Origin of the sequence: Ralstonia sp. 24A2, assembly GCF_051783885.1 — a bacterium.
GTDB lineage: Bacteria > Pseudomonadota > Gammaproteobacteria > Burkholderiales > Burkholderiaceae > Ralstonia.
In genome coordinates this window covers 56587-114257 of sequence record NZ_JBPVZD010000003.1, presented here as the reverse complement: position 1 = coordinate 114257, position 57671 = coordinate 56587, and the positions used below count along the sequence as shown (strand labels likewise).

The 57671-nt window shown below is 63.9% G+C and carries 43 protein-coding genes (1 of these 43 running past the window's edge); 25 read left to right on the top strand and 18 right to left on the bottom strand.

The features are described 5' to 3' along the window. Positions 1-99: 99 nt before the first annotated feature. The 5 genes from ACS13N_RS17920 to ACS13N_RS17900 form a co-directional block, all read right to left on the bottom strand. A complete protein-coding gene (locus ACS13N_RS17920; protein WP_438932973.1) occupies positions 100-408 on the bottom strand; it encodes an H-NS histone family protein in 309 nt (102 codons plus the stop codon). A 403-nt stretch (positions 409-811) separates the two neighbouring features. Further along, positions 812-2905 carry a putative bifunctional diguanylate cyclase/phosphodiesterase gene (locus ACS13N_RS17915; RefSeq protein ID WP_438932972.1) on the bottom strand — a complete coding sequence of 698 codons (2094 nt, stop codon included), beginning with the start codon at positions 2903-2905 and terminating at the stop codon, positions 812-814. Positions 2906-3173: 268 nt separating this feature from the next. Beyond that, the gene (locus ACS13N_RS17910) at positions 3174-4433 is read right to left on the bottom strand and encodes a helix-turn-helix transcriptional regulator (RefSeq protein ID WP_438932971.1); all 1260 of its coding nucleotides are present in this window, start codon (positions 4431-4433) and stop codon (positions 3174-3176) included. A 133-nt stretch (positions 4434-4566) separates the two neighbouring features. Then, the gene (locus ACS13N_RS17905; RefSeq protein WP_438932970.1) at positions 4567-6240 is read right to left on the bottom strand and encodes a ShlB/FhaC/HecB family hemolysin secretion/activation protein; all 1674 of its coding nucleotides are present in this window, start codon (positions 6238-6240) and stop codon (positions 4567-4569) included. Positions 6241-6535: 295 nt separating this feature from the next. Continuing rightward, positions 6536-7999, bottom strand: a complete 1464-nt coding sequence (locus ACS13N_RS17900; protein WP_438932969.1) for a collagen-like triple helix repeat-containing protein — start codon at positions 7997-7999, stop codon at positions 6536-6538. 507 nt (positions 8000-8506) lie between these two features. On the opposite strand from ACS13N_RS17900, the gene ACS13N_RS17895 reads away from it, so the two are divergent. The 17 genes from ACS13N_RS17895 (at position 8507) to ACS13N_RS17815 (ending at position 27683) form a co-directional block, all read left to right on the top strand. Further along, positions 8507-9685, top strand: coding sequence for a collagen-like triple helix repeat-containing protein (locus ACS13N_RS17895; protein ID WP_438932968.1), 1179 nt, complete (start codon positions 8507-8509; stop codon positions 9683-9685). 574 nt (positions 9686-10259) lie between these two features. Further along, positions 10260-10442: a Flp family type IVb pilin gene (locus ACS13N_RS17890; RefSeq protein ID WP_438932967.1), complete on the top strand. Its 183-nt coding sequence runs from the start codon at positions 10260-10262 to the stop codon at positions 10440-10442. A 97-nt stretch (positions 10443-10539) separates the two neighbouring features. Further along, positions 10540-11004: an A24 family peptidase gene (locus ACS13N_RS17885; protein WP_438934442.1), complete on the top strand. Its 465-nt coding sequence runs from the start codon at positions 10540-10542 to the stop codon at positions 11002-11004. A gap of 81 nt (positions 11005-11085) precedes the next feature. Then, positions 11086-11580, top strand: a complete 495-nt coding sequence (locus tag ACS13N_RS17880; protein WP_438932966.1) for a TadE/TadG family type IV pilus assembly protein — start codon at positions 11086-11088, stop codon at positions 11578-11580. Between the two features lie 53 nt (positions 11581-11633). Beyond that, entirely contained in the window at positions 11634-12566 is a 933-nt protein-coding gene (cpaB, locus tag ACS13N_RS17875; protein WP_438932965.1) for a Flp pilus assembly protein CpaB, read from the top strand. Then, on the top strand, positions 12559-13905 hold the full coding sequence (locus tag ACS13N_RS17870; protein WP_438932964.1) for a type II and III secretion system protein family protein: 1347 nt from the start codon (positions 12559-12561) through the stop codon (positions 13903-13905). Before cpaB ends, ACS13N_RS17870 begins: the two co-directional genes overlap by 8 nt. Before the next feature lie 15 nt (positions 13906-13920). Beyond that, a complete protein-coding gene (locus ACS13N_RS17865) occupies positions 13921-15252 on the top strand; it encodes an AAA family ATPase (RefSeq protein ID WP_438932963.1) in 1332 nt (443 codons plus the stop codon). Beyond that, entirely contained in the window at positions 15249-16613 is a 1365-nt protein-coding gene (locus tag ACS13N_RS17860; protein WP_438932962.1) for a CpaF family protein, read from the top strand. The genes ACS13N_RS17865 and ACS13N_RS17860 overlap by 4 nt, the downstream gene beginning before the upstream one ends. Continuing rightward, on the top strand, positions 16606-17532 hold the full coding sequence (locus ACS13N_RS17855) for a type II secretion system F family protein (RefSeq protein WP_438932961.1): 927 nt from the start codon (positions 16606-16608) through the stop codon (positions 17530-17532). The genes ACS13N_RS17860 and ACS13N_RS17855 overlap by 8 nt, the downstream gene beginning before the upstream one ends. A gap of 8 nt (positions 17533-17540) precedes the next feature. Next, the gene (locus ACS13N_RS17850; protein ID WP_438932960.1) at positions 17541-18521 is read left to right on the top strand and encodes a type II secretion system F family protein; all 981 of its coding nucleotides are present in this window, start codon (positions 17541-17543) and stop codon (positions 18519-18521) included. 22 nt (positions 18522-18543) lie between these two features. Next, on the top strand, positions 18544-19422 hold the full coding sequence (locus ACS13N_RS17845; protein ID WP_438932959.1) for a hypothetical protein: 879 nt from the start codon (positions 18544-18546) through the stop codon (positions 19420-19422). Further along, positions 19419-19751, top strand: coding sequence for a DUF3613 domain-containing protein (locus ACS13N_RS17840; RefSeq protein ID WP_438932958.1), 333 nt, complete (start codon positions 19419-19421; stop codon positions 19749-19751). Before ACS13N_RS17845 ends, ACS13N_RS17840 begins: the two co-directional genes overlap by 4 nt. Positions 19752-19811: 60 nt before the next feature. Continuing rightward, positions 19812-21503, top strand: a complete 1692-nt coding sequence (locus tag ACS13N_RS17835) for a TadG family pilus assembly protein (RefSeq protein ID WP_438932957.1) — start codon at positions 19812-19814, stop codon at positions 21501-21503. 15 nt (positions 21504-21518) lie between these two features. Next, a complete protein-coding gene (locus ACS13N_RS17830; protein ID WP_438932956.1) occupies positions 21519-22925 on the top strand; it encodes a sigma 54-interacting transcriptional regulator in 1407 nt (468 codons plus the stop codon). Between the two features lie 107 nt (positions 22926-23032). Further along, positions 23033-23833, top strand: a complete 801-nt coding sequence (locus ACS13N_RS17825) for a DUF2968 domain-containing protein (RefSeq protein ID WP_438932955.1) — start codon at positions 23033-23035, stop codon at positions 23831-23833. A gap of 148 nt (positions 23834-23981) precedes the next feature. Then, positions 23982-27221, top strand: a complete 3240-nt coding sequence (locus ACS13N_RS17820; RefSeq protein ID WP_438932954.1) for a bifunctional cytochrome P450/NADPH--P450 reductase — start codon at positions 23982-23984, stop codon at positions 27219-27221. A gap of 171 nt (positions 27222-27392) precedes the next feature. Then, positions 27393-27683: a hypothetical protein gene (locus tag ACS13N_RS17815; RefSeq protein WP_438932953.1), complete on the top strand. Its 291-nt coding sequence runs from the start codon at positions 27393-27395 to the stop codon at positions 27681-27683. 57 nt (positions 27684-27740) lie between these two features. On the opposite strand, the gene ACS13N_RS17810 is transcribed toward ACS13N_RS17815, so the two are convergent. The 3 genes from ACS13N_RS17810 to ACS13N_RS17800 all read right to left on the bottom strand — a co-directional run bounded on the left by ACS13N_RS17810 (position 27741) and on the right by ACS13N_RS17800 (position 30563). After that, positions 27741-28907, bottom strand: a complete 1167-nt coding sequence (locus tag ACS13N_RS17810) for a Gfo/Idh/MocA family protein (RefSeq protein WP_438932952.1) — start codon at positions 28905-28907, stop codon at positions 27741-27743. A gap of 138 nt (positions 28908-29045) precedes the next feature. Beyond that, positions 29046-29390, bottom strand: a complete 345-nt coding sequence (locus ACS13N_RS17805; RefSeq protein WP_438932951.1) for an antibiotic biosynthesis monooxygenase family protein — start codon at positions 29388-29390, stop codon at positions 29046-29048. A gap of 42 nt (positions 29391-29432) precedes the next feature. Next, on the bottom strand, positions 29433-30563 hold the full coding sequence (locus ACS13N_RS17800) for a cytochrome P450 (RefSeq protein ID WP_438932950.1): 1131 nt from the start codon (positions 30561-30563) through the stop codon (positions 29433-29435). A gap of 108 nt (positions 30564-30671) precedes the next feature. Between ACS13N_RS17800 and ACS13N_RS17795 the strand changes: the two genes are divergently transcribed. Further along, the gene (locus tag ACS13N_RS17795; protein ID WP_438932949.1) at positions 30672-31376 is read left to right on the top strand and encodes an ArsR/SmtB family transcription factor; all 705 of its coding nucleotides are present in this window, start codon (positions 30672-30674) and stop codon (positions 31374-31376) included. Positions 31377-32267: 891 nt separating this feature from the next. Next, positions 32268-38330 carry a putative Ig domain-containing protein gene (locus tag ACS13N_RS17790; RefSeq protein ID WP_438932948.1) on the top strand — a complete coding sequence of 2021 codons (6063 nt, stop codon included), beginning with the start codon at positions 32268-32270 and terminating at the stop codon, positions 38328-38330. A gap of 169 nt (positions 38331-38499) precedes the next feature. Here ACS13N_RS17790 and speG read toward each other — a convergent pair whose 3' ends face one another. Genes speG through ACS13N_RS17775 form a run of 3 tightly spaced genes read right to left on the bottom strand, consistent with a single transcriptional unit; the run spans position 38500 to position 42330 of the window. Beyond that, positions 38500-39045: a spermidine N1-acetyltransferase gene (speG, locus tag ACS13N_RS17785; protein WP_438932947.1), complete on the bottom strand. Its 546-nt coding sequence runs from the start codon at positions 39043-39045 to the stop codon at positions 38500-38502. Between the two features lie 55 nt (positions 39046-39100). Then, positions 39101-40243: a PepSY-associated TM helix domain-containing protein gene (locus ACS13N_RS17780; protein ID WP_438932946.1), complete on the bottom strand. Its 1143-nt coding sequence runs from the start codon at positions 40241-40243 to the stop codon at positions 39101-39103. 20 nt (positions 40244-40263) lie between these two features. Then, positions 40264-42330 (bottom strand): TonB-dependent receptor, encoded by a 2067-nt coding sequence (locus tag ACS13N_RS17775; RefSeq protein ID WP_438934441.1) that lies wholly within the window; start codon positions 42328-42330, stop codon positions 40264-40266. Positions 42331-42641: 311 nt separating this feature from the next. Between ACS13N_RS17775 and ACS13N_RS17770 the strand changes: the two genes are divergently transcribed. Next, positions 42642-43742 (top strand): oxidoreductase, encoded by a 1101-nt coding sequence (locus ACS13N_RS17770; RefSeq protein ID WP_438932945.1) that lies wholly within the window; start codon positions 42642-42644, stop codon positions 43740-43742. Beyond that, positions 43739-45874, top strand: coding sequence for a cation:proton antiporter (locus tag ACS13N_RS17765; RefSeq protein ID WP_438934440.1), 2136 nt, complete (start codon positions 43739-43741; stop codon positions 45872-45874). Before ACS13N_RS17770 ends, ACS13N_RS17765 begins: the two co-directional genes overlap by 4 nt. Positions 45875-45880: 6 nt before the next feature. On the opposite strand, the gene ACS13N_RS17760 is transcribed toward ACS13N_RS17765, so the two are convergent. The 4 genes from ACS13N_RS17760 to ACS13N_RS17745 all read right to left on the bottom strand — a co-directional run bounded on the left by ACS13N_RS17760 (position 45881) and on the right by ACS13N_RS17745 (position 50497). Further along, positions 45881-47131, bottom strand: coding sequence for a DUF3734 domain-containing protein (locus tag ACS13N_RS17760; protein ID WP_438932944.1), 1251 nt, complete (start codon positions 47129-47131; stop codon positions 45881-45883). A 26-nt stretch (positions 47132-47157) separates the two neighbouring features. Next, entirely contained in the window at positions 47158-47943 is a 786-nt protein-coding gene (locus tag ACS13N_RS17755; protein WP_438932943.1) for a 3-hydroxybutyrate dehydrogenase, read from the bottom strand. 34 nt (positions 47944-47977) lie between these two features. After that, positions 47978-48721: an acetoacetate decarboxylase gene (locus ACS13N_RS17750; protein WP_438932942.1), complete on the bottom strand. Its 744-nt coding sequence runs from the start codon at positions 48719-48721 to the stop codon at positions 47978-47980. Between the two features lie 363 nt (positions 48722-49084). Then, entirely contained in the window at positions 49085-50497 is a 1413-nt protein-coding gene (locus ACS13N_RS17745) for a PLP-dependent aminotransferase family protein (RefSeq protein WP_438932941.1), read from the bottom strand. Positions 50498-50653: 156 nt separating this feature from the next. On the opposite strand from ACS13N_RS17745, the gene ACS13N_RS17740 reads away from it, so the two are divergent. Both ACS13N_RS17740 and ACS13N_RS17735 read left to right on the top strand, forming a co-directional pair. Beyond that, positions 50654-51991 (top strand): aspartate aminotransferase family protein, encoded by a 1338-nt coding sequence (locus tag ACS13N_RS17740; protein WP_438932940.1) that lies wholly within the window; start codon positions 50654-50656, stop codon positions 51989-51991. Between the two features lies 1 nt (position 51992). After that, entirely contained in the window at positions 51993-53516 is a 1524-nt protein-coding gene (locus ACS13N_RS17735) for a CoA-acylating methylmalonate-semialdehyde dehydrogenase (protein WP_438932939.1), read from the top strand. A gap of 75 nt (positions 53517-53591) precedes the next feature. On the opposite strand, the gene ACS13N_RS17730 is transcribed toward ACS13N_RS17735, so the two are convergent. Together ACS13N_RS17730 and ACS13N_RS17725 are read right to left on the bottom strand one after the other, a co-directional pair. Further along, the gene (locus ACS13N_RS17730) at positions 53592-53798 is read right to left on the bottom strand and encodes a cold-shock protein (RefSeq protein WP_438932938.1); all 207 of its coding nucleotides are present in this window, start codon (positions 53796-53798) and stop codon (positions 53592-53594) included. A gap of 176 nt (positions 53799-53974) precedes the next feature. After that, entirely contained in the window at positions 53975-54178 is a 204-nt protein-coding gene (locus ACS13N_RS17725) for a cold-shock protein (protein WP_438932937.1), read from the bottom strand. 353 nt (positions 54179-54531) lie between these two features. Between ACS13N_RS17725 and ACS13N_RS17720 the strand changes: the two genes are divergently transcribed. Further along, on the top strand, positions 54532-56427 hold the full coding sequence (locus ACS13N_RS17720) for a potassium transporter Kup (RefSeq protein ID WP_438932936.1): 1896 nt from the start codon (positions 54532-54534) through the stop codon (positions 56425-56427). Positions 56428-56446: 19 nt separating this feature from the next. On the opposite strand, the gene ACS13N_RS17715 is transcribed toward ACS13N_RS17720, so the two are convergent. Next, the gene (locus ACS13N_RS17715) at positions 56447-56995 is read right to left on the bottom strand and encodes a TetR/AcrR family transcriptional regulator (protein WP_438932935.1); all 549 of its coding nucleotides are present in this window, start codon (positions 56993-56995) and stop codon (positions 56447-56449) included. Positions 56996-57311: 316 nt separating this feature from the next. Between ACS13N_RS17715 and ACS13N_RS17710 the strand changes: the two genes are divergently transcribed. Then, on the top strand, positions 57312-57671 hold the 5' portion of the coding sequence (locus ACS13N_RS17710) for a 4-oxalocrotonate tautomerase (RefSeq protein WP_438932934.1). Its footprint extends 57 nt past the window's final position; the window shows 360 of its 417 coding nt (coding positions 1-360); the start codon lies at positions 57312-57314; its stop codon lies off the right edge, out of view.

The window sequence follows — 57671 nt, the reverse complement described above, 5'->3', positions numbered from 1 at the left end:
AGCGCAAATGAACAAGGCCGGCAATATCGCCGGCCTTGTCTTTTGTGGTTTCCGGTTGCCTCTTTGTGCGGACTCGGATGTGCTGCTTTTACATCGGGGTCAGGCGACCAGAAAATCCTCCATCTTCCGGCCCGACGACAACTCCTTGACCAGCCAGCCCGGACGCTTGCCACGGCCTGTCCAGGTATTGCCGCTGTTGTCGCGGTAACGCACCGGCACCTTGCGGCCGGCTTTCTTCGAAGCCACTGCACCCTTGGCGCCAAAACCGAGGTCATCGGCGGTCAGGCCATATTCCACGATCTTCTGCTTGATTTCGGCGATCACCGTCGCCTGTTCGTTTGCCCGGAGTTCATCGGCCTGGCGCTGCAGTTCAGAGATCTTCTGAACGATTTCCTTGTAAGTCGGCATTATGGATTCCTCAACTTTGCAATTGAAACATGGGCACGCTCCCCGTAGCCCACCGCATTATAACGACTTTGACCGAGTGAAATGAATTTCGTTAAGACCTCATGTCAACGGCGTGGATTTTGCGCCGCAGCTGGCGTTGCACAAACCGGCATGGTGTGGCCATTTGTCGGGGAGCAGTGGAAATTGTGAACATATGAAGAAGTGAGAGGCCACGCTACGACGTGTGTTCAATGCCAACGAGAAGCATTGAGCGTGCACGGCCCACATTTTTTTTATGTGATTGCTTCATTGCTTCGGCAGCCGCACCGCGTGCCGATTTGATGAAAAGCTTTCGAACGCGCGTTGAAAGGTTCTCGAAAGGGAAATGAAAAATGCATCAAAATGGCGCATTTTTACAATTGCTTCACGCGAATAGCATTCCCTCGAGCAAGCCCTGAAAATCCTTGGCCGGTAACGGGCGCGCCAACAGATAGCCCTGTACCTGGTCGCAGTGCAGATTCACCAAGGCCTCCATTTGCGCCTCGGTTTCCACGCCTTCCGCCACCACCGTCATATCCAGCGAATGCGCCATCGCGCAGATGGCACGGATGATGGCGGCCGCTTCGGGCGGGTTGTCGTCGAGCGCGGAGACGAATGCCCGATCGATCTTGATCTGCTGCGCACGGAAGCGCTGCAGATAACTGAGGCTGGAGTAGCCAGTGCCGAAATCGTCGATGGCCACCTCAATGCCGAGTGCCTGGATCTGCCGAATTGCCGTAATGCTCTGGCTGGCATCGCGCATGGCGGCGGTCTCGGTAATCTCGAACATCAGCCGGTGTGCACCCACTTGATAGCGATGCAGGATTTGCGACAGGCGCTGCACGAGGTCCGGCTGCTGGAACTGGCGCGGCGAGAGGTTGACCGCGATACGCTGCGGGGCCATGCCGGCGGCATCCCAATGCATGATCTGCCGGCAGACTTCTTCGACCACCCAGTCACCCAGCTCGACGATGGTGCCGGTGCGTTCGGCTAGGGGAATGAATTCGGCGGGTGACACGGGGCCGAGTTCCGGGTGGTTCCAGCGCAGCAGCGCTTCCGCGCCCGTCATCTCTTGCGTGAACGCATCAAACTTGGGCTGGTAGTACACCGATAGCTGGCCGTTCAGGGCCGCATGCGAAAGCGCGCGCTGGATCTGCAACACGCGATGCGCCGTCGTGTTCAGGCGCGGCTCATAGAAGCGGTAAGCATTGCCGGTGGACTGCTTGCAATCGAACATGGCGGCGTCCGCATGCTCCAGGAGCGTATCTGCCGTTGCGCCATTGTGCGGATGGATCACCACGCCGATGCTGGCCGTCGCACGCAGGCGGCGCCCGTCGACTTCCACCAGTTCGCGCAGGCGGAAGAGGAGCTTGTCGCCAATGGTGGCGGCCGCCTCGGGCAGGGTGAGGCCTTCAACCAGAATGGCGAACTCATCGCCGCCCAGCCGGGCGACCATGTCTTCGCCGCGCATCGTCTGGCGCAGGCGCTCGGCGATGATCTGCAATACGCGGTCGCCCGTGGCGCGGCCGTATTGCTCGTTGATCTGGCCGAAGTTGTCGAGGTCCAGGCAGAAGAGGGCGAAGGGACGCCCTCGCCGTGTCGTCGAGAGGATTGCGCTATCGAGCGATTGCCGAAGCTGAAGCCGATTGGGCAAGCCGGTGAGCGCATCGTGATGCTGCGGCGTGGGTGCCTGATTCGCGACGCGCGCCAGCGACGCCGCCAGATGGGCCTGTGCGGAATCGACGCGCGTCTCCAGCATGATCAGCACGGCGTGCAGCCCGAGCGCCAGCAGTACGCCGCCGGCACTCAGCATGATGACGGGCACCACGTGCAGCATGGTCGCTTCGTCGGTGGGCCAGGTGCTGGCTGATGGCCACGCCGCCAGTGACAGCACGGTGGACGTTGCCAGCACCGCGGCCGCACGCGCACGCAGCCCGACTGCGGCACGGCGCTGTGCCGGCGGTAGATGGAAGGCCATGCACATCGCCAAGCAGGAGCCTGCGCCGAGCACGAGGATGCCACCGCCCCAGCCAATGAGTGTGCGTTGCAGCGAGAGGGCATCGTCGTGCACCCACGGGCGTGCCAGATACAACTCCGCGATCATCAACCCGATGCCAAGTGCGATGGCGCCGATGGCGATGCGATGGCGATGCGGCGGCTGTCCGGCGATGGCCGGTGATGTATCCGGCAACACCATCAGGAATGCAGCGAGTGAAGCTGCCAACGCGGTCATGAGCGTGGCAGAAATGGGTGCCGTGAGCGGCGCGGCCAATGACCGATGCAGGCCGACCTGGGCAAGCCACAGCCCCGACCATAGGCCAATGCCAAGAATGCTGGCGCAGGCAATGCGCCAGCTACGGCGTTTTGCGACCGTCGAGCCCCCCGGCAGACGTGTCGCAGCGTCTAATGCGGCAAACGTGGTTAAGCCCGTGCTTACCCACGCAAACAGCAGCAGCGCAATATGGAAATCGTTATGCATGCAAGCGCATTCGGTGCGGCCCCCCGACTTTCGACCGGCACCTGTCTGTGTTTTGCGGCGAGGATAGCGCAAAAGCCTGCTGTTTCAGGCGGCGAAAAAGCCAGCTTGTTGCGTGCTATTCACAGAATGCGTAGGAATAATCTGCGGCTACTGCACTGTATCGAACAGTTGCGGCGGCTCCGCGCCTGTCCTAATGCATCGGCAAAAAAACCGGGCACATGACCCGGGTATACGCGAATGGCTGTATGCCCGCGATTGCGGATGAGGATCAGGCGTTCAGGCGAGTGCGCCGGCGTGAGGCGGGGGTGGCGGCTCCGGCGCGTTCCAAGTCGACGCTCGGTAGCAGGTGCAGCAGGCGTACGAGTTCGGATTGGCGATGCGTGCCGGTCTTGCGCAGGATGTCGCGGATGTGCACGCGCACGGTGTGCAGAGACAGGAATTCGCGATCGGCGATTTCCTGCAGGGTCTCGCCGGCGGCCAGACGCGCGGCGACGATGCATTCCTTGTTCGTCAGCCCGAAGAGCGAGGCGAGCACGCCTGCATCCATGACCGAGCGCGCTTCGGAATTGCCTACCAGCACCAGGGCCAGCGGGGCGGCCCAGGCTGAGCGCATGGCATCGGACGGTGCAAGCGGGGTGGCGATGAATGGGACAGGGCGCCCATCACGTGCCAGATACATCCACGAGCCAGCCGCGCCTTGCACGCCCATCGAGCCGGCAGCCTGTTCGATCAGGTTGCGTAGTGCTGCGTTATGCGTGTGCTCAGCGGAGTGCAACATGCCGCCATCGAGCGACAGGCGGTCGTCTTCTGCGGTCATCGTGCGCGCCCATGCATTGGCGTATTTCACGCGCATGCTGCGTTCGATCACCATCACGCCAAAGTCGAGCGTATCCAGCCCGGCCATGCCGAGTGCGGCGAGTTCGTTCAGTTCCTGATTGCGCTGCTGCATGCGGGCGGCCCGCTGCAGGTGGGGGAGAACACGCTGCAGACGTTCTTCGCGCTCGGCGGCGCTCACCTCCGAGGTGTCGTCACGCGTGCGCAGGCGCATGGTGATGCTCAGGTCCGGCGTGTCCATCAACGTCACGCCGCGCGCAGGCGCGTCTTCGGCCTGCGGGGTGTGCAGCAGTTGAGGGTCTTGGCAGAAGGCGTTGCAGTGGCCCGGTTGGGGGCAGTTCTGGCACCAGCCCGACGAAACGCCTTGGCGCGGCGCGTCGGTGTGCTTGTCCCAGACGAAATAATGTGCGCTTTCGGCCCCTGCGTAGACGGAGAGCAAGGCCAGGGCAATCGGCATCTGCGCGGGGTCTAGCACCGCCTCGTAGATGGTATCGACGAGTCGATGAAATTCTGCGTCATCCGATAGACGTTGCAGCATGGTGGCCCCCGGTGCGTATTGCGACGGCTGAGGGGACTGACCCTCGCCATCGGCGTGTTGCGGCCTGACGTGCTGTTGGCCGCTGTCGCTGTGTTGATTGTTGTTCTTCTGCGCGACTTCCTTGGTAATCGGCAACTCTTTGGAAAAACTTAACATTCCGCTTCTGATGCTCCCAAATTCCGGCAGTGCTGTATCCCCCCCTTTGGGAGGGAGTATGGGTGACTTTCAGCGCTGAAAATATAAAAAATATACAAAATTTCTTAACCTATTCAACGCCTTGTACCTGTGACTAGTTGAACTGGTACGTATAGGCAGCGGTGAAGCGCAGGCTGCGAGAGCTCGTGTTGACTGGCTTGTCGCCCACTGGGCGCGCAACCGCCAGGTCCAGCGTGTAGTACTTGCGGTCTGAGAAGCGCACGCCCAGCGCAATGGAACCGAGTTGGTCATGCACCAGCGTGCCCCCGTTCGAGTACACCTTGGCCGTGTCATAGAGCACATAGGGCTGCACGGTTTTCAGGTACTCCATCGATACCGTGAACATGCGGTTGAGTTCAACCGACGCGCCCCAGCCGCGGTCGCCTGCCACTTCGCCGGCCGGATAGGCCAGGCCGAAGAAGCGTCCACCAAAGCTGATCTGCTCCGAAGACGGCAGTACTGCACCGCTGTATTGCGCCGCACCCGAGACCACGATGCCGAAGCCCAGCGGCAAGTCGTGTGCCTCGCTGGCAGTGATGCGCGTGCGCAGGAAGCTCAAGTCGACATTGTTGTTGGCCGACTTGCCCGCCCCAAGGCTGTTGATGCCTTGGTACAGGCCAAGCGATGCGCGACGCGTCTCGCCCGGGTTGACTTCGGTGTACAGCGCTTCGGCGCCGGCCACGCGCACCTTGGCATCCAGCTCGGTCTGCGGAAGGGCGGGATTCTGCGGCGAGTACTGCTGCTTGTCGTCGTTGCCGTAGAACGTGCCCGTAACCGTCAGGCTGCGCGTGTTCGACAGCAGCACCGGATAGCTCAGCGACAGGCCCAGCCGTTGCGTGTCGGTCAAGTAGCGCGACTGATAGCCGAGCTGCTCAAGCGGCAGGTTCTCGGGCATACCGCGATAGTGCGACCAGGTGAACTTGGCCAGCAGCCCGTCGGTGCCGATCGGTTGTGCCCAGGTGGCGGAGTAGAACGTTTCGTGATCCGGCCCGCGCGGCTGCAGCGTCGATACCGTGATCTGCTCGCCGAGCGGCGTCACGCTGTTGAGTGTGCCCGTGATGACTGCACGCACACCAGGTGAGCGGTATTCGACGCCGGTGCCGATGGTGTAGGGCTGCCGCTTGACGTTGAGCACCAGCTCGCTAGCACCATCGGTGGTGGTGGGCGGCTGCACGGTCGCGGTGATCTGCACGCCGGGCTGCAATGCCAGCACGCCGGTCACGCGCTCAAATGTCTCTTTGCGCAGTGGCTTCTCGTCCATCAACCGCTGCGAGATCTCGCGCAGGCGACCTTCCAGTGGCCCGGGCGTGCCCTCGATGCGCATGCGCGCGACATAGCCCTCCACCACGGTGATGCGTACCACGCCGCCCTCAAACGTCTGTGCAGGCACGAATGCGAAGGAGAGCGGATAGCCGCGGTCGGCATACAGCTTGGTGACCTCGTTGGCGGCCTGCAACAGCTGCGCGACGGTGACGTCGTGCCCGGCCATCGGCGCGAAGTGCGCGGCGATTTCGGGAAACGGCAGCGCCTTGACGCCTTCGATCTGGAACTTGGTGGGCGTGAGATGCGTGGCGAGCAGGTTGTCCAGCGCCGGGTTTGGCCGCTGGACTTGCACCTGAATCTTCTGCTCGGGTGGGCGGGAGGTATCGACCTTGGGCAGCGTGTCGATCGGATTGCCTTGGGTGGGGCTGCTCTGGGCCCAGCTCAACGCCGGGCTGGTCAATGCAACGCCTGTGGCCAGCGCTAACCGCATCGTGGTGCTCCGCACGCGTGTCTCCTCCGTGGTGTTTGTTCTGCAGTGAAGCGTTCAGCCGGTCCGGGCCGGTCGACGCTGCGCATGGTTGCGCACTGCATGGAACGATAACCGCGAGACATAGTGCTTTACAACAAAACACATAGAGGCAACGTTCACGCGGCGCAACGCCCTGGTTGATACCAATGGTGTGTTAACCGGTGCCCGTTTGCCCAGCAATGACGCCATTTGGCGCCACATCAGCGCGTTTGAAACGCTGCAGCGGACCGGCTGGTCAGACCGATCCGCCGTGCGTTGAACTGCGTGTCAATCAGTGACGCGTGCCGCCCAGTACGCCACCCACCGTGCCCAGCAAGCCACCGACTGTGCCCGTTACCGGGGCCAGCGGCGTTGTGGCACCGGCCGACGTCAGGCCGCTGCCCACTGTGGTGACGACCGTGCCCACCGGCGCAGTGATTGAGCTGATCGGGTTGCTGCCGCCAGCGGCACCACCCAAGCCACCGAGTGCGCCGGTGATCGGGGCGAGCGGGTTGGAGCCGCCCGTTGCGCCGCCCGTCAGGCCACCAAGCGCGCCGGTGATGGGCGCCAGCGGATTGCTACCACCGGTACCACCCAAGCCGCCGAGTGCGCCGGTGATCGGGGCGAGCGGGTTGGAGCCGCCCGTTGCGCCGCCCGTCAGGCCACCAAGCGCGCCGGTGATGGGTGCCAGCGGATTGCTACCACCGGTACCACCCAAGCCGCCGAGTGCGCTGGTAATCGGTGCCAACGGGTTGCTCGGCGATGCCGTCGGCGAGTACACCGCACCGCCCAGCGCCCCGACGGTATTGCCCACCGCCGTCACCACACCGCCCAGGTTGCCGACGACCGGTGCATGGGTTGCGGTGATGGCGCTACCACCGTTGGCAAGTGCGCCTCCCAACTGGCCCAGCAGCGTGTTACCCGGTGAACCCAGGCCCGAGGTCGCGCCCAGTGTCTGCGTGCCGCCGGTGAGTTGTGAGGTGATCGGCACGATGGCTGTGCTGAGTTGTTGCGTGAGCTGCTGTACGGGGCCTGTCGACAGTGCCGTGCCCAGCGTGCCGCCGCCGTTGGCCAAGGCTTGGCCGACTTGCGTGACCACACCAGCCAGTGGCGTCGTCACCGGAGCCAGCGGCGCCAACGGGCCGGTCCCCAGATTGTTCACCAGCGTGCCGGCGCTGGTGACCGTGTTGCCTGCACCCGTCACCACGTTGCCGAGGCTCGACACCGTGGTGCCAACCGGATTCGTATTGCGGCCGATGCTGCCAAGCCCATTCTGCACGCCGGTGCCCAGTGCAGAAACTGTCGAGCCGACGTTATCTACCACGCCACCCAGGCCGCTCTGCACACCGCTCAGTTGCGAGGGCAGCGGCGCATTCTTGATGTCCGAGCCGATACCGCTGACGGTCGAGCCGGCAGCCGTGACGACGTTGCCCGTGTTGTTGAGGATCACGCCCGTCGGCGTCAGGGGCGCAGGAGCGGGTGTCGGCGAGGGCGAGGGGGACGGCGAAGGGGACGGCGAAGGGGACGGCGAAGGGGACGGCGAAGGGGACGGCGAAGGGGACGGCGAGGGCGACGGCGAGGGCGACGGCGAGGGCGACGGTGTCGAGCCACCGGTGTTGTTATTGGAGCCACCGGTTCCGTTAGAGCCAGAGCCCCCCAACGAACCACCCATATCGCCTGAGCCGGAGCTGGCGCAACCGCCCAACACCAACAGGCTTGCCATCGTGGCTGCCAGGCACTTGATGTTCTTATTCATGATCGTTCTCCCGTTTTAAAAAGTCCGCTTTTTGTCAGCTGGAAAATGGTCCCAATGTCGATTTGGGTAGCGGAGCCCTGCAAACGGTGTGCCATGTTTGGATTATTACGCCATACGTAATTGATTATAAGAATTCGATATATTTGACCCCTAGAAAATGGAGGAATTGTGAAAACTAACTGAAACAAGGGATTTACCCTTCCCTCCTGGTGAGGGAGGAAAACGTTTGCTATTGGGGTTATGTCCGGACCGAATATGTTCCGTGTCACGTTACAACGTAACGTCGGGAACACTGGTTTTCTGCGCGTAACGCCCGTCTGCCGTATTCGGGTAATGCCGGATGTGTTGCCTGCAAAGCTTGTTGCGGCGCCACTCTTCCAAAGTCGAGGTTTTGCTCTAATGCCATTGGCATGGCAATTGCAGAATCTGGCCCGCAGTCCGCAGTCCGCAGTACCGAGCGCAGACATCAGGTAATACAACCAACCAAAGCAAAGAAGGGGACGGACCATGACTCACATTCGCCACTCCATCCGCGTTGCGCCGCTGGCGTGCGCTGTTGCTGCCCTCATGTTGGCGGCTTGTTCCTCGGGAGGTTCGGGTTCGGGAGGCTCGCCGAATGGCCCCAGCCCGAACGATCTGACGGGCGTGACGCCTGTCGGCAAGGTCGCCAATGGCACCGGCAACACTGTCGTCGCGACGGGGCAGGCCGTCAGCAGCCTAGGCACGACCTTGCAGAATGCAAATATTCCGGGCCTTTCCGACCAAGCCAAGGCCGGCCTGGGCGGTACGGTCAGCAACGCCGGCAAGGCCGTCAGCGATCTGGGTCTGGGCGTACAAACTGGTCTGGGCAAGATGGGCCAGAACCCGAATCCGATCGGTACGACCGTGGCCAGCACCGGCAACGTTGTGACGGACGTCGGTCAAACGGCGGTAAGCGCTGGGACGCTGGTGCAGGGCCTGGGCCAAGGCTCGGGCGCGCCGCTCGCACCGATCACCCAACCGGTCGGCGGTGGCGTGCAGCAGATTGGTCAGGCGCTGATTGGCGGCGGCACGCTGCTGGGCAGCGCGCTGTCTTCTGGCGCAGTGCAACAAGTTACGCAACAGGCCAGCTCGGCCATCGTGCCGGTCACCACGCAGCTGACCAACGCCACGCAATCGGGCGGCGACATGACTGGCCTGGGCGGCCCGTTCAGCTCGTTGCTGGGTACGGTAGGCGGCGGTGTGGCCGGTGCCGGCAACACCATTACCGGGACGGGCGTACCGGTAGTTTCGAGCTTGGGCCCGGTGGTCACCTCAGTCGGAACGACGGTGGCGGCCCTGGGTGGCGTAGGCACTGCCGGCGGCTCCTCGGGCAGCAATCCGCTGGGTGGTTTGCTCGGCGGGGTGGGCGGCGCCTCTGGCGGTAGCAATCCGTTGGCACCGCTGACCGGTCTGCTGGGCGGTGCGGCCGGTGGCTCGAACCCCTTGGCGCCTGTGACTGGCGTGTTGAGCGGCGCCGCTGGTGGTAGCAACCCGCTGGCCCCCGTTACTGGCTTGCTGGGCGGTGCTGCGGGTGGCTCCAACCCACTGGCGCCTATCACAGGCCTGTTGGGCGGCGTGACCAGCGCAGCCGGCGGGGCCTCGGGCAGCAATCCGCTAGCGCCTGTTACGAACTTGCTGGGCGGCGTAAGCAGCCTGGCGCACTGAGCAGTACCTGTCTGTGCTCTTGAAGGTGCGCGGGCGTGTTCCCGTCGCTCGCGCATCCTTTTTTTGCCGTGACAGAGCATGGGGAGCGTTCAGATCGATCCCGGATTAATGGAGAACCCGCCCATATAATGGGTCTAGGCTGCCGATCATTAAGGGATTTCCATTAGTTTTCAGAGGGTTGGCGCGTTTTTAATAAAATTAAATAGAGACTTCACTCTAATTGAGAGTAAGTACCTCAGTTGAGTTATTTTGTTTGCGGCGCCACGCGCCTATAAAACCGTTACGGAACGTTACGTGACAGACGTGACACTCCGAGAAAAAAGGTAACGGGTTGGGGCGTGTGGTGGTCATTAGACGTTTTTGCGGGACCAAGACCGTCTGATGGCATGTCACCTTCGTTTCGTTAGCGGAACGAAGTCGACGCAGCGAAAATATTATCTTTCGATTGCGTCATCGCTATAAATCACAAAGCGTTTTATCCGTTATTCGTCAATATGAACTGGTCGCGGCCGGAGCACCGCAGGCTGGTCAAGATCAACGACATCCGCGGGCGAGTGCAAACAGGAGAGCAATCATGAAAAACGCCGTTCTGAAGTTCCTTCGCGACGAACAAGGTGCCACGGCCATCGAGTACGGCCTCATTGCCGGGTTGATCGCCGCCGTCATCGTGACGATTGTCAGCAGCCTCGGCGTGCAGATCAGAACCGCCTTTCAGACGGTCTGCACGAAGTTGAACGGGGCTGCCTGCGCCCAGTGAGCTAGTTCTCTTGACTGGCGAAGCAGAAATCGCTGGCTGGACGAGCGTAGCGCTTCTCGCACTTATCACCATCACATACGACTTTCGCTCGCGGCGCGTGCCTAACTGGCTCGTCGCCGCAGGGCTGGTGCTGTCTGTCGTGCTCATGGCATTCGGGCCGATCTGGGCGCTGGCTCACGACTGGCGTGATGTCTTGCTGGGCGGTGCGATTGCGTTTGCGTGTTTCCTGCCGCTCTATGCCATCGGCTGGATGGGCGCGGGTGACGTCAAGTTCTTCGCAGTGGCGGGCATGCTGGCTGGCTGGCACGGTCTGGTGGCGGTCTGGCTGATCGGCAGCCTGCTTGCTGGGGGCCATGCGCTGGTAATCCTGTTACTGCGTCGGATGGATGCGTCTGCGCCGGCCGCCTGGATGGTCATGCGGATGGTTCCAGCGTTGGCGCGTTGGCAGACCGAGCAAGCGGGGCGGCGCGGCATTCCCTACGCGGCGTACATGGCGATTGGCTTGCTATGCCTGCAATGGGTGCCATCGGAGATGCGCATGCCTTGGCTGCCGGGCATGTAGTGCCGGTGCCCACGGTGCGGTAGTCGACGACAAGATCCGTTCAAGCGGACTGTTCGAGTCTTAACAGGGAAGGAGTCGGCCATGCCGGCATTGGAACGGGACAGTGTGCGCATCTTGGCGCGCAGAGGGGGATCGCTTGCCCCCTACCGAGGGCGCTTCCACCGAGGGGCGGCATCGATTGAATTCGCCGTGGCTTTGCCGGCGTTGCTGACGCTGATGCTCGGCATCACCTACTACGGCCTGATTTTCGCAGTCCAGCAAGTGCTGACGCTTTCTGCCGAAGAAGGCGCCCGCGCCGCGCTGCGCTACCAGCCTTCCAACGCCCAGCGTGTGGCCGCCGCCTATACAGCCGCCACGGCTTCGCTGCCACCGTTCATCAGTTCGCAGGTCACCACCAACCAGAGCGGTGCGCCACTGGTGGCATGTCCGACCATGACCAGCATGCAATGCCTGAGCGTGGTGCTCACGCTGCCGGTCACCACGGGTTCCAGCCCGCTACTGCCCGCCATTCCGCTATTGCCGGTGCCGGCCACGCTCACGGGCTCGGCCGTGGTGCAGCTCGTGCCTGGCTCGTGACGCGTCCTGGCTCCGCCGATTTTTCTCATTGACTGCATGGACAGATTGCCTCGATGACCAGCAAACACCTCCAGATGTTCGCCGCCGCGTTGCTGCTCCTTGCTGCCATTCTGGGTGCCGTGGCCTGGCGCAGCGCGCACAAGCCCGCCGCGCCTGTCACGGTGCATGAAAACGGCAAGACGCTGTATCCGGTGGTGGTAACTACCAAGCCGCTGGAAGCCGGCAAGCCGATCGGTGCCGATGCCGTGGCTGTCGAGATGCTGCCCATCAACCCGGATGATGGATTTTCCGACGCGGGCAAGGTGGTCGGCCGCGAGCCGATCGTGACGCTCGGCGTAGGCGTGCCGCTTATCGGCTCACAACTGTCGTCGGGTCTGGCGCTACAGGTCGCGCCTGGCCAGCGTGCCGTGGCTGTCATGGTGGACGAGGTGATCGGCGTGGGCAACCGCGTGCAACCTGGGGACTACGTCGATGTCTTCCTGGTCATGCGCAAAGATGGCCAGGAGGTCGACGGCAGCCGAGCCAATCTGCTCTTGCCGCATCTGCGCGTGCTGGCTTTCGGCACCGTGGCCGTGAATGAAGGCCCCCAGAAGGCGCCGGATGGCGCCGCCGCGTCGCGCAAGACAGAGCCGGCCAGGACGGCAGTGCTGTCGGTGCCGGTGGAAGCCGTCAGCCGATTGGCGATGGCGCATCAATCCGGCCGCCTGCTGCTGGCCCTGCGCAACCCTGCCGATGATGCAGAACCGACCGTCAAGCCGCAGGACGCCGCTCTGCTGGCCGCCGCCAACCGTAATCCGATGGACGTCGCGCAGGCAGGCGTGTCGCTCAATAGCCTGACCAGCTCGACTGACGGGCGACGTGCCCCAGTGCTGCAAACGCAATCGCTGCCTCCGGCCACGGTCGCGCGCAGCGCCGTACACAGCAGTAACGCCGGCAGCGGCGTCGAGATCATCCGCGCAGGTAAACGTGAGGACCAACATGACTGATGCCGCCGTGGTTCGCGGTTGGATGGGCGGGCTTGCACTGGCGACCATCGGATCGGCAGCCTTCGTATCGACGGCTTTCGCCGAAACGGCGTCGACAGGGCAGATGCTGCATCTGCTGACCGGTAGTCAGCGCGAGATTCGCTTGGGCAAACCGCTCGAGCGTATCGCCATCGGCAATCCGGATATCGCCGATGCGCTGCTGCTCAAGGGACGTGGCGCTGCCAACAGCTTGCTGATCATCGCCAAGAAGCCTGGGGCGGCCAGCGTGATGGTCTGGACGCAAGGTGGGACGGCCATCACCTACAACGTGCAAGTGGATGCCGGGGCGCCCATCCCGGGAGACCCGAATGTCGATGTACAGGGCGACACCGCTGTGGTGTCCGGTCAGGCCAAGGATGTCTATGCCCTGGCGCGCGCGCGCCGCGCGGGCGGGGCGGCCACCGGCGCTGAAAAGCCCAAGGGCGGCAACGTGGTCGATACCACTGCTCTCGGGGTACCGGGCACGGTGCAGGTTGACGTGCGGGTGGTGGAGTTCAGCAAGACGGTGCTCAAGCAGGTCGGTTTCTCGTTGAATTCGGGCTTTAAATTTGGGACTACCACCGGTGGCATCTCGTCTGGCGGCAGTGGCAGTCCGGTGAGTGCAGCTTTTAGCCTGCTGGCCAACTGGAGCCATAGCTGGGCGCACTGGAACCTGGGCGCCACGCTCGGCCTGATGGAGTCGAACGGCCTGGCACGCGTGCTGGCCGAGCCCAGCCTGGTCGCGCTATCGGGCCAGAGCGCTAACTTCCTGGCCGGTGGTGAGATCCCGATTCCCGTGCCGCAGTCGTTGGGCACCACCACGATTGAATACAAGCCGTTCGGCATTGGGTTGACGGTGTCGCCTACGATCCTGTCGGCAGACCGTATCGCCCTAAAGGTGGCGCCCGAGGCGAGCGACCTGGATTTCAGTCGCGGCATCACGCTCAATGGCGCAACCGTGCCAGCCATCGTCACGCGCCGTGCCGATACGACCGTCGAGCTGGGTGACGGCGAGAGCTTCATCATCGGTGGGCTGGTCAGCCGCTCAACGCAATCCAACCTCAACAAGGTGCCGTTCCTGGGCGATTTGCCTGTCATCGGGACGTTCTTCAAGCAGTTGAATTACAACCAGGACGAGCGCGAACTGGTGATCATCGTCACACCACACCTTGTCAAGCCGATGGCGCGCAATGCGCCGATCGACAAGATGCTGCCAGGACAAGCCAACGGACAAGACCTCGACCGGCCGGATGCGCCGTTCTGGCGACCGTTCGCGCTGGGCAGTGCCGATTCGGCTGCCATGCCGGGTTTCTCGCGGTAAGGGAAGGGGGCAGGCATGGACTACTTTCTTCTGCACGGTGGCGGCCATGGCGATGCACAGTCGGCGGCGGCACACCGCTGGCTGGCAGGCGCGATTCGCGAACTGGGCGTGCTGGTGGCGCAAACCAATGGCCACGACGCCTTCCTGGAGCAGATCGGCGCAGTCAACCCCGAGGTGGTGTTCGTGCGCTTCGCGTCGTCACCCACGCTGATCGACGTGCCTGACCAGGATCAGAAGCTGGGTGAGGGCACGGATGCCATCGGTGAGGCCACGCAACTGGTTGGCCAGCTGACGCGCCTGTTCCCCGGGTTGCCGCTGGTGGCGGTGGGCTCTGCTGCCGATGGCCGCGCGATGCTGGCCGCGTTGCGTGCCGGTGTGAAGGATTTCGTCGACGTGGACGGGGCTCCGGCCGAAGCTGTGCGCGTGGTGCGCCGTCTGCTGGCCGAACGTGCTTCAACCGAGCCGACGCGCCGTGGCCGCGTGCTGGCCATTCTGGGCGCACGTCCGGGGGTGGGCGCCACCACGTTCGCCACTAACCTGGCTACGCTGGTGCGCCGCACGTCTGCCAGCGACGTGATGTTGCTCGACCTCGGTCAGCCGTTGCGCGATGGCGCCCTGTACATGAACGTGCAGGCCAACTTTCATTTCGTGGAGGCTGTGCGCAATCTGCGCCGCTTCGACCAAGTGTTCGTGCAGACCGCGCTGTCGCGCCACCCGAACGGGCTGGCGGTGTTACCGCTACCGATCTCGCTGGCGGAGATGCGAGACATTTCGTTCTCTGAGGCACTGGGGCTGCTGAACCGCCTGCGCACCTTCTTCGATCTACAGGTCGTGGACTTGGGCGGCTTCGGCAACATCGACTTCATCGCCCAACTGGTCAAGGCTGCCGACGACGTGATGCTGGTGACTGAGCAGAGCGTGGGCGCCATCGTCTCGGCCGCCGAGTTGATGCAGGAACTGAAGAAGCGCGAGATTGACCGCGACCACCTGCACCTGGTCATCTCGAAGTTCGACACGCGCTTGTCGCTGGATGCGGCGCAGATTGCCGAGCGGCTGGAGATTTCCTCCGTGCAGACGGTGCCGAGCCGACGCCAGGCGCTGGTGATTGCGTCCAACCAGGGCGCGATGCTGGCGGAAACGCACCCCAACGACGCCTACGTACGCGCGCTGGCGCAGATTGCCCAGACGTTGCGCTATGCCCAGCAAGGTGAGCGTGCCTCGGGCGTATCGGACTGGCTGGCGGATGCGCGCGAGCGCCTGGGGGGGCGATTTGCCGGACGCCTCAAACGTAAATCGGCAGACGCCGCCGAGCTCGATCTCGGTACGACCGAACGGAACGCGACATGACCCAACCCATCGAGTTCTCCAACCAGGCGGACGCGGGCAGCAACGGCGCGTTTACAGTTTCGCAGGCCTTCCAGGACATCAAGGAAGCCGCGCACGAGCATCTGCTCACGCGCATCGAAGAGCTGGGTGCCGAGTTCGGGCGCTGGTCGCGCACTGCCATCCAGCGCTTTGTCGACCTGGAAGTCGAAGGCTTCACGCGCATGCGCCGCATTCCCGTCAATGAGACGGAGGTGCGGCAGATTGCCGAGGCGCTGACCAAGGAACTGGCCGGTTTTGGCCCGCTCGAGGATCTGCTGAGCGATCCGGCCGTGGAAGACATCCTGGTCAACGGCCACCTGGATGTGTATGTCTCCAGGCACGGCATGCTGGAACGCATTCCGGTGCGCTTCTCTGACGGCAATCACCTGTTGCGCATCGTGCGCCGCATCCTTGCGCCGATCGGCCGTCGGTTGGATGAATCGAACCCGATGGTCGATGCGCGCCTGCCCGATGGCGGTCGCATCAACGTTGTCATCCCACCACTGGCGCTGGAAGGGCCGGTGGTGTCGATCCGCAAGTTCCGCAAGGATCCACTCAAGCCGGAAGACCTGCTCGGCCTTGGAACGATGAACGAGGAGATCGGCGCACTGATCCAGGCCGCCGTGCAGGCGCGCTGCAACATCCTGGTCAGCGGCGGCACGAGTTCGGGCAAGACGTCGCTGCTCAACGCGATGGCTTATCACATTCCGACGACCGAGCGCGTGATCACCATCGAAGACACGGCTGAGCTGTCGCTCAATCACCCCCACGTGGTACGCCTGGAAAGCCGTCCGGGTGGTTTCGAGGGCTCGGGTGTGGTGAGCATCCGCGACCTCCTGCGCAACAGCCTGCGCATGCGTCCTGACCGCATCATCGTGGGCGAAGTGCGTGGCGGCGAAGTGCTGGAAATGCTGCAGGCCATGGGCACAGGGCACGATGGCTCGATGGGCACCATCCACGCCAGCAGCCCGCGCGAATGCCTGTACCGGCTGGAGATGCTGGCCGGCTTTGCCGGCTTTCAGGGCAGCGAGGTGAGTCTGCGTCGGCAGATCACTAACGCCATCGACTTCATCGTGCAGATTGGGCGGCTGTCCAGCGGCAAGCGGCGCATCCTGTCTGTCACGGAAATCACCGGCATGGGCGACAACATCATCTCCACGCAGGAACTGTATCGCTACGAGCCCTATATCGGCCCCGACGGCGAAGAGATGGACCGATGGACGGCACTCGGCCTGCAACCGCATTCGCCCAAGCTGGCGCGCATGCGCAACGCGGGTCTGGAAGGCGGCATGGGCGGTGGCATGGGTGGTGGACTTGGCGGCGGGGGCCGCTTCCATGTCTAGCGCAACGCTCTGGCTCGGCTGCCTGGCGCTGCTGCTGTTTGGCGGTGCGCTGATACTGTGGTCGGAAGCCGTGCGACGCCGTGAACGCGAGGCCTCGCGTTCGTTCGTGCGCGCGCAGACTGAGCAGATCAACGCACGCTACCAGCCGAATGTGGAAGTCGTGCCGGCCAGCGTGCCCGATAGCCTCAACCGTGCCTGGAACGATGCGCTGCGCCGCGCCGACATCGAGCCCACCCGCCGTTTCTACGCATTGCTGATCGGGCCGGTAGTGCTGATCGCGCTGCTGGCGTGGGCGGTGTCGGGGCTGCTCCCTGCTGTGACAGCTGTTGGGCTGTATGCGTTGATCGCCGTGTTCCTGTTCTGGAACCGGACCCGCCGCATCAACGAGCGCCTGTTGCGGCAGTTGCCGGGTTTCCTGGATGGCGTGGTGCGCCTGATGACCATTGGCAGCGCGGTGCCGGCAGCGTTCCAGGCAGCCAGCGCCAACACTGAGCCGCCGCTGCGCAATTGCCTGGTCGCCACTGCGCAGATACAGCGCGCGGGCAAGGACCTGGATGCGGCGGTGCTGGCCGTGGGGCAGCAGTACCGCGTCAACGAGTTGATCCTGGTGGCTTCCGTGCTGCGGCTGTCGTTGCGCTACGGTGGGCGAGCCGACATCGTGATGGAGCGTACGGCGGCCTTCATGCGTGACCGCGAGCAGGCCCAGCGTGAACTGCTGGCGCTGTCGGCAGAGACGCGCATGTCCGCATGGATTCTCGGGTTGCTGCCCGTGGTGGTGGGTGGCCTGATCATCATGTCCAACGCGAACTATGTGATGTCGATGTGGCACGACCCGTTTGGCAAGACGCTCATGTTGGCGGCGTTCGGATTGGAAGTGATCGGCGCGCTGGCGTTGGCCAAGCTGGCCAAGTCGATCTAGGGGGCGGCATGGACGACGTGTTCCTCACCCTCAGCCTGACCGCAGCTGCAGCCGGTGTATTGCTGTTTGGCGGCATTGCCGTGCGCTCAGTGCTGATGCGCCAGCGCAGCGTACGCAAGCTCGACACGGCGTTGTCTGACTTGCGCGCGACGGCGTCAGGCGCATCTGCGGTGCCGGTGGCGCCGGCTGCCAAGCCGCGCGTGCATGGCTTGCGCGAGGCGCAGCAACTTCAGCAGCAGATCGCCAAGGTTGGTCAGCGCTGGATCGATACGCCGCTGGGCCAGCGCATCGTTACCGAAGACGATCGCAAGCTGCTGGAAGAGTGTGGTTTCTACGGCGAGTATGTCCGCACGCTGTTTGGTGGCGTGCGCATGGTGCTGCCACCCGTGCTGGCGGTGGTGAGTTTTCTCCTGGCCCCCACCGTGGCCAAGGGGTTGTTGTGGGCGTTCGTCGGTTTTGCGCTTGGCTATCTGGCGCCCAAGTGGATTCTCAAGCAGCGCTCGCAAGACCGCCGCCGCCGTGTCGATGACGAACTGCCTGCAATGGTCGACATGCTGCGGCTGCTGCAGGGAGTGGGCCTGTCGATTGACCAGAGCCTGCAGGTCATTGCCAGCGAATTCCACAGTATGTTGCCGGTGCTGGCCAGCGAGTTCGGACGTGCCAACCAGCAGTTCGCGTCGGGGCGCCCGCGCGAGCAAACGCTATTGCGCATCTCTCTGTTGTTCGACAGCGAAGACTTGAAAGGTCTCATCACGCTGCTTACGCAAGTGGACCGTTTTGGTGGCGCCGTGCAGGAGCCGCTACGCCAGTTCGGCTTGCGCCTGCAGGAGAACCGCCGCGCGCGCATGAAGGAGCGCATCGGCAAGCTGACCGTGAAGATGACCATGGTGATGGTCATCACGCTGCTGCCAGCGCTGCTGATCATCACGGCGGGGCCCGGATTCATGGGCGTGATGCGCAGCCTGACACATATCGCAGGAGGGGGGTGAGGTGAGGACAATCCAGAACGTCATGCGTGGGGGCACTGCCTGCGCGCTGGCAGCGCTGTCGGTGCTGGCGGGGTGTGGTTCGATGGCCGGTTCCGACATGAGCCGACGCGCCGAGGCCGACATTGAGGTTGCCCGTCTGCGTCAGACGGAGGAAAAGGCCGAGATCAGCAGCCCGGCAACGTATGTGTCGCTGATTCGCAAGATGCAGGAGCAGGGGCTGTACTACGCATCACTGGCGCATATCGATGCCTACGAGCAGCGCTATGGCCGCGCGCCCGAAGTCTTGCTGATGCGTGCCGACGCCCTGCGTGAGACCGACCAGCCCGCGGCAGCCGAAGCGGGCTACCGCGCAGTGATTTCCGCCACGTCGAGCATGGGTGCTGGCACACAGGGCGCGCTGCTCAACGCGGGCGCCTGGCGCGGTCTGGGGATCACCGCAGGCAGGCAGGGCAACTTTGCAGAAGCCTCGCGCTGTCTGCAGGTGGCCGCACAGGCCAACCCGACCGACGCCAACACCGAAAGCGATCTTGGTTACGCCCTGATGCGCGCCGGCGAGGTTGAGCAGGCACGTGTGCCGCTCATGCAGGCACAGCAGATGGCGGGATCCAGCCCGAAGATCGCCGGCAACCTGGTCATCTGGCTGGCCGCGAACGATCGCAAGGATGATGCGGCATCGCTGGCGGCACATGCGCAGCTGAGCCCCACCGCGCGCAAAGCCATCGACGAGGACGTGGTGCGCGTGAAGAGCGCCTGGCGCGATCGGCGTCTGGCCCGTGAGAGCGTGCCGGTTGTGCCGCGCGCCATGCCCGCCATGGCTGCTGCCAATGCCCCACGTCCATCGACTGCAGCGTTTGCATTTCAGCGTGGGCGCTTGCTCGACTCCCTGGAGACTGCGCAATGATCCAACGAATTCTCCTGACCGTCTGCATGGCTGCATGGCTGGCGAGCGGCGCGGTGGCCGCACAGGGCTTTAGCGGTTCAGGTCCACAGAGTGCCGAAGCGCCCGAGCCCAAGGTTGATGGCAGAGTCAACGTAGCCACGCGCGCGCTGCTCAAGGCACAGCGCGAAGGGACTTACGCGGGCGAGTTGGCGCCCTTGCGCGGCGAAGAGGCATCGCTGGCGTATCAGCGTTATCTCGAAACGTTCAGCAGGCCGATGCCTGGTATGACGCAGGCGCAGTCTGGTGGGCGGTCTTCCACCGGCAACGCGGCGCAACCGTCGACCCGCTGAGTTGCCATCGTGAATCGGCGCGCTCTCCGTCTTCGTGATTCAGCCGCATTGCACCGCCGCGTGCGCGGTGCCATCAGCGTGCTCACGGCGGCCTTTGTGGCGACGATCGGGCTGGCGGTGTTGGTGTCGGTCGACCTCGGTAACCTGTTCTATTCGCAGCGGGCATTGCAGAGTGCTGCGGATCTTGCGGCGACTGCGGCTGTGCAGCGGTTGGATTTGTTCAACAACACGCCCCCTCCCGCGCAGCTTGCGGTACAGCAGAACGGGCTGACGGTCGATGGCACCAACGTCACGCTGGCGGTGGTGCCGGGGGTGTGGGATGCCAGTACCGGCACGGCGCCGACGTACTTCACTGCGCAAGCCGCCGTGGACGGCAACACCAACGCTGCGCAGGTGACGATCACGCAGAACGTGCCGTATTTCTTCCTGGTTGGGAAGCGCCAGTTGCAGGCAACGGCCATTGCGAAGAATACGTCCATCGTATCGTTCTCGCTCGGCTCGGGGCTGGCGTCCGTCAACAACGGATTGCTGAACCAACTGCTCGGGTATCTGCTGCACACCAACCTTAACCTTGATGCCGCCTCATATCAGGGGCTGGCCACGACCAACATCCGGCTTGCGGATCTGGCCGTGGCGCTCGGAGCGGGCTCCATGCAGGAGTTGCTGGCGCTGTCGCCGAGCTTGGGCAGCTTCTTCACCAGTGTGATCTCGGTGGCGTCGCAGTCAGGGCTGGCGGGGGTGTCGGTGGGTGGGGCGGGGGCCAGCAATACGCTGTCGTATGGCAGCGACCTGAATGTGCCGATCAACATCGGCGACGGTGGCACGTCATCGCCGGGGCTGCTGTCGGTGCTGGCACTCGCTGGCAATGAGCAAGCAGCGCTGAATGCCACTGTGAATGTGCTCGATTTGCTGACAACCGCCGCACAGATCGCCAATAGCCAGTCAGCGGTGAATGTGGCGCCAGTCACGTTGAACCTTGTCGGGCTGGGTTCGGTCACGCTGTCGTTGAAGATCATTGAGCCGCCAACCATCGCCGTTGGACCGCCGGGGCAATTTCTTTCGGGGCCGAATATGGGGCAGTGGAAGACGCAGGCGCGGACGGCGCAGGTGCGTTTGGGAGTGGGGGTCGTGGTTGGTGCCCCGGGCTTGCTTGCTGTGAGTTTGCCGATTGGCTTGCAAGTGGCTGGAGCACAAGCACACGCAAAGTCGACGAGTTGCACAGTCCCTCGCACGAGTTCGACAGCGACGATTTCTGCGCAACCGCAGCCTGTGTCGATGTGTATTGCAACTGGTGCGGATACTGCGGTCAGTGGTGCAATGAATTGTGCGGGAGCATCTCCTGCGCCCTTGGTGGATTTGGGGCTTCTCGGGGCCGTAAGCATCAAAGCCAACGTGTCACCGACCGCCAACTCCAATTGGGGCGACGAAACAATTGCCGCAACGCAGATCGGATTGAATCCCCAAACGGATACGAGCGGTAACTCTCCACCCCGTGTTGCGACGCAGGCCGTCTTTGGCTCCATCTTGAACAACAATCTGACGCAGGTTCAGCTAAACGCGACGCTTCCGCTTGTAGGAACCATTCCCCTGGGTCAAGCCGGCATGCTCCTTGTTGCGCCCGTGTTGGCTCTGGTCGGGACGACGCTCGATACCATTCTGACCCCTCTCCTCGAACTCCTCGGCATCCAAGTGGGCTATGCCGATATCAAACTCCTCTCGCTCGACTGCGATGCGGTTGAGCTGGTTTTCTGACATGGAAGCGACGACATGAAAACCGATCGCTGGGCGTACGAAACGCTTGAGATATTCGTCTGGGAAGGTCGTCACGATATTGCCGACCGCGTAACGCGGTTCATGGCGCCGTTTGGGGCGGAGGTGATCCGCGCGGGCGGCATCGATTTCCAGCCGGCCGAGCCGCGCCTGAAGCCGGCGGTGGCCGTCATCAGTGCGTCGGTGGTGGAAAGCGGCGGCTTTACGGTGCTCGATTGGCAGGCAGCGCAGGGCATGCCTGTGATCTGGGTGGCGGCCGACACGCAGCATGATTCGAGCCGCTTCCCGCCCGAATATACGTACGTGCTTGGCCCGGACTTTGGCGCCACCGAGCTGCGCGCGCAGATCAGCAAGGTCTTGCCATCGATGTCGTCGGCGCAAGACCAGGCGCCAGACCAGAGCGACCTCGTGGCTGCATCGCCCGCCATGCACGGGCTGCTGGAGCAGGTCGACACCTTTGCCGACTGCGACAGCAACGTCATGCTCTACGGCGAGACGGGTGCTGGCAAGGAGCGCATCGCCCGCCTGCTGCACGACAAGAACAGCATGTATGGCAAGGGCCCGTTTGTGGCGGTCAACTGTGGCGCCATTCCGGATGGACTGTTCGAATCGCAGTTCTTTGGCCATGCCAAGGGTGCGTTCACCGGTGCCATGTATGCGCACCGCGGCTATTTCGAGCAAGCCAACGGCGGCACGCTGTTCCTCGATGAACTGGGCGATCTGCCGCTCTATCAGCAGGTCAAGCTGCTGCGCGTGCTGGAAGACAGCGAATGCACGCGGCTGGGCTCGACTGTACCCGTGAAGCTGGATTTCCGGTTGGTGGCGGCCACCAATAAGAACCTGCGCGAGATGGTGGCCAGGGGTCAGTTCCGGGCAGACTTGTACTTCCGCCTGGCCGTGATCGAGCTGCGCATCCCAAGCCTGGAGCAGCGCGGTGCAGACGACAAGGTGGCGCTGCTGCTGTCTTTCCTGCGGCATTTGCTGGGCGACAAGACCTACGAGAGCATGCCGCCGGTGCCGGAGTGGGTGAGGGCGTCAGTCGGCCGCGCGTACTTTGCCGGCAATGTGCGCGAGTTGCGCAACCTGGCTGAGCGCCTCGGCATTACCCTGCGCCAGTTCGGCCGCTGGGACGAAGCCCGTATCCTGCCCCTGTTTGCAGGCCTCCAGCGCGACGCCTTCGAGCGCGAGACCCATGGCGGCAATGGAGGCAATAGCGGTAACGGCCACGATCGCGGCAATGGCAGCGATGAGGAGCGCCGCCGCATATTGGCTGCACTGGACGCCAACAACTGGCGCCGCCAGGACACCGCCGCCACCCTGGGCATCAGCCGCAAGGTACTGTGGGAAAAGATGCGCAAATACCAGATCGCCGACGGCGAAACCGAGTTGCGTGAACTGGAGTGACGCCAAACAACACCCTCCCGCCCGACGGTGCCCCCAGCGTGCCACTCGGGCGGCGGATCGCGTATAGTTTTCGGCTGCAACACCTGCGCAGAATCCACAGGGTCGAGATGACAACAACAAAACAGTCAGGGAAAGCGTCGCAACAGGCGTTTCAGAGGGGATTGGCCATCGCGGCCGCGATGGCAGCCATGGCGGGCGGGACCGCCTGCACATCGGCCGTGGCGCAGAGCCCGGCAGCGCCGCCCACCGCCATCGCACCGATTGCCGCAGCCGCGTCGGTGCCGGCACTGACCGCTACCGTTGGCCAGACCACCGCAACGGCTGCCGCCAGCACGCCCGCTGCCAGCAACAGCACCGCCCGTGCCGAGAGCCCGGTCAGCAATGGGGCCGGCAACAGTTCCGTGCTGGATCTGCAGCGTCGCATGCAGGCCCACGAGTTGTCTGAACTGCGTACCACTTACAACGGGGCCTACGGCGCCAGCCTGCTGTTTGCCCAGAGCGACCTGACGTATTACGTGACGCTGTTCCAGCAGAAGGACCTCTGGCGCGTCATCAAGACCACCAACGAAGCCTCCGCCGAGCGCCTGTACAACGACTTCGCCAAGCAGACGCGCACGATGGCCGATCTGGAGCTGCAGCGCATCCGTCTGGAAGCCCAGAAGGAGCGCTCCGAGCGCCAGATCGCCGCACAGGAAGAAAAGCTGCGCGGCCTGAAGACTGACCTGGACATCCAGCGCCAGCAGCAGGCCCAGGCGCAGGAGCGCCAGAAGGTTGCCCGCGCCGAAGCCGATACGCTGGATGCGGAGCGCCGCGCCGCCCGCGCCCGCGTGGACGAACTGCAGCGCCAGATCCGCGCGTTGGAAGCCCAGGTCAACGCGCCGTTCAATGCGTCGCAGCGCAATCGCTGATCACCACATTGCAGTACCCCAGATCGGGCGGCCCACGGGTCGCCCGATGTACTTTTAGGGGGCGGCATTCAAACACGGCGATGGCGTTTGATACTGCACCGGGCGGCGCGTACATTGGCAGACAACCCATTTTCGCAGTCGACCGCGCATGCGTTCTGCCTCCGAGTTGCCCGCCAACGCCTCCTCCGCAGCGGCGGAGCCCATCCCGCAGCCCAAGGGCCTGCCGTGGTTGGGCAACCTGCTTCAACTGCCCAGAGACCGCGTGGCCCAGACGTTTCTGGAGATCAGCCGTCAGTTTCCCCAAGGCCTGTACCAGCTCGACTTTGTCGGCCGCTGCGTCCCGTTCGTCTATTCCGCCGATCTGGTGGCCGAGCTGTGCGATGAAACGCGCTTTCGCAAGCTGATCGGCCCGCCGCTGTCCTTCCTGCGTGCCGGGGCTGGCGACGGCCTCTTCACCGCGCACCAGGACGAGCCCAACTGGGGCAAGGCGCACCGCATCCTGCTGCCGGCCTTCAGCCAGCGCGCCATGAAGGGCTACTTCGACGTGATGCTCGAAGTGGCCAACGCGCTGGCCGACAAATGGACGCGCCAAGGCCCCGACGCTGACATCTCCGTTGCCGACGACATGACGCGGCTTACGCTCGACACCATCTCGCTGGCCGGCTTCGGATACCGCTTTGATTCGTTCAAGACGCCCGAGCTGCATCCATTCCTGGAAGCCATGGCGGGCGTGCTGTCCGAGGCAATGGGCAAGCTCACACGCTTGCCGTTCAAAGATCGCTTCATGCATGAGCACCATCGCCGCTTTGAGCAGGACGTGGCCGCCATGCACCAGCTGGTGGATGAGGTGATCCGCAAGCGCCGCCAAGCGCAGGATGGCGGCATGGGGGCGAGCGACCTGCTGGGGTTGATGCTCAATGCGCGCGATCCGGTGACGGACCTGCCGCTGGACGACACCAACATCCGCTTCCAGGTCATCACCTTCCTGATTGCAGGGCACGAGACCACCAGCGGGCTGCTGACGTTCGCGCTGTACATGCTGCTGCGCCACCCGGCCGTTCTGGCGCAGGCGTATGCCGAGGTCGATCGCGTACTCCCGGGCGACACCGTGCCGCAGTACGCGCACCTCGCGCAGCTCGACGTGATCGAGCGTGTGCTCAAGGAGACGCTGCGCCTGTGGCCCACGGCCCCCAGCTTTGGCGTGGCGCCGTACGAAGACACGCGCATCGGTGGCCGCTACGCCATCCGCAAGGATCAGCGCGTGGTGACGCTACTGATGGCCTTGCACCGCGACCCCGCCGTGTGGGATCGCCCTGAAGTGTTCGACATCGACCGCTTCCTGCCCGAGAACGAAGCCCGCATCCACCCGCATGCCTACAAGCCCTTCGGCAACGGCGAGCGCGCCTGTATCGGCCGCCAGTTCGCGCTGACTGAGGCCAAGCTGGCGCTGGCCGTGATCCTGCAGCGTTTTGCGCTGTCAGATCCGCATGACTATGCGTTCCACATCAAGGAGACGCTGACGCTCAAACCGGACGGCTTCCGCCTGCGTGCGCGGCTGCGCAACGCGCGCGAGCGGCTGCTGGTTTCGATGCCGTCGCAGGCCCACTCGGCGGTGGATGCCGATGCACAAACCACGCTGGCCGGCGGTGGGGAGCCGATGCACGTGCTGTACGGCGGCAGCCTCGGCACATGCCAGGACATTGCCGAGCAAATTGCCGCCACCGCGTCGCGTGTCGGCTTTGATGCCAAGGTGGCGCCGCTGGATGCCGTTGCCGATGCGTTGCCGCAGCAGGGTACGTTGGTTGTTGTAGCCGCCACCTATAACGGCCGAGCGCCGGACAGTGCCCGCACGCTGGAGGCGCGGCTCGACTCGGCCGATGCGCTGGTCCGGCAGGCGCCCGGCTTGCGCTATGCCGTGCTGGGGTGCGGCAATTCGCAGTGGCCGGCGTTCCAGGCGTTTCCCAAGCGTGTGGAAGCGATGCTGGCCGCGTCCGGCGCGCAAGCCATCGTGCCGCGCGGCGAGGCCGACGGCAACGGCGGCTTCGATGCTGCCGTCGATGCCTGGACGCGCAATCTATGGAGCACCCTCGGCACGCGTCAGGTGCAGACCGATGCTGCCGCCGTGAGCGTGCAATACCTTGCCCCCGACGCAGTACGCGCCGCCGTGTTGCCGGTTGCGGCACGCAGCATGACCGTGCTGGCCAACGAAGAGCTCGTCAGCGATCCAACCGGCCTGTGGGATTTCGCCCGGGAGGCACCACGCGGCCCGACGCGTCACCTGACCGTGCGGCTGCCCGAAGGTGCGACCTACGCTACCGGCGACCACCTCGCTGTCTACCCACGCAACGCCGATGACCGCGTCGAGGCGGCCATCGCCCGGCTTGGCCTGGAAGGCGAGGCGCTCGTCACGCTGACGGCGCAGCATGCCCATGTGCGGCACTTGCCGCTCAACCAGCCAGTGACGGTGCGTCAGTTGCTGCGCGACTTTGTCGAGCTGCAGGACACCGCGACTGCGCGCGACATCGCTGCGCTGCACGCAACCACACGCTGCCCGTTCACGCGCAGCCAGCTTGCCGTGTGGATCGAAGGGGAGGCGGCCGCGCAACGCTTCGATCAGGACATCCAGGCCGCGCACGTGAGCGTGCTGGATTTGCTGATCCGCTTTCCTGCCATCGAATTGACGCTGGAGGGTTTCCTCGCGCGCCTGGGGGCGATGCGGCCGCGCTTCTATTCGATCGCCTCATCGGCGCGTGTTTCGCCGGATGTGGCCGCGCTGACGGTGGGCACGGTGTCGGGGCCGGCGTGGTCGGGCGTCGGCACGTATCGCGGCACGGCATCGAACTACTTGACGCAGTTGCAGGCCGGCGCGGAGATTGCCACCACGGTGCGCACGCCCAACCCGCCATTCGCGCCCGATGCGGACGCCAGCAAGCCGATGGTGCTGATCTGTGCCGGCACGGGCGTCGCGCCATTCCGGGGCTTCCTGGAGGAGCGTGCTACGCAGCGGGCAGCAGGCGAGACTGTTGCGACATCGCTGCTGTGTTTCGGCTGCAGGCATCCTGAGCACGACTTTCTGTATCGCGATGCCCTGCGCTCCTGGGAAGATGCAGGCGTGGTGCGCGTCTTCCAGGCGTACTCATGTGTGGACGAGCACCTGCATCGCTTCGTGCAGCACGCCCTGTGGGATGCGCGCGAAGCCGTATGGGCCGCATTCGACGCGGGTGCCACGCTGTACGTTTGCGGCGATGGACGCGCCATGGCGCCGGCCGTGCGCGACACGCTTATCCGCATGCACCAGGCGCGCTACGGCAGCGATCTGGCCACTGCATCGGACTGGCTGACTGCGCAGATGCAATCCGGACGCTACCGGCAGGACGTCTTCAACTGAGGCTGTTGGGCGCACCCCGGAACGCTGCGCCGCCGCATGGTTCAGGTGTCTGGCCGGGAGGGGGCGGGCACGCCGCATGTTACGATTTGCGTTTGAAGCACCGCGTGTTTTGAGCACGGCGACGCACAGTCTGACGCGTCCGGCGCGGCGCTTCTGCGAGGAGAAATGACAATGTGGCGCCGAATCAAAGCGTCCTGGATGGCGATTTTGGTAATCACCCTGTTGGGTCTCGGGTACTTGTGGATGTACCGGTTCGAGCCGCTGCTCTCCGGCGAGGCCGGCAGCGATGTGTTCGTGTGGGACCGCTGGACCCACCGCGTCTGCGCGCTGACTGACAGCGGTGCTGCCACCGAATGGCGTTGCGACAACGCCATGGAAACCGATGGCAGCGGCAACACCAATAACTCCGACGTATCCACTCGCCTGCGCATGCGTGACGCTGTGCAGCGCATCAAGCTGTAACGACTCCGCGCCCGCTGTTCGTTGCGGGCGCTGTTCCTTCCACTGCCGCCTTCTGCTTCAGCCCACGCTGGGCTCTGCTGCGTCCACCAGTTCCGGTGCCGACACGGCCGGCAGCTTGCGCACCTGGGCAGCCTCCATGCGGCCGTGGCGATGAAACGGCCCCAGGTTTTGCGGTTGCCCCGACTCCAACGCACGCTCGATGGCGGCCAGGATGCGCACGTCGGCCAAGCCTTCCTCACCGTTCGGTTCCGGTTCAAGGTCGTTCAGGATGCAGTCAGAGAAGTACTGCAGTTCACCGCCAAACTGGTTGGTGGCGTCGAATGCGCGTTCGTGCGTATGGCCGCCGAGCGTCAGGCGGTGCCGCAGGCCCGCGCCAAACGTAAAACCCGGTGATACCTCCAGGTCGCCCTTGGTGCCGAGAACGCGGTACTGGTCGACCCACGTTGCGCTGTAGCTGACGGTGAACTGCGCGACGCGTTGGTCGGCGAAGCGCAGTGTCACGGCAACCGTGTCGTCAAAGTTGAAGCTCAGGTCCGGATCGCGCACGCCGACGGCGGCCACTTCCACGGGCTCCTCGCCAAACAGATTGCGTACAGCGTTGATCGGGTACACGCCCATGTCGGATACCGGGCCCGCCCAGTAGCCGTGGCTGGCGCGGTGATTGGACGGCGCCACCGACTGGCTGAACAGGGCTGAAAACGCGCGGATGCGCCCCAGCTTGCCCGCCCGCACGAGTTCAATCGCGGCCAGCGTGGCCGGCTCGAAATGCAGCCGGTACGCGATCATCAACTTGGCGCTGCCGTGGCGGGCGGCGTCGATCATGGCTTCGCAGTCGGCCTCGCTGGTGGCCATGGGCTTTTCCAGCAGCACGTGGATGCCGCGTTGCAGCGCGGGCAGCGCGTACTGCCGGTGCATGTCGTTGGGCAACGCGAGGTAGATGGCGTCGATCTCGCCGCCGGTCAGCAAGTGCTCGTAATCGGCATAACCACAGACGTGCTGGATGCCATAGCGCCCGGCGAGTGCGTTGGCTTTGGCGGCATCACCCGTGACCAGCGCTGTGACGACGGAGTTGCCGCTATGCGCCACGCCGGGCAGAAAGGCGGCCTGGGAGATCCAGCCGGCGCCGACCACTGCGTAGCGCACTGGCCGGTGCGATGGCCTGCGCGCGATAGGGGCTGGTGTGGCCTGCAAAGCAGGTTCGGCCTCGTGAAAAGCGGTAGACATGACAACTCCTTTGCAATCGTTGCGCACGGATGTGACGCGCCATGGTGCGACGCGTCATTTCGTGCGGGCTCCGCAACGGTGTAGCAAAGGCAATGCCTACGGACGCCCGAGGGCGCCACATCAGGCTTGGCGGCAGGGTCAGGCGTGCTCGGCGCGGCTGTCAGTGGGAGCCTGTTCGCGCTCGTTCAGGCCGTAGTCGCGTACTACGTGGGCAATGCGCAGGCGGTAATCGGCAAACGCGCTCTCGCGGCCGACATGCTGTGCGCTGCGGTGCTGCTCCAGGTTGCGCCACGCCTTGATGGCCTCTTCATCGCGAAAGAACGACAGCGAGAGCAGCTTGTCGGGGTTGGTCAGGCTCTGGAAGCGCTCGACCGAGATGAAGCCGTCGATCTGCTCAAGCAACGGCTTCAGGCGCGCAGCGATGTTGAGGTAGGTATCACGCTGGCCCGGGGCGGGTACGACTTCAAAGATGACGGCGATCATGGCGAGGCTCCTGGTGGATGGTCAGATTGTCGAAACGTCAGATCAGGCGGCGAACACAGGGATGCGTGCGTTGGGCGATGGGCGGTAGGCGATCTCGCCAAGGTTGGCGAGCCAGCGCGCAATGCCGGGCAGCCGCAGCAGATGCTGCACGGTTTCGCGCGCGATGACCACCGCCAGGGTTTCGGCCGGGCAGCGGTGCGCGCCGCCGCCGAAGGTCCAGAGGCGTGGCTGGGCGCGATTGATGTCAAAGCGCAGCGGGTCGGAGTTGGCCGCGGCATCCACATTGGCGGCTGCCAGCAGCACGAGGATGCGGTCACCCGCGCGCAAGGGTTGTCCGAACAGTTCGGTGTCGTGGGCGACAAAGCGGCGCGTGTTCTGCACTGGCGCGTCCAGGCGCAGGACTTCTCGCACGAAGGGCTCGATTGCATCTGATGCCGCGTGCAGGTGCTCGACCAGCGCCGGATGCCGCGCCAGCGTGACGATGCTGTTGCCGAGCAGCCCGGCACACGCGTCATAGGTTTGCGCAAGCAGGGCAGCGAGGTTGCTGATTTCGGCGTCGTCATCGCTGGTGGCGAACGGCGAATCGGCAAAGCGCTGCTGCAGGCGGCCGACGGCGGCATCTGCCTGTTCGACGGTCGATGTGCTGGCGTTGGGGCCGAGCGCGGCTAGATAGGCGGCAATGTCGGCCTGGCAGGCTTGTGTGTCGGCCTGATCGCCCAGCAGCGTTTGCGCGATGGTGGTCAGCGGCACGCGGAAATGGGCGTCGGTGCGCAACACGGCGTCCAGTGCTGTCGTATCGGGCAGCGCGGCATGCGCTTGCCGATGGGTGCGGGCAGCCAGCGCGGCCATATCCAGCCGGCCCAGCGCGGCCATCACCGTGGCTTTGCGTGTGCCGTGATCTGGCCCGTCAATCTGCCGGACAAGGCGACCGAAGAACGCGCCCGTTGGCGACGCGGCGACTGCGTTGGGTACGGGCTCTTCTGCGGGGCGGACGCGGCAGGCGGCGTTGCCCAGCACGGCATCCACCGCATCGGCGCTGGCGGCAACCCACCAGCCGAGCGCGGCATCGAAGAAGAACGGGCGCGTGGCGGCCAGTTCCGCGTAGTACGGTGCTGGGGCAGCGTGCACGATGGCTTGCAGCGGGTCGGCGGGTGGGGCAAGGGTGATGTCCATGGCAGCGGTCGGCCTGATAGAGGGTGCGGGGGCGGGAGTAAGATGGCTCCTATTGTCTGGACTGGCCCCGCGCCTGTCACGCCCCAACAGTTTGGTCTGCATCGAACCATGACCGCATCTTCCCCAGCGACGCAACCTGATATCGGCCGGGTGGCCGCCACCATTGGCGATCCGACGCGCATCCGCATGCTGCTGCTGTTGATGGAGGGCCGCTCGCTTACGGCCAAGGAGCTGGCCTATGGCGCAGGCGTGGAGCCCGCTACCGCCAGCGCGCACCTGCGCCGGCTGGAAGCTGACGCGCTCATCACGTCGCTGGCCAGCGGGCGCTACAAGTACTTCGGGCTGCGCTCTCCGGCGGTGGCGGAGATGATCGAATCGCTGCTGGTGGTTGCGCCCGAGAAGCCGGCCGACCCGCGCCGCTCGACCGTGCCGGAGAACCTGCGCGCGGCGCGGCTGTGCTACGACCACCTGGCCGGGCAGCTTGGTACCGAGGTCTCAGAAAAACTGCTGTCGCGCGGCTGGCTCGAGCAACTCGACCCAACCCACGCCGCCTACACCGTCACGCCCGAAGGCGAGCGCGCCTTTGCGGCAATCGGCATTGACGTTGCAGCCTTGCGTGTCGGGCGTCGCCGCTTTGCCTATGGCTGCATGGATTGGAGCGAGCGTCGCCCACACCTGGCCGGCGCACTCGGCGCGGCGGTGGCGGAGCGTTGTATTGCGCTGGGCTGGCTTGCGCGGCAGAAGCATTCGCGTGCATTGGCGATGACGGTTGCGGGTGAGGCAGGTTTGCGGGGTTGGCTAGCGGGGAGCTAAATCTGGTGGATTGTCAAGTTAAGCGTTGGATTTCATAAATATCAGTGTTGAGCAGCCTGAGTCAGGGTTTTCCACCTTTTGGTGGTTCAATTCGATACCTAGGGTATTAAACAGAATGTTTTAGGTTTCATGCTCTGTCATGAAGACGCAACACGCAGACTGATATTCAAACGCCCCTGTTTGATGCCATCACTCATCCTGTTCTCTGCGCAATACTGCCGGAACGCCAAGCGAAACGCGGGTTTGCGAGCGAAAATGGAATAACGATCGCAGCGATAGGTCAGCAGAGCATTGCAAGTGCCGCGTCAGCCGAAATAATTAATACGCATTGACCGAGGGTCGATTTAGTCGACGTTTGATGGCAATCCTGGATTCAACGGGTGGATTTGCTGCGCCTTCCTGTAATTGACGCTTCCGGGTAATCACCGGATGATTCTGCGCCGGCATGCATTGCCATTGCGCATACATGTCGTCTAATCCGCAGGGGGGCATCGTGTGTTGCGGCCTGTTTTTCAGGCGGCGCGGTGCGATGTGGCTGACTTAATAATAAAGAGCAAAACAATGAGGCAATCGCGGGGGATGCGCGGGTCTGTGGCCGGCGCCGGGGCAACCATCGGGCAGCGGGATGCTCTGGAGCGAGATGCATTGCCGCAATGCGACGGCAGGGGGCGGAGGGGTTTCAGGGCAAGCGGCGGGCCGCGCGCGTATATGGTCCGCATCGCCGGCTGCCTGCGTGCATTGCTGCTGCTGTGCCTCTTCAGCATCGGACTGGCACCATTTGCAGCGCATGCGCAGACTTGCCCAAGCACAATCACCGTGGCACCGGGCGGTTCGTTTACGTTTGACTCCTTCCCCTGTACAAGTGGTCAAGGTACCAACGGCAGCTTGTTCTTGCCGACTCCGCCCTCGCACGGCACGGTCACGCAGGACGTTAACGATCAGAACGTCACCTATACCAACAATGGCGACAGTGCCACCAGCGATTTTTTCGTGTGGCAGGACTTCTTTCAAGCCAACCATACCGTTACCGTCACCATCACCAGCCCGCTCAGCATCACCACGAGCAGCCTGACGGGCGCAGCGGTGGGCGTGTCCTACAGTCAGGCGATCAGCGCCACCGGTGGCACCACGCCTTACACATTCACCATGTCATCGGGCAGCCTGCCTGCCGGCCTGAGCCTCTCTGCCGGCGGCGTGATTTCGGGCACGCCAACAGCCGCCGGCACCTTTTCATTCGCCGTGCAGGTGAAAGACAACGTCAACAACACCGCCACCAAGACCTACTCCGGCTTCACGGTCAGTGCGCCGACCATCTCGCTGTTGCCGTCGACGCTGCCCGCTGCCACGCAAAACAGCAGCTATAGCCAGAGCGTGACGGCCAGCGGTGGTACGGCGCCCTATAACTATTTGGTCACGAGCGGCAGTCTTCCGAGTGGTTTGTCCTTGAACATCCACAGCGGTGCACTGTCGGGCACGCCCACGGTGTTCGGCAGCTTTCCCATTACGATCAGCGCGACCGACAGTACGACCGGCATAGGGGCGCCATTTTCCGGCAGCCGCAGTTACACGCTGACGGTGGCACCGTCCATGCCGACGATTACCACCGGCAGCCTGGCCAACGGCGAGGTGGGCGCGTCCTACAGCCAGACGATCAGTGCCAGCAGCGGTACCACGCCCTATACATTCAGCATGGCCTCCGGCAGCCTGCCGCTAGGGCTGAGCCTGTCCAGCGGTGGCGTGCTGTCCGGTACCCCCACAGCGAGCGGCAGCTCCACCTTCACCGTGCGGGTCACGGATGCGAACAGCAACACCGCGACGCAGAGCTATACCGTCACCATTGCGACCGCACCGAGTATCAGCACGGCCAGCCTGGGCAACGGTGAGGTCGGGTTGGCGTATAGCCAGACGATCAGCGCCAGCGGTGGCGCCACACCCTATACGTTCACGGTGTCGTCCGGCACCTTGCCGACAGGGCTGAACCTGTCCAGCGGTGGCGTGCTGTCCGGCACGCCGACGTCGGGCGGCAGTTCCACCTTCACCGTGCAGGTTAGGGACGCCAATAACGTCACGGCTACGCAGAGCTACACGGTGAGCATCACAGCGGCACCCAGCATTGGTACGGCAAGCCTGGCCAGCGGCGAGGTGGGCGCGTCCTACAGCCAGACGATCAGTGCCAGCGGTGGCACCACGCCCTATACGTTCACGGTGTCGTCCGGCACCTTGCCGACAGGGCTGAACCTGTCCAGTGGTGGCGTGCTGTCCGGCACGCCCACAGCGGGTGGGAGTTCCACCTTCACCGTACAGGTCAAGGATGCCAACAACATCACGGCCACGCAGAGCTACACCGTCACGATCGCGATGGCCCCGAGCATCAACACGGCCAGCCTGGGCAATGGCGAGGTCGGGTTGGCGTACAGCCAGACGATCAGCGCCAGCGGTGGTACCACGCCTTACACGTTCACGGTGTCGTCTGGCACGTTGCCGACAGGCTTGAGCCTGTCCAGTGGCGGCGTGCTGTCCGGCACCCCGACGGCGGGTGGCAGTTCCACCTTCACCGTGCAGGTTAAGGACGTCAACAACGTCACGGCCACGCAGAGCTACACGGTGAGCATCACAGCGGCACCCAGCATTGGTACGGCAAGCCTGGGCAACGGTGAGGTGAGCATGGCGTATAGCCAAACCATTAGCGCGAGCGGTGGCACCACGCCCTATGCGTTCAGCGTGGTCTCCGGCAGCCTGCCGACAGGGCTGAGCCTGTCCAGTGGCGGCGTGCTGTCCGGCACGCCCACAGCGGGTGGGAGTTCCACCTTCACCGTACAGGTCAAGGATGCCAACAACATCACGGCCACGCAGAGCTATACCGTTACGATCGCGACGGCCCCGAGCATCAGCACGGCCAGCCTGGGCAACGGCGAGGTCGGGTTGGCGTACAGCCAGACGATCAGCGCCAGCGGTGGTACCACGCCTTACACGTTCACAGTGTCGTCCGGCACCTTGCCGACGGGGCTGAACCTGTCCAGTGGCGGCGTGCTGTCCGGTACGCCGACGGCGGGTGGCAGTGCCGCCTTCACGGTGCAGGTCAAGGATGCCAATAACGTCACCGCGACGCAGAGCTACACCGTCGCCATTTCGGCGGCGCCCAGCATCAGTACGGCAAGCCTGGCCAGCGGCGAGGTGGGCGCGTCCTACAGCCAGACGATCAGTGCCAGCGGTGGCGCCACACCCTATGCGTTCAGCGTGATCTCCGGCAGTCTGCCGACAGGGCTGAGCCTGTCCAGTGGCGGCGTGCTGTCCGGCACGCCGACGGCGGGTGGGAGTTCCACCTTCACCGTGCAGGTCAAGGATGCGAACAACATCACGGCCACGCAGAGCTATACGGTGAGCATCACGGCGGCGCCCGGCATTGGTACGACGAGCCTGGGCAACGGCGAGGTCGGGTTGGCGTACAGCCAGACGATCAGCGCCAGCGGTGGTACCACGCCTTACACGTTCACGGTGTCGTCTGGCACGTTGCCGACAGGCTTGAGTCTGTCCAGCGGTGGCGTGCTGTCCGGCACACCGACGGCGGGCGGCAGTGCCGCCTTCACGGTGCAGGTCAAGGATGCCAACAATGTCACGGCCACACAGAGCTATACGGTGAGCATCACGGCGGCGCCCAGCGTTGGTACGGCAAGCCTGGCCAGCGGTGAGGTGGGCGTGGTGTACAGCCAGACGATCAGCGCCAGCGGCGGCACCACGCCTTACACGTTCACGGTGTCGTCTGGCACGTTGCCGACAGGCTTGAGTCTGTCCAGCGGTGGCGTGCTGTCCGGCACACCGACGGCGGGCGGCAGTGCCGCCTTCACGGTGCAGGTCAAGGATGCCAACAATGTCACGGCCACACAGAGCTATACGGTGAGCATCACGGCGGCGCCCAGCGTTGGTACGGCAAGCCTGGCCAGCGGTGAGGTGGGCGTGGTGTACAGCCAGACGATCAGCGCCAGCGGCGGCACCACGCCTTACACGTTCACGGTGTCGTCCGGCACGTTGCCGACAGGGCTGAGCCTGTCCAGTGGCGGCGTGCTGTCAGGTACGCCTACAGCGGGTGGGAGTTCCACCTTCACTGTGCAGGTCAAGGATGCGAACAACATCACGGCCACGCAGAGCTATACGGTGAGCATCACAGCGGCTCCCAGCATTGGTACGACGAGCCTGGGCAACGGCGAGGTCGGGTTGGCGTACAGCCAGACGATCAGCGCCAGCGGTGGTACTGCGCCTTATACATTCAGCGTAACCTCCGGCACGTTGCCGACAGGGCTGAGCCTGTCCAGCGGTGGCGTGCTGTCCGGTACGCCCACAGCGGGTGGGAGTTCCACCTTCACCGTGCAGGTCAAGGATGCGAACAACATCACGGCCACGCAGAGCTATACCATCACCATCGCGGCCGCCCCGAGCATCGGTACGACGAGCCTGGGCAACGGTGAGGTGGGCGTGGCCTACAGCCAGACGATCAGCGCCAGCGGTGGTACTGCGCCTTATACATTCAGCATAACCTCCGGCACGTTGCCGACAGGGCTGAGCCTGTCCAGCGGTGGCGTGCTGTCCGGCACGCCGACGGCGGGTGGGAGTTCCACCTTCACTGTGCAGGTCAAGGATGCGAACAACATCCTGGTCACACGGAGCTACACCGTCACAGTGGCAGCCGGGCTCGGCATCACCACGACGAGTCTGGGCAATGGCGAGGTCGGCGTCGCCTATAGCCAGACGATCAGCATTGGCGGCGGCACTGCGCCCTATACGTTCACGGTGTCGTCCGGCAGCCTGCCGGCAGGCCTGAGCCTGTCCAGCGGTGGCGCGCTGTCCGGTACGCCGACGGCGGGTGGTAGCGCGACTTTCACCGTGCAGGTCAAGGATGCGAACAACATCACGGCCACGCAGAGCTACACCGTCGCAGTGGCAGCCGGGCTCGGCATCACCACGACGAGTCTGGGCAACAGCGAGGTCGGCGTCGCCTACAGCCAGACGATCGGCATTGGCGGCGGCACAGCGCCCTATACGTTCAACGTGTCGTCGGGGGCCTTGCCGGCGGGCCTGAGCCTCTCCGGCGGCGGCGCACTGTCCGGCACGCCGACGATGGCGGGCAGCTTCAGCTTCGCTGTGCAGGTCAAGGATGCGAATAACGCGACGGCTACGCAGAGCTATGTCCTCACCGTGACAGCAGGGGTTGGCATCAACACGACGAGCTTGGCCGCGGGCACTGTCGGCTCGCCCTACAACCAGACGATCAGTGCCAGCGGCGGTACGACACCCTACGCGTTCACCATCAGCGCGGGCAGCCTGCCGGCTGGGCTGACGTTGGCTGGCAGCGGCGTGCTTGCTGGTACGCCGACCGCGAGCGGCAGCTTCACCTTCACCGCGCAGGCCAGGGATGCAAGAGGCGCGACCGCTGCTCAGAGCTACACGATGACGGTCAATATGGCGCCTGTGCCCGTGGTCCCGACCCAGCGCCAGATCACTGTCGCGGCGATGAGTACCGCAACGGTCGATATCACCGATGGCGCAACCGGCGCCCCCTATACCGGAGCGGCGATCCTCTCGGTGGCACCGGCTTCGGCAGGGGCGGCTACGATCCTTGCGTCGTCGGCCCCCGCGTCCGCGCAGTCGGTACTCAAGACTGCTTCAGCGGGTTCCGGCACGTACAGCATCCAATTCGTTCCGGCGGCCGCGTTCGCGGGCACGGCGGTCATCACCTATACCTTGAGCAATGCGTCGGGCGCGTCCAACCCGGCGACGCTCAGCGTGATCGTTGCCGCGCGCCCCGACCCGTCGACCGATCCTGACGTCGTCGGCCTGATCAACGCGCAGATCCAGGCCGCCCGGCGGTTTGCCGACGCGCAGATGGCCAACTACGGACAGCGTCTAGAAAACCTCCATGGCACGGGGCGAACGCGCTTTTCGAATGGCCTCTCCGTTGCCATGCCAAATCGCCCGGCCGACGACGGCAGCCTGCGTTGCCAGGGGGCGCTGGCAAAGACACCTGAGTGTCTTGCACGGGACAAGCGGCAGGGCAGCCCCTCGCTCTCCGGCAACAACCGCAAGGACGGGGCAGATCAGGACGCGCCCGACCCGTCTGCCGCCGGCGATGCGGATCTGGCATTCTGGACTGCCGGCCTCATCGATTTTGGTTTCAACCGGGCAGGGACGCAGCGCTCAGGATTCCGCTTTACCACCGGCGGCGTCACGCTTGGAGCGGACTATCGCCTGTCGGACCGCGTCACGATCGGAGCGGGCGTCGGCTATGGCCATGATTCCACCGACATCGGCGGCGACGGCACCAGAAGCACCGGCGACAGCTATAACTTCGCGCTCTACGGCAGCTATCGGCCGCAGCCGGCGCTCTTCATCGACGGCGTTGCCGGTTACGGCACGCTCAACTTCGATTCGCGGCGGTGGGTCGGCGCGGCAGGTGATTTTGCGCTCGGCAGCCGCAACGGCACGCAGGCATTTGCGTCTGTGACCGCCGGGTACGAGCACCGCGACAAAGCGTGGCTGGTTTCACCTTACGGCAGATTCGCCGTGTCCAACGCATCGTTGCGCTCGTTCACCGAGAGCGGCGCGGGCAGCTACGCGCTGACGTACTTTGGGCAGACCGTCAACACCGTATCGGGCACCTTGGGGTTGCGTACCGAGTACACGCAGCCGACGCAGTGGGGTGTGCTGATGCCGTATGCGCGGATCGAGTATCAGCATGACTTCACGCGGCAAAGCCAGGCTGGCCTTGCATATGCGGATTTGGCTGCGTCCGGGCCTGCGTACTACGTGACCGGAACGCCGTTTGGCAGCAACCGGGGGCAACTCGGTATCGGGGCGAAACTCAACACCGGCACCATGCTCTTCGGTCTGGATTACAGCGTGCTCGTTGGAGTGAACATGTTCCAGCAGGGCCTGCGGCTCTGGTTCTCGACGTCTTTCTGATCGCACGCAACCAAGAGGGCTTTCTGTATCAGGCCGTGTTCAACTGAGCGCGCGCTGGCCAGCGCATCCGGATGTAAGGCGCCTCGCGTGCGGTTTTGATCAAGCCGAGTCGCGTGTCGAGGCGGTGCGCATTCACGTTGCACATGTCCACATGCAGATTGGCCGTCGCTTATCGGTTGGATGCTGCCATCTGCGCCACGTAGTCCCGCTGGAACGCACACATGCGCAGCGCGTTGTGATATGCGCCGTTGCTGAAGAATTCTTCGATCAATTCGCCTTCGCGCTGGAAGCCGCATTTCTCGTAGATGTGGATCGCCTTCTCGTTCTTCACGTCGACCACGAGATACAGCTTGTGCAGGTTCAGCACCATGAAGGCGTAATCGATCGCCAGGCGTGTGGCAGTGGACGCATAGCCGCGGCCCTGCCAGCCGGGCGCGATGATGATCTGAAACTCGCCACGGCGGTGGATGTAGTTCAGCTCCATCAGCTCGACCAGGCCGACGGCTTCACCGGCAGTGTTCTCGCAGATGAAGCGGCGCTCGCGCTGGTCGTGTACGTGCCGGTCGTAGAGTTGCGAGAGTTCGGTGAAGGTCTCGTACGGTTCTTCAAACCAGTAACGCATGATCTTTGCGTCGTTGTTCAGTTCGTGCACGAAGCGCAGGTCATTGCGCTCCAGTGGGCGCAGGGACAGGTCGCGGGCTTTTTCGATCGTCATGGGTTGTCCTTGTTGTGTTGAGGGCGCACGACACCGCGTCGATGCCCCTCCATTGTCAGCAAGGACGTGTCGATGCGGATGCGTGTTTGCGCTGCGGTTGCGCGCGTTTGCGCCGATCCAGATACAGCCACCACCCCGTGATCGCAAACACCGGCAGCATCAACGCGCCGATCAACACCAGCACGATGCCGATGGGCCCGAAGTAGCGCCCGTTGTGCAGCGGCAGCATGCCGGCCAACAGGCGCTGCATCGGTGGCTTGGTGGCGAATGGTTCGTTGCGGATGACTGCGCCGGTGGCTGCATCGAGCGTCAGGCGATTGAAGGCGCGGTCGTGCGGTGCGTCGAGCGGGAGCCAGTTGATGTCGACCTTGCCGGTGCGGGCATCGTCGATGCGCAGGGTGGCCGTCGCATAGTTCGACGCGTTGGAGAGGAAAGCGTTCCAGGTGCGCTCCAATGCCGCATCATCCAGCGGTTGACGCGGGTCTTCCATCGGCTTGGCTTTGGCGGCAACCGGCATGCCGGCCATGTGCTGCAGGCCCTCGCGATACCAGTCATACGCCCAGGACAGGCCACTGAATGCGGCCAAAAGATAGAGCGGCAACACCATCGTCCCGATGACGGTATGCACGTCCCACCAACGGATGCGCCCGCTGCGGTTCCAGCGGATGACAAACCAGCTCCGCCAGTTCGTCACGCGGCGCGGCCAGCGCAAGTACAGCCCCGACAACGCCATCATCACCAGCGCAATCGTGCTGGCCCCCACAATCTGCTTGCCGATCTCGTCAGCCAACAGTGTCCGGTGCAGCAGCTTGACGGTCGCGAAGAAGCGTTGCCCGCGTGCCTCGGGTAGCAAGGTGCCGGTGGCCGGGGCGAAGTAGCGCAACTCGCCGCGGCTGCTGCCGCCGTGCTTGCCCGGAGGCCATGCATACCAGATGCGCCACGGCTCGGTGGGCTCCGAGGCTGCAGTGACGAACGTGACAGGACGCTCGGGGATGGCAGTGCGTGCCTGTGCGGTAACCTGCGGCAGCGTGGGCGCGGGGCCGTTGCCCGCTGGCAAGTTGAACACGCCGGGGTTCAGCCAGCGCAGCAGCTCTTCGTCATACGCCATCAGCGCACCGCTGATGCCGACGACGGCCAGCACCACGCTGGCTGACAACCCGATCAGCCAGTGCAGGCGGAAGAGCACCCGTCGCAGCATCGCGTGTTTGCCCGTTACGCTTACATCTTGTAGCGCAGGCCCAGCAGCGCCATGCGCGGGGCGCCCGGCATGTTGTAGTTCTCGGCGCCACCGTGGGCCGAGACGTAGTACGCGCGGTTGAACAGGTTCTGCAGATTGAGCGTGACGTCGACGTGCTTGCTGCGATAGCCCGCACCCAGGTCGACCGTCATGTAGCCCGGCAGCGTCGTCACGTTGTACTGCGATGCATAGCGCGAGGCCTCGGCACGCACGCCGCCGGCCACGTAAAAGCCGTTCGGCAGATCGTGCTTGAGCCACACCGCACCGCTATGCCGCGGCGTGAGCGACGGCTGGTTGCCGTTGACCGCCACGCCACCGCTGCGGTCGTTCGGGTTCTCCAGGCGGCCGTTCAGGTAGGCATAGCTCGCCACCAGCGACCACGTTTTGATGACTTCGCCCGTGAACGACAGTTCCAGCCCGCGCGTGCGCTGCGTGCCGATGGGCATGCCCAGCAGCGTGACGGGGTCGGCCGCCGTCAGGTTGGTCTGCTTCATGTCGAACAACGCGGCCGTCACGCTGGCACCGGCCGAGAGGTCGTACTTGGCGCCGATCTCGTAGTTGGTGGTCGACTGCGGAGCCAGTGCGCCGCTGTTGGAGAAGAACGTGAAGCTGTCGGCCAGCGGCTGGAACGAGCGGCTGTACGACGCGTACAGCGAGAGCGGCTCGATCGGGTGATACACCACACCCAGGCGCGGGCTGACCGGCTTGTCGGTGCGTGCGAGATCCTGGTTCTTGGGCGTGAGGTCGTCACGGCTTTGCTTGAGGATCTCGTAGCGCAGGCCGGCGAGCACCGTCCATTGCGGCGAGAACTTGATCAGGTCCTGCACATACGCGGCGTACGTCTCGTTGTGCGAGAGGCCGTAGTTGGTGGGCGTGGCGTTGGCCGGCACCGTGGGCAGCAGCGGCAGCACCGGGTTGAACAGGTTGACGTTGAAGTTGCCCGGGGTGGACGCCACGCGGTCGCTCTTGTCCTGATAGACCAGTTCGATGCCGTACAGCAGCGTGTGCTGGATGCCCCAGGTCTCGGCTTTCTGCGTCAGCTCGTTCTGCCACACGGTGCCGCGATCGCTGCGGTTGCGCTGGTTGACGTTGAGCGTGACAGTCGGGATCGGGCCGTCGTTGACGCTCTTGACGGTCGTGTAGTTGTTGCGGCCGAGCGAGTATTCGTAGTTGCGCACTACGCTGTGGAACGACCACTTGTCGTTGAAGCGGTGGTCCAGCGTGCCGGTCACGCTCTTGACGGTGGTGTCGATGTTGCCGGCGCCCGCATCGGCTGAGCCGTAGCGCGTGCCGATGGGCACATCCACGGGGCGGCCGTGGTAGGACGGTACGCCCTGGTCTGCAATGCGCTTGTCGTGCAGGTAGTCGAACTGCACCGTCAGCTTGGTGTCCGGTGACAAGTTGAACAGGAACGACGGCGAGATCGCCTGGCGGCGCAGGAAGTAGTCGTTGCGGAAGCCGCCCGAGTCTTCCACTGCGCCGGTGATGCGCGCACGGATGGCGTCGTCGTTGATGGAGGTGTTCAGGTCGAACTCGGCGCGCTTCTGGCGCTCGGTGCCTACCAGCACGCCAATCTCGGCCAGCGGCGTGGCCAGCGGCTTCTTTGTGACGCGGTTGATGATGCCGCCCGACGAGCCGCGTCCGTACAGCACGGCAGCCGGGCCCTTCAGCACTTCAATGCGGTCGATGTTCGACAGGTCACGGAAATACAGCGAGTCATCGCGCAGGCCATCGACGTACTGATCATTGATCGACGAGAAGCCGCGAATGGTCACCTGATCGCGCTGTGCATCGCCCAGCGATGCCGATACGCCCGGTACATTGCGCAGGGTGTCGTTGAGCGACAGCGCGCCCTGATCCTGGATGACTGCGCGCGGTACGACGTTGATCGACTGCGGAATCTCGCGCAGCGGCACGGGAATCTTCGTGGCTGTGTTGGCGACAGGCGTGTCGTAGCTCGTATTGCTGCGTGTGCTCTTGGTGGTGGTGGTTGGCAGCGTGCCGGCATCGGCGGCCGCAATCGTGTCGGCGGCAGCCGCCACGTGCATCAGCGGCAGGGTTCCAAGGACGGCCAGAGACAGGCGCAGGCCATCTCGTCGAAAATTCGGCGGCATTGCAGTTCCCGTAAAGTAAAAAGCAGGACGCCGTCCCTCCCCCCGGAGGCTGGCGCCTTCAAAATGTGAAGGCGCAGATAATAATGAGAATAATTCCTATTTACAAGAGAGTGAAGTCATGCTTTTGACGGCCGGCAACGTTTGCAGGTACAAGATGCAGCAACTTTCCACGAGTCAATTGAAAATTACCGGCACCAAGTTGCGTGTAGGGCGTCTGACTCAGTTGCTTTCTGCCTTTTCTTGATATGTCGTCTTCACCACATCCATCGACACCCCTGCGTGTTGCCCTCGTGGGCTACGGTTACGCGGGCAAGCTGTTCCACGCGGCCCTGGTCGACGCCACGCCCGGTTTGCGCCTGCACGTGATCGGCTCGAACCGGCCGGACGCCGTGCTTGCGGATCGGCCTGACGCCGTGGTTTGCTCGCCTGACGCGGCCGCCGTACACCCGGACGTCGACCTCGTCGTCATTGCCGCGCCCAATGACCGTCACGCACCGCTGGCCGAAGCCGCGCTGCGCGCTGGCAAGCACGTTGTCGTGGACAAGCCCTTTACCGTCACGCTGGCAGAGGCGCGGCATCTGGCCCGCGTGGCATGCGAAACCGGCGGTTTGCTGTCGGTCTTCCAGAACCGGCGTTGGGACAGCGATTTCCTCGCGGTACAGGCTGTGCTTGCCAGCGGTGCCATCGGCGAAGCGATGCACGTGGAAGCGCATTTCGACCGCTATCGCCCGCAGGTGCGTGCACGTTGGCGCGAACAAGCCGGGCAGGGCACTGGCATCTGGTTCGATCTCGGCCCGCATTTGATTGACCAGGCGTTGCAGCTGCTCGGCCTGCCCGATGCGGTGAGCGCATCGTTTGCCCGCCAGCGCCCCGGTGCGGAGACCGCCGACTGGGCGCACGTGGTGCTCCACCACGGCGAGCGTCGCGCCATCCTGCACGCCAGCATGCTGGTAGCGGGCGGTGCTCCACGCTGGATCGTGCACGGCACGCTTGGCTCGTTCATCAAGCGCCGCATGGATCCGCAGGAAGCGCAGTTGCTGGCTGGCATGGCGCCTGGCGCGCAAGGCTGGGGCGTCGATGACGATGCGGGCACCCTCATCCATGGCGCAACGTCATCGGCAAGCGATGTCGCCACACCCGCTGGCGACCAGCGTGCGTACTACGCTGCCGTGCGTGATGCCATTCTCGGCCAACGCGCCAACCCGGTTCCGCCCGTACAGGCCGTCGCGGTGATGGCCGTGCTGGAGGCGGCCATTGCTGCCGCTGAAACCGGCACCGCCGTCGTGCCGGACCTGACCGATACCGAGCGTGCCGATTGGCTCGCTGCGTGGGGGGCTCGCTCGTGAACGGTGTCGTCATCCTGTTGTTGGTGGCGGGCGGTCTGCTCGCCGTGGTGGCGTTGGTGCAGATGCTGGCGTCGCGGCTGACGCTGCCCGAATCGACGCTGCTGGCGCTGGCGGGCATCGGCATTGGTGGCGCCTATGTGGGCTTGCAGAACACGGCGCCCGCATTTGCGACGACCTTCTTCGCGCCGCTCATTGATCCAAGCTGGCCGGCCGAGGCCTACCTGTGGTTGTTCCTGCCGCCACTGTTGTTCCAGGCGGCGCTGTCAGTGGACGTGCGCAGCATGGCGCCGGATGCCGCGCCCATCCTCATGCTCGCCATCGTGGCGGTGATCGTGGCCACGGGCGTCATTGGGCTGGCGGCAGCGGCCGTCACGCCGTTCGGCATCGTCACGTGCCTGTTGTTGGGCGCGATGATTGCCACCACCGACCCGTCCGCCGTGATTGCCGTATTTCGCGATGTGGGCGCTCCGGCGCGGCTGATCCGGCTGGTGGAAGGCGAGGCGCTGCTCAATGACGCGGCGGCCATTGCCATCATGGGTGTGCTGCTGGCCATGCTCACCGGCCACGGTACCGATGCGACCATCAGCGGCGGCCTGCGCGAGCTGGCCAAGGCATTCGGTGGCGGCGTGATCTTTGGGCTGATTGCCGGGCGTGTTGCTGCGTCCCTGTTGCCGGCGCTGCGCGGCATTGCACAGGCAGAAGCCGCATGGACGCTCGCGTTGCCGTACCCGCTGTACCTCGTGGCGGAAAACGTGCTCGATGTGTCGGGCGTTGTCTCCGTGGTCTGCGCGGGGCTGGTGATTGGCGCGTTGGGGCGCACGCGCCTGACGCCGCGCAACTGGTCGCACCTGCAATTGATCTGGGAACAGATTGCCGCGCTGGCGGGGGCCGTGGTCTTCTTGTTGGCGGCCGTACGCGTGCCGCAACTGCTGCACGGCGTGGTCTGGCAAGACGCGCTCTGGTTGGCGGTGATTGTGGTGGCGGCATTGGTTGCACGCCTGGCCGTGCTGTTTGGGCTGTTGCCGGTGCTGGCGTGGTTCAAGCTATCCGCACCGGTCAGCCATGCCTACAAACTTGCGATTGCATGGGGCGGCTTGCGCGGTGCGGTCACCCTGGTGCTGGCGTTGGGTGTGGCAGAGAACCAAGCGGTACACACGGTCGACCGGCATTTCGTCACCATTCTCGCCACAGGTTTTGTGCTGGTGAGCGTGCTCTTCAACGGCGCAACGCTGCGCTGGGTGATGCGCCAGCTCGGGCTGGATCAACTCTCGCCGCAGGAGCAGGCGCTGCAGCGTCAGGCGCTCAACATGTCGACGGAAGAAGTGGAAGCGATCATGCGCCGCATTGGCGGACACTTCCACTTTGCGGCGGGTGCGGCGGATCAGGCGGCGGCTGCGTATCGGCTGGAAGTGGCGGCCGGCGCCGCAGAGCTGAACCTGGACGATGCCTTGTCCGAGCGCGACCAACTCACCATCGGCCTGGTGTCATTGGCCACGCGCGAGCGCGAGTTGATTCCCGAATACGGCAACGGCCTGATCTCCATCCGCAACCTTGACGCGATGATGCGCAACACCGCCGACATGATCGACGCAGCACGCGCCGAAGGCCGCGTTGGCTACAAGCGCGCATCGCGCCGGATTCTTGCCAAGAGCCTCGGCTTTCGCGCTGCGATTTGGCTGCACCGCTTGATGCATATCGATCGGCCGCTCGCTAACGCGTTGGCCGACCGCTATGAACTGCTGGTCTGCCGCCAGACCGTGCTGGAACGCCTGCGTGCTTACAACCGTCTGTCATTGCAGCCCGTGCTGGGCGAGCGCATGGCCGATCTGCTCGACGGTGTGCTGATCGCGCGGATCGAAGCGGCAGAAGAGGGCCTGGCCGAACTGCGCGAGAAGTTTGGCGACTACAGCGCCGCGCTCGAAAAGCGCCTGCTGTTGCTGTTTGCGCTGCACATCGGCCAGAACAAGATCGACACCATGCTGGCCGAAACGGTGATCTCGAAGGAGGTCTACAAGCAGATCAGCGGTGTAATCCGCCGGGCGTGGTCGGCGGCGCTGCCCCGGCCGCCGCTGGGAGTGTCGCTGCGGACGCTGCGCGCGCAGCAGGCAAGCGCGCCGCAGCCGCCCGGGTAACCCGCCTTAGAGCCGCTTGCTGCGCCGCTCGGCGTGCGGGTGGCGGTGGATGTCGTGCGTGACAAAGCCGGACTCATCATCCGGCATCGCCAGCCACTCGGGGTGCGAGAGCGATTCACGGATGTCCGCCAGACCCGAGCCCCAGTGGTCGCGCATGGTGGATGGCCCGAACTGGATGTCCTTGCCGGGGCCTTCGTGCTCCTTGGCCGCGTAGATCAGGTGGATCACGTTGTAGCGCTTGGAGCAGGCCAGCTCCTGCGCATGCTTGTACCATTGCGTGCGCTCGAATTCCTTCTCCGGCAGATGTTCGAGCATTTTGCGCACCAGCCGACGTGTCGATTGAGAACGTTCCATCCAATCGGTAATGAGCCGGGTGCGGCTGGAATACTGCAGATCCTTCTGGCGGCTGGCGACGCCGATCATGGTGTTGGGCACCGGGCCCAGCGCGGCCCACAGGTCCACCTGAAACACGAGCGTGTCACGGCGCGGCTTGGAGCCCAGCACGTACGACAGCGGCGTGTTGGAGACGACACCGCCGTCCCAGTAGTACTCACCATCGATCAGCACCGGCGGGAAACCTGGCGGCAGTGCGCCGGAAGCCATGAAGTGCTCGGCGCACAGGCGGCGCTCGGTGTTGTCGAAGGCTTCCAGGTTGCCGGTGCGCACGTTCACCGCGCCCACCGATACGCGGATGCCGCCGTCGTTGATGCGATCGAAATCGCACAGGCGCTCAAGCGTGGCTTTCAGCGGCGTCGTGTCGTAGTAGCTGGCGTCGAGCGGGTCCATTTCATTGGCCGGCAGCGGCGCGGGAATGCGTGGCGTGAAGAAGCCGCGCTGCCCCTCAATGAGGGTGTCTGCCGCCTGCATGGCGGTCAGCCATTTGCGCAGATGCGAATTGCCGTCAAACCATGCGTTTTCCAGGATGTCCGGCAGCGGCGGCGAGAAGGTCGGCTGCGTGATGATCTGCCAGAACTCGCGCAGCTTGGCCAACCGATCCTTGGGTGCGTTGCCCGCGATGATGGCCGTGTTCAACGCCCCGATGGAGATGCCCGCAATCCAGTTCGGCATGATGCCGGCCGCGTCCAGTCCTTCGAATACGCCGGCCTGATACGAGCCGAGCGCGCCACCGCCCTGCAGCACCAGCGCGATGTTTTCGTAGGGCGGCAGTTCGATGCGCGACGGCGAGGTGCCGGCGGCTTCCGCAGTGTCGTTGGACTTGGCGCGGCTGGCCGCCACGCGTAGCTTGGGTGCGGGCATGTCTCCTCCGGTCTGCTGGATTGGGCTTACTGCATGAACCAGCCGTGGCTGACCACGAACGACTGGCCGGTCAGCGCTGCGCTCGGGAAGGTCGCCAGGAAGCGCACCGTTTCGGCCACGTCTTCCACGGTGGTGAACACACCGTCCACCGTGTCGCCCAGCATGACCTTCTTCACGACCTCTTCCTCGCTGATGCCGAGTTCCTTGGCCTGCTCGGGAATCTGCTTTTCCACCAGCGGGGTACGCACGAAGCCCGGGCACACCACGTGCGAGCGCACGTTATGCGCCGCACCTTCCTTGGCCAGCACCTTGTTCAGCCCCAGCAGCGCGTGCTTGGCCGCCACGTAGGCCGACTTGAGCGGCGAGCCCTCGTGCGAGTGCACCGAACCCATGTAGATCACCACGCCGCCGCGGTCGTCCTTGTACATGTGGCGCAGCGCTGCACGCGTCGTGAGGAAGGCGCCGTCGACGTGGATGGCCTGCATCTTCTTCCAATCGGCAAACGAGTAGCTCACGAACGGGTTGACGATCTGGATGCCGGCGTTGGAGATGAGGATGTCGACCGAGCCAAGCTCTTCGGCCACGCGGTCGATGCCGCTGTCGACGGCTTGCTCGTCGGTGACGTCCATGCGCAGGCCGATGGCTTTGCCGCCTGCGTCGGTAATTTCCTTGGCGACGGCCTTTGCACCATCTTCGTTCAGATCCACGATGGCGATGGCGGCGCCTGAGCTGGCGAGCGTCAGGGCGATCTGCTTGCCGATGCCGCTGGCGGCACCCGTGACGACGGCGACTTTGCCTTTCAAATCAGACATGTTGTGTACTCCGTGAGGGTTAAACGGGGAGGGATTACTGCGCGAGGTAGTCGAACACGACCTCGCCCATACCAAGGGTCAGGTCTGCAATGATGTGCCGAGCTTCGACAATCTCCAGCACCGGCAGTTCGGCCACCGGCGCCAGCGCGTGATGCGCAAGTTCCAACGAGGCGGGACCGGTCCAGGCGCCTTTCATGTCGATATCGACCATGTAGTTGCGCGACAGCTCGCAGATGCGCGCGGTCTTGCCGTCCACGTGCGGAATGATCTTGAGCAGGTAGTTGGGCAGCTCCAGCCGGCGCTTCTGTTCGGCCAGATCCAGCTCGCGGTGCTTGTAGCCCATGGTGCCCGTGGCCACGCGCACGGGGCCGTAGTCCAGCGTACCGATCAGCGTGTCCTTGTCGGTCTCAAGCTTCGGGCTGGCGAGCTTTTTCGGGAAACCCCACATCTCGCGACCGCCGGCCAGGGGCGGGTGGTCGTCCAGGTACATCGCCAGCGTGTAGGTGCCAGGCTTGCCTTCGTAGGTGACAGGGATCACCTGGCCGCTCTCGGTGTAGTCGCCAAAGCCGGTGGAATCGGCCATGCGGATGAACTCATAGGCGACCAGCGGTTCCGGCACTTCCAGCGGCTCGGGCACCATGGCGCGCAGCTTGGCCGGGTCGGTGCGATACGTGATGATGAAGAACTCGCGATGGATAAAGCGGTATGGGCCGGGCGGGTAGGCGGGGCTCGTGATCGGCATTGCGAACGCGGTTTCGCGGACAGTCTTGATATCCATGGCACTCCTTGTGCGGTGAGGGATCGAGGAGGGAGGGGATTTCGGACAGCGAGAAGAACGGGAAATCAGCCGGCCGTTGAACCAGGCCGTGTGAAGCCAACACGCCTGGACCACGATAGACAAAGCCCGACGGTGGTGCGCCAGCCGACATGCACCTGACACAAAAGCCGATGCTGCCGGGCTTATGTGACAGGAAGGTCAAACCGTCACATGCGGATGCGAATCACTGATACCGAGATGCATTTCCCGTACTCGCCTATGTAATTGCATAGGCAAATGTCGTACTGTGAAGCCGCATCTGGATGTGGGATTGGCAACCTTAGTTGACGGGCGCAATGCGTTGTTGTGCCCGCTTGAAAAGCGCTATTGCCGGGCCAGGAATGCCCATAGCGCGGGCTCGGCGGAGTACGCCACGTTAAAGCGCAACCATGGGTCGACGGCCTCGTCGGTGCGGAAATACTGGCCCGGTGCCAGCCAGATGTTGTGGCGGATGGCCTGGTCGGCCAGCGCGGAGGCATTCGGGTGGCCCGGCAGGCGCGCCCATAGGAAGAGGCCGCGCCCCGGCGCGTCGAACGCGATGGCGCCGTGCGCGCGCATGAGGGCCTCCGCATCGGCATGCGCCTTGGCCAAGCGCGCTGTCAGTCGTGCCACGTGTTCTGCGTAGACGGGCCGGGTAACAAATGCATGCACGATGCGCTCGGTGATTTCCGACGAGGTGAGCGCGACGGCCATCTTGGTGCGTGCGAGCTCGCGCGTGATGGCGGCGTCGGCCACCACGTAGCCCGCACGCAATGACGGTGAGATCGTCTTCGAGAAGCCACTCACATACAGCGTGCGGCGCAGGCCATCGAGTGCCGCCAGCATGGGCGCGGCAGGGTCGGCGAGTTCGCGGTGGAGGTCGTCTTCGACGATCCACAGGCCGTGCTGCTCGGCCAGTTGCAGTACGCGGTAGGCGTTCTGCGCGCTCATCGAAGTGCCGGTGGGGTTCTGCAGGACGGAGCTGGTGAAGAGCGCGCGCGGACGCTCGGCATCGTCGGTGCGCAGGATGGTTTCCAATGCCGCCGCGTCCAATCCATCTGGCGTGCGCGGCACGCCCACCACGCGCAGGCCAGCCAGCTTGAGCACCTGGAGCACGTTGCAGTAGCCCGGCTCATCCACGGCCACCACGTCACCGGCCTTGAACAAAGTGCGCACGATCAAGTCCAGCGCCTGTGTAGCGCCGCTTGTCAGCAGCACTTGCGAACGCTCGACCGGCAACCCGCGCAGCGTGAGCGATTCCGCCACGGTTTCGCCCAGTGGCGCATAACCCCACGGGTGCCCGTAGCCCGCCACACGCAACGCAGAGACACGGCTCACTGCGCGCATCGCTTCCTGCACGCCGCGCTCATCCAGCCAATCGTTCGGCAGCCAGCCACAGCCCGGTTTGACGGCGATGGAGCGATCGGCAAACACGTCCGACAGCAGCCAGGCAGCATTGAGCTTCGGTGGCTCCCAGCGAGGTGCGACAGGTGCTGGCTGTGCCGGTGCACGCGCGGCAACGAGATAGCCGGAACGCGGCCGCGCCACGATGGCCCCTAGCGCTGCCAGCCGCGTGTAGGCCTCGGCCACCGTGAAGGTACTGACGTCGTGTGCCTGAGCAAGCTTGCGCACCGAAGGCAGCCGCGTGCCTGGGGGCAGACTGCGGCTTTCCACAGCGGTACGAATGCCTTGGACTATCTGATCGACCAACGTACGCTGAGGATGATGAGGATCGAGTTCGAGGTGTTCGAGTGGCATGTTGCGATGCGGCATTTGAGCGACATAGGCGTGGCGGGCACCTATACAGTTTCATACAGAACCGTCATCTGTGCATGTCCGCAGTGCGTTTGGCTCTGTACAGTTTGCTCGAACCGCTGATTCGCTTGCCTGCCTGATTTTCTTTCGGAGACGCCGATGAAACCCGCACCGCACCCGCTGGAAACCACCGATCTGTCCTACTTCTGGATGCCGTTCACGGCCAACCGCCAGTACAAGGCCGCACCGCGCCTGCTCACGTCGGCCCAGGGCATGTACTACCGCGACGCCGACGGCCGCGAAGTGCTGGATGGCACAGCGGGCCTCTGGTGCGTCAACGCCGGCCACAGCCGCAAGGAGATCGTCGACGCCATCACCGCGCAGGCCAGCACGCTGGATTTCGCGCCGACCTTCCAGATGGGCCACCCGATGGCCTTCCGCGCGGCCGAGAAAGTGGCCGAGCTGATGCCGGAAGGGCTGAACCGCATCTTCTTCGTCAACTCCGGTTCAGAGGCGGTGGACACCGCGCTCAAGATTGCGCTGGCCTATCACCGTGCACGTGGCGAGGGGCAGCGCACCCGTCTGATTGGCCGTGAGCGCGGCTATCACGGCGTGGGCTTCGGTGGTATTTCGGTGGGCGGTATCTCGCCGAACCGCAAGGCGTTTTCGGGCAACCTGATCCCGGGCGTGGACCACCTGCCGCACACGCATGCACCGGAGCACAACGCGTTCTCCAAGGGCCAACCAGCCTGGGGCGAACACCTCGCCGATGAGCTGGAGCGCATCGTCACACTGCATGATGCGTCGACGATTGCGGCCGTCATCGTTGAACCGCTGGCCGGCTCCACGGGCGTGCTGGTGCCGCCCAAGGGTTACCTGCAGCGCCTGCGCGCACTGTGCGATAAGCACGGCATCCTGCTGATCTTCGACGAGGTCATCACCGGGTTTGGCCGCCTGGGTGCAGCCACTGCGTCGGAGTTCTTTGGCGTGACACCGGATCTGCTGACGATGGCCAAGGGCATCAACAACGCCGCTGTGCCAATGGGCGCCGTGGCAGTACGCCAGTCGCTGCACGACACCATCATTGACGCCGGCGCGCCGGGCGCGATCGAGTTGTTCCACGGCTATACGTATTCCGCGCACCCGTTGGCCGCCGCCGCCGCGGTTGCTGCCATCGACCTGTATCGCAGCGAAGGCCTGTTCGAGCGTGCACGCGCGCTGTCGCCAGCGTTTGAAGCCGCGGCGCATTCGGTCAAGGGCGCTCCGCATGTGAAGGACATCCGCAACCTGGGGCTGGTGGCCGGCATCGAGCTGGAATCGCGTCCGGGTGCGGTTGGTGCACGCGCCTACGAGGTCTTCCTGAAATGCCTGGAGCGTGGCGTGCTGGTGCGCTACACCGGTGACATCCTGGCGTTTTCGCCGCCGCTCATCATCGACGAGGCGCAGATCGCGCGCATCTTCGACACCGTTCGTACCGTTCTGCAAGAGGTAGCTTGAGATGAATCGACCGATTGATCCTGCTGTGACCGAATCCGTGGTCAGCCACTACATCGGCGGACAGCGCTATGCCGGCGCAGGCACACGCAGTGCCGATGTGTTCAACCCCGCCACCGGTGCCGTGAGCGCGCAGGTGCTGCTGGGTGGTCAGGCCGAAGTGGCTGCCGCTGTTGCTGCTGCACATGCCGCTGCCCCAGCTTGGGCCGAAACTTCACCGCTCAAGCGCTCGCGTGTCCTGTTCAAGTTCAAGGAGCTGCTCGACCAGAACCACGATGCCCTGGCTGCGGCCATCACCCGCGAACACGGCAAGGTGTTTTCCGATGCCAAGGGTGAGGTCACGCGCGGCATCGAGGTGGTGGAGTTCGCCTGCGGCATCCCGAACCTGCTCAAGACCGAATTCACCGACAACATCGGTGGCGGCATCGACAACTGGAACCTGCGCCAGCCGCTGGGCGTGGTGGCGGGCATCACACCGTTCAACTTCCCGTTCATGGTGCCGATGTGGATGGCGCCGGTGGCGCTGGCCTGCGGCAACACGTTCATCCTCAAGCCGAGCGAACGTGACCCGAGCCCGAGCCTGATGATTGCCGACCTGCTCAAGCAGGCAGGCCTGCCCGACGGCGTGTTCAACGTCGTGCAGGGCGGCAAGGATGCCGTGGACGCGCTGCTGGTGCATCCGGACGTGCAGGCGCTGTCATTCGTCGGCAGTACGCCCATCGCCGAGTACATCTATACCGAAGGCACCAAGCACGGCAAGCGCGTGCAGGCCCTGGGTGGCGCGAAGAACCACCTGGTGGTGATGCCCGATGCCGATCTCGACCAGGCGGTCGACGCGCTCATCGGCGCTGGCTACGGTTCGGCCGGCGAGCGTTGCATGGCGATCTCCGTGGCGGTTGCGGTGGGCGACGTGGCCGACAAGCTCGTGCCGCGTCTGGCGGAGCGCGCGCGCGCGCTCAAGATCGGTAACGGCATGGAAGCCGACAGCGAGATGGGCCCGCTCGTTACCGGCCCGCACAAAGCCAAGGTGGAGGGCTATATCGCCAAAGGTGTGGAAGAGGGTGCCAAGCTGGTGGTGGACGGCCGCGGCCATACGGTGGCGGGTCACGAACAGGGCTTCTTTACCGGCGGCACGCTGTTCGACCACGTCAAGCCCGGGATGACGATCTACAAGGAAGAGATCTTCGGCCCAGTGCTGTCTGTTGTGCGCGTGCATGACTTTGCCGAAGCCGTGGACCTGATCAACGCCCACGAATATGGCAATGGTGTGTCGTGCTACACCAGCGACGGCGGCGTGGCGCGTGCATTTGCGCGGCAGATCCAGGTGGGTATGGTCGGCATCAATGTGCCGATTCCGGTACCGATGGCCTGGCACAGCTTTGGCGGCTGGAAGCGCTCGCTGTTCGGCGACCACCACGCCTATGGCGAAGAAGGTGTGCGTTTTTACACACGCTACAAGAGCGTGATGCAGCGCTGGCCGGATTCGATTGCCAAGGGCGCCGAGTTCGTCATGCCCACGGCCAAGTAAGCGGCATACGCACCAATGAAAAAGGGAGGCAGTGCCTCCCTTTTTCTTTGCGCATGCGGCAGCTAAGCCGTGCTGTCATAGTGGCTTGATGTTCACGGCGATTGGCTCACCGTCGGGGCCGATCTCGATATCGAAGCTCACGCGCTGGCCTTCGTGGAATCCTGGTGAGCGTGAAAACTGGATCTCCGAATCCCGAATGAAACGCGGGGCAGCGTGCATTTCTGCAGCTGCCCCGGCGGGCGGATCATATTGAACGGCGTTATCTTCAATTCGGCTGGCCATTGCATTCTCCCAATAGGGGTTCGTCAAACCAAGCCACCGTTTCCGATGGCCATCCGACTGCTTGATGGCAAACACGTACTGAACAACCTGCCTGGCGGAATATCCCGGCCAATACGCGCGCGAGGAAACCTCGCGCCGCAAGACAAAACCGGGCTACCGCGCCCGCGTGCTCCTTGTTACTGGGGCACGATGTTCGAGGCCTGCTTACCCTTGGGGCCTTGCGTAACGTCGAACGTGACCTTCTGACCTTCCTTCAGGCTTTTGAAGCCTGCGGCGTTGATTGCGGAAAAATGTGCAAAAAGGTCCTCGCCGCCATCGTCCGGAGTAATGAAGCCGAAACCTTTTGCGTCGTTGAACCACTTGACGGTACCAGTAGCCATGATCTTGAGTCGTAAAGTTGAGAAATCGATCGGCCGCCGGCCAAAAGAAACACAGCAGGCAGACCCGGCCAAACCGGCCAAACGATCGTTTGGTGAATATATGCTTGGCGCGTCTCCTCGTCAAAGTCTGTTTTTTTAACACGGCCCGTTTAGATCAAGCATGGACGATGCCCAAGGGGCCCACCAGCGTCTGTGGGTTCGTGCTATCGGGGCAAACACTCGCACAAAACCGAGCGTTTTCACCTAAGCTTTAGTGGCTTCTGCCGCACTCCAATGCCGCGCCAGGCGTGGGCGGCAGGGCAGTTGGTGCACGAAAATTGCGTGCGCTCCCGTCGTTCCAGTCGCAGGCAACCATGACGACAGCCACCGCCAGCACAGTCCAAAAAAAACCCGCATTGATGGCCACCATGGTCGGCGCGATCGGCGTGGTCTTCGGGGACATCGGTACCAGCCCCTTGTATGCATTAAAGGAGTGCTTCAACCCTGAGCATGGCGTTCCGTTTTCGGACCAGACCGTTTTCGGCATCCTGTCGATGCTGTTCTGGGCGATGACGCTGGTCGTCTCCATCAAATACGTGCTGTTTGTCATGCGCGCCGACAACAACGGCGAAGGCGGCATCCTTGCATTGACAGCGCTGGCCATGCGCGCCAGCGGCGGCGGCGCCCGGTTTACCCGCACACTGATGATGCTTGGTTTGTTGGGCGCTGCCATGTTCTATGGCGATGCGGTGATTACGCCGGCTATTTCAGTCCTCTCTGCCATTGAAGGTATGGAAATCATGGCGCCCGCGCTGCAGACGTGGGTGCTGCCGCTGGCGTTGATTGTGCTGATTGGCCTGTTCCTGCTGCAGAAGCAGGGCACGCACGTGGTCGGGCGCCTGTTCGGTCCGATCATGCTGATCTGGTTCGTGCTGCTGGGGCTGATCGGGTTGGCCTCGGTGGTGAAGTCTCCGCAGGTGCTGGTGGCGTTGAGCCCGATCTACGCCCTCGAATTCGCATTCCGGCACACCGTCCTGGCGTTCGTCGTGTTTGGCTCGGTGTTCCTGGCATTGACGGGTGCTGAAGCGCTCTACGCCGACATGGGCCACTTTGGTGCGCGGCCGATCCGCTTTGCGTGGTTCTACATTGCCATGCCGTGCCTGCTGCTGAACTACTTCGGGCAAGGTGCGATGCTGTTGCGCGAGCCCTCTGCCGTGCAAAACCCATTTTTCCTGTTGATGCCAACCTGGGCCGTGGGCCCGATGGTGGTGCTGGCGACTGCCGCCACCGTGATCGCATCGCAGGCGGTCATTTCCGGTGCGTTTTCGATGACGGCGCAGGCCGTGCACCTGGGCTATGCGCCGCGCATGAAGATTCTCTACACATCGGATGTAGAGATCGGTCAGATCTACGTGCCGGTCGTCAACTACATCTTGTTGTTGCTGGTGGTGGCCGTCGTGCTGGCCTTCGGCAAGTCCGACAACCTAGCCGCCGCTTACGGCATTGCCGTGACGACCACCATGCTGTTGACCACCGGCCTGGTGACCGTGGTCATGCAAAAGGCATGGAAGTGGAGCCTGCCCGTCGTGGCATGTATCGGCGCGGTGTTTCTGGTGGTGGACCTGTCGTTCTTCGCTGCCAACCTGCTCAAGATTGCGGCAGGCGGCTGGTTCCCGCTTCTGCTGGGCGGCCTGATCTTCTTCCTGATGGTGACGTGGCATACCGGCACGCAGTTGCTCAAGGCACGCAATGTGGAAGGCGGTATTCCGCTTGAGCCATTCATGGAGGGCCTGCTGCGCCATCCGCCATATCGCGTGGATGGCACGGCCGTGTATCTCACGCCGAGCATCGAGTTCGTGCCGCTGGCATTGCTGCACAACCTCAAGCACAACCACGTGCTGCACAAGCGCGTGCTGTTCATCCACTTCCGCACACTGGCCGTGCCCTATGTGGAGCCCGCCAAGCGGATGGTGCTCAAGACCATTGGCGAAGACATCTACACCGCGACCGTGGATTTCGGTTTCAAGGAGACCCCCGCCGTGGATGAAATCGTCAAGAGCGTGGGTCAACGCCTGAACATCGTCTTTGAAGACATGGAGACGTCGTTCTTCATTACGCGCGCCACGGTGGTGCCATCACCGCTGCCCGGCATGGCGATGTGGCGGGAATCTTTGTTCGCATGGATGCAGCACAACAGCGCTAAGCCATCGGATTTCTTCCGGATCCCCGCCAACCGGCTGGTTGAACTGGGGAGCAAGGTGGAGATCTAGCGCAGGCGCGTCGATCCGATCAGCCTTCGCCCGGCGTACGCGCCACCAATAGCGCCGCTGCGCGCACTGCGCGCGCGATCTCCTCGGAGACTGCGTCACCGGACGTGGCGCGGGCCATCGTCACGGCGCCAGGCAGCAGGGAGAGTAGGCTCCATGCGCGCTGATGCCGATCGGCCGACGTGCCGCCCGGCAGGCCGTCGGCCACCGCATGCACAACACCTTGCAAGTGCAGCTCATAGGCGGCGCGCACGTCCTCGTCAGCCCTGCAGACCTCGGGTGTCAGGCTTTGCAGGCCGCAGCTCTCACCCAACTCACAGACGCGCTTGAAGCCCAGGTAGAAATCGACGAACGGTTCGAGCCAATCCGCGCCATGTTGCGCGCGCATCGCAAGCACGCCGCTGCGCAACTCCTCCAACCCCGCGATCGCGGCTTCCTTGAAGGCCGCATTCTTTGACGGGAAATGGCCATACAGTGCCCCTGACGTGACCTTGGCCTCTTTGGCCAATCCATCAACGCCGATGCCACCGAAGCCATGCTTGCGAAACCCCCGGCCGGCGGCGGCAACCATGCGGGCGCGAGCTTCCTCTTTGTGTCCTTCCGGGTATCTCATGAGAGGGTATTTGGTTATAGAGCGATCGCTATTCTACGCTTGGCAATCAACCACGTCGTGTTGATAGTATAGATTGCGATCGATATACAACCAGGTGATCGGCTTTATGCCAAGTGGATTGGCTGCTCTGGTGGTTTTATGCCGAGCTCTCTGTGGGCGTACGATGAAATGATAGTGCGGCCGCTATCTATTTCTTGACACACTCAGGTCGGGTTCCTAGATTATATTTCGATCGATACATAACGATCGCAACATCAACTGAAAGGAGCTCCTTATGCCACTGACTCTCACCCTGACTGAAGGCGTACTGCCCCCGGGCAGCGAAAGCACGGCAGTCTCCCGGCTCACCGAGGCCATGCTGAAATGGCACGGTTTGCTGGGCAACACCGTCATGACACCCAACGTGACGGCAACCGTCCATGTGTTGCCGAAAACGTCCACGTTCTCAGCCGGTAAGCCGTTTGCCGGAGCGTGGGTGGAGTGGAAGGTGCCGGGCATCGCGTTTGCCAACCGCGAAGTCCAGCAAGGTTTCTTTGCCGATGCCACCAACATCATTCAGGAGCTGTCTGGTGGGCGGCAACCGCGGGAAACCATCTTTGTGAATGTGGTGCACGCCGTGGACGGTGCATGGAGC

What these genes read in the sequence shown, in the direction of transcription:
- ACS13N_RS17810 (WP_438932952.1), bottom strand. Translation starts at nt 28,907, where the DNA reads ATGTCTACCGCTTTTCACGAGGCCGAACCTGCTTTGCAGGCCACACCA.
- cpaB (WP_438932965.1), top strand. Translation starts at nt 11,634, where the DNA reads ATGACCAGCAAACACCTCCAGATGTTCGCCGCCGCGTTGCTGCTCCTT.
- ACS13N_RS17840 (WP_438932958.1), top strand. Translation starts at nt 19,419, where the DNA reads ATGATCCAACGAATTCTCCTGACCGTCTGCATGGCTGCATGGCTGGCG.
- ACS13N_RS17805 (WP_438932951.1), bottom strand. Translation starts at nt 29,390, where the DNA reads ATGATCGCCGTCATCTTTGAAGTCGTACCCGCCCCGGGCCAGCGTGAT.
- ACS13N_RS17770 (WP_438932945.1), top strand. Translation starts at nt 42,642, where the DNA reads ATGTCGTCTTCACCACATCCATCGACACCCCTGCGTGTTGCCCTCGTG.
- ACS13N_RS17800 (WP_438932950.1), bottom strand. Translation starts at nt 30,563, where the DNA reads ATGGACATCACCCTTGCCCCACCCGCCGACCCGCTGCAAGCCATCGTG.
- ACS13N_RS17830 (WP_438932956.1), top strand. Translation starts at nt 21,519, where the DNA reads ATGAAAACCGATCGCTGGGCGTACGAAACGCTTGAGATATTCGTCTGG.
- ACS13N_RS17725 (WP_438932937.1), bottom strand. Translation starts at nt 54,178, where the DNA reads ATGGCTACTGGTACCGTCAAGTGGTTCAACGACGCAAAAGGTTTCGGC.
- ACS13N_RS17880 (WP_438932966.1), top strand. Translation starts at nt 11,086, where the DNA reads ATGCCGGCATTGGAACGGGACAGTGTGCGCATCTTGGCGCGCAGAGGG.
- ACS13N_RS17815 (WP_438932953.1), top strand. Translation starts at nt 27,393, where the DNA reads ATGTGGCGCCGAATCAAAGCGTCCTGGATGGCGATTTTGGTAATCACC.
- ACS13N_RS17760 (WP_438932944.1), bottom strand. Translation starts at nt 47,131, where the DNA reads ATGCCCGCACCCAAGCTACGCGTGGCGGCCAGCCGCGCCAAGTCCAAC.
- ACS13N_RS17855 (WP_438932961.1), top strand. Translation starts at nt 16,606, where the DNA reads ATGTCTAGCGCAACGCTCTGGCTCGGCTGCCTGGCGCTGCTGCTGTTT.
- ACS13N_RS17850 (WP_438932960.1), top strand. Translation starts at nt 17,541, where the DNA reads ATGGACGACGTGTTCCTCACCCTCAGCCTGACCGCAGCTGCAGCCGGT.
- ACS13N_RS17720 (WP_438932936.1), top strand. Translation starts at nt 54,532, where the DNA reads ATGACGACAGCCACCGCCAGCACAGTCCAAAAAAAACCCGCATTGATG.
- ACS13N_RS17860 (WP_438932962.1), top strand. Translation starts at nt 15,249, where the DNA reads ATGACCCAACCCATCGAGTTCTCCAACCAGGCGGACGCGGGCAGCAAC.
- ACS13N_RS17870 (WP_438932964.1), top strand. Translation starts at nt 12,559, where the DNA reads ATGACTGATGCCGCCGTGGTTCGCGGTTGGATGGGCGGGCTTGCACTG.
- ACS13N_RS17750 (WP_438932942.1), bottom strand. Translation starts at nt 48,721, where the DNA reads ATGGATATCAAGACTGTCCGCGAAACCGCGTTCGCAATGCCGATCACG.
- ACS13N_RS17755 (WP_438932943.1), bottom strand. Translation starts at nt 47,943, where the DNA reads ATGTCTGATTTGAAAGGCAAAGTCGCCGTCGTCACGGGTGCCGCCAGC.
- ACS13N_RS17910 (WP_438932971.1), bottom strand. Translation starts at nt 4,433, where the DNA reads ATGTTAAGTTTTTCCAAAGAGTTGCCGATTACCAAGGAAGTCGCGCAG.
- ACS13N_RS17715 (WP_438932935.1), bottom strand. Translation starts at nt 56,995, where the DNA reads ATGGTTGCCGCCGCCGGCCGGGGGTTTCGCAAGCATGGCTTCGGTGGC.
- ACS13N_RS17740 (WP_438932940.1), top strand. Translation starts at nt 50,654, where the DNA reads ATGAAACCCGCACCGCACCCGCTGGAAACCACCGATCTGTCCTACTTC.
- ACS13N_RS17820 (WP_438932954.1), top strand. Translation starts at nt 23,982, where the DNA reads ATGCGTTCTGCCTCCGAGTTGCCCGCCAACGCCTCCTCCGCAGCGGCG.
- ACS13N_RS17825 (WP_438932955.1), top strand. Translation starts at nt 23,033, where the DNA reads ATGACAACAACAAAACAGTCAGGGAAAGCGTCGCAACAGGCGTTTCAG.
- ACS13N_RS17895 (WP_438932968.1), top strand. Translation starts at nt 8,507, where the DNA reads ATGACTCACATTCGCCACTCCATCCGCGTTGCGCCGCTGGCGTGCGCT.
- ACS13N_RS17745 (WP_438932941.1), bottom strand. Translation starts at nt 50,497, where the DNA reads ATGCCACTCGAACACCTCGAACTCGATCCTCATCATCCTCAGCGTACG.
- ACS13N_RS17845 (WP_438932959.1), top strand. Translation starts at nt 18,544, where the DNA reads ATGCGTGGGGGCACTGCCTGCGCGCTGGCAGCGCTGTCGGTGCTGGCG.
- ACS13N_RS17890 (WP_438932967.1), top strand. Translation starts at nt 10,260, where the DNA reads ATGAAAAACGCCGTTCTGAAGTTCCTTCGCGACGAACAAGGTGCCACG.
- ACS13N_RS17780 (WP_438932946.1), bottom strand. Translation starts at nt 40,243, where the DNA reads ATGCTGCGACGGGTGCTCTTCCGCCTGCACTGGCTGATCGGGTTGTCA.
- ACS13N_RS17795 (WP_438932949.1), top strand. Translation starts at nt 30,672, where the DNA reads ATGACCGCATCTTCCCCAGCGACGCAACCTGATATCGGCCGGGTGGCC.
- ACS13N_RS17735 (WP_438932939.1), top strand. Translation starts at nt 51,993, where the DNA reads ATGAATCGACCGATTGATCCTGCTGTGACCGAATCCGTGGTCAGCCAC.
- ACS13N_RS17730 (WP_438932938.1), bottom strand. Translation starts at nt 53,798, where the DNA reads ATGGCCAGCCGAATTGAAGATAACGCCGTTCAATATGATCCGCCCGCC.
- ACS13N_RS17920 (WP_438932973.1), bottom strand. Translation starts at nt 408, where the DNA reads ATGCCGACTTACAAGGAAATCGTTCAGAAGATCTCTGAACTGCAGCGC.
- ACS13N_RS17900 (WP_438932969.1), bottom strand. Translation starts at nt 7,999, where the DNA reads ATGAATAAGAACATCAAGTGCCTGGCAGCCACGATGGCAAGCCTGTTG.
- speG (WP_438932947.1), bottom strand. Translation starts at nt 39,045, where the DNA reads ATGACGATCGAAAAAGCCCGCGACCTGTCCCTGCGCCCACTGGAGCGC.
- ACS13N_RS17915 (WP_438932972.1), bottom strand. Translation starts at nt 2,905, where the DNA reads ATGCATAACGATTTCCATATTGCGCTGCTGCTGTTTGCGTGGGTAAGC.
- ACS13N_RS17775 (WP_438934441.1), bottom strand. Translation starts at nt 42,330, where the DNA reads ATGCACGTGGCGGCTGCCGCCGACACGATTGCGGCCGCCGATGCCGGC.
- ACS13N_RS17865 (WP_438932963.1), top strand. Translation starts at nt 13,921, where the DNA reads ATGGACTACTTTCTTCTGCACGGTGGCGGCCATGGCGATGCACAGTCG.